This is a genomic window from Burkholderia paludis (assembly GCF_000732615.1).
Lineage (GTDB): Bacteria > Pseudomonadota > Gammaproteobacteria > Burkholderiales > Burkholderiaceae > Burkholderia > Burkholderia paludis.
Window position 1 is genome coordinate 171483 of sequence record NZ_JPGL01000007.1, and the last position, 54984, is coordinate 226466.

At 67.7% G+C, this 54984-nt stretch carries 56 protein-coding genes, 5 pseudogenes and 1 riboswitch (2 of these 62 running past the window's edge); of the genes and pseudogenes, 24 read left to right on the forward strand and 37 right to left on the reverse strand.

All coding sequences use genetic code 11. The annotated features are described in order from the left end of the window. On the reverse strand, positions 1-200 hold the 5' end (the start) of the coding sequence (locus tag GQ56_RS0104650; protein ID WP_031397541.1) for an alpha/beta fold hydrolase. Its footprint begins 565 nt before the window's first position; 200 of the gene's 765 nt are visible here — the first part of the coding sequence; its start codon is at positions 198-200; its stop codon lies beyond the left edge, outside the window. Positions 201-287: 87 nt separating this feature from the next. Between GQ56_RS0104650 and GQ56_RS0104655 the strand changes: the two genes are divergently transcribed. After that, positions 288-767: an NUDIX hydrolase gene (locus GQ56_RS0104655; protein WP_235212626.1), complete on the forward strand. Its 480-nt coding sequence runs from the start codon at positions 288-290 to the stop codon at positions 765-767. Positions 768-912: 145 nt separating this feature from the next. Here GQ56_RS0104655 and GQ56_RS0104660 read toward each other — a convergent pair whose 3' ends face one another. Next, positions 913-1422 (reverse strand): hypothetical protein, encoded by a 510-nt coding sequence (locus GQ56_RS0104660; protein WP_031397543.1) that lies wholly within the window; start codon positions 1420-1422, stop codon positions 913-915. A 249-nt stretch (positions 1423-1671) separates the two neighbouring features. On the opposite strand from GQ56_RS0104660, the gene GQ56_RS0104665 reads away from it, so the two are divergent. From GQ56_RS0104665 to GQ56_RS0104680, 4 genes are all read left to right on the forward strand, one after another. Beyond that, on the forward strand, positions 1672-2187 hold the full coding sequence (locus GQ56_RS0104665) for a YbaK/prolyl-tRNA synthetase associated domain-containing protein (RefSeq protein ID WP_031397544.1): 516 nt from the start codon (positions 1672-1674) through the stop codon (positions 2185-2187). 56 nt (positions 2188-2243) lie between these two features. Next, positions 2244-2882 (forward strand): helix-turn-helix transcriptional regulator, encoded by a 639-nt coding sequence (locus tag GQ56_RS0104670; protein WP_031397545.1) that lies wholly within the window; start codon positions 2244-2246, stop codon positions 2880-2882. A gap of 61 nt (positions 2883-2943) precedes the next feature. Next, on the forward strand, positions 2944-3918 hold the full coding sequence (locus GQ56_RS0104675) for a threo-3-hydroxy-L-aspartate ammonia-lyase (RefSeq protein ID WP_031397546.1): 975 nt from the start codon (positions 2944-2946) through the stop codon (positions 3916-3918). Between the two features lie 117 nt (positions 3919-4035). Next, a complete protein-coding gene (locus GQ56_RS0104680) occupies positions 4036-4284 on the forward strand; it encodes a hypothetical protein (RefSeq protein WP_031397547.1) in 249 nt (82 codons plus the stop codon). Between the two features lie 35 nt (positions 4285-4319). On the opposite strand, the gene GQ56_RS0104685 is transcribed toward GQ56_RS0104680, so the two are convergent. After that, the gene (locus GQ56_RS0104685; RefSeq protein WP_031397548.1) at positions 4320-5198 is read right to left on the reverse strand and encodes an SDR family NAD(P)-dependent oxidoreductase; all 879 of its coding nucleotides are present in this window, start codon (positions 5196-5198) and stop codon (positions 4320-4322) included. A gap of 403 nt (positions 5199-5601) precedes the next feature. Next, positions 5602-5794: riboswitch (cobalamin riboswitch) on the forward strand. A gap of 339 nt (positions 5795-6133) precedes the next feature. Here GQ56_RS0104685 and GQ56_RS0104695 point away from each other — a divergent pair. Both GQ56_RS0104695 and GQ56_RS0104700 read left to right on the forward strand, forming a co-directional pair. Further along, entirely contained in the window at positions 6134-8062 is a 1929-nt protein-coding gene (locus tag GQ56_RS0104695; RefSeq protein ID WP_031397550.1) for a TonB-dependent receptor domain-containing protein, read from the forward strand. A 499-nt stretch (positions 8063-8561) separates the two neighbouring features. Beyond that, entirely contained in the window at positions 8562-9305 is a 744-nt protein-coding gene (locus GQ56_RS0104700; protein WP_152601631.1) for a methyltransferase domain-containing protein, read from the forward strand. 81 nt (positions 9306-9386) lie between these two features. On the opposite strand, the gene GQ56_RS0104705 is transcribed toward GQ56_RS0104700, so the two are convergent. Next, complete coding sequence (locus GQ56_RS0104705; RefSeq protein WP_031397552.1) at positions 9387-10022, reverse strand: LysE family translocator; 636 nt, start codon at positions 10020-10022, stop codon at positions 9387-9389. 113 nt (positions 10023-10135) lie between these two features. Here GQ56_RS0104705 and GQ56_RS0104710 point away from each other — a divergent pair, with 113 nt between their 5' ends. Then, positions 10136-10597 carry an Lrp/AsnC family transcriptional regulator gene (locus GQ56_RS0104710; protein WP_031397553.1) on the forward strand — a complete coding sequence of 154 codons (462 nt, stop codon included), beginning with the start codon at positions 10136-10138 and terminating at the stop codon, positions 10595-10597. A 120-nt stretch (positions 10598-10717) separates the two neighbouring features. Here the strand turns inward: GQ56_RS0104710 and GQ56_RS47170 are convergent, their stop codons facing one another. The 5 genes and pseudogenes from GQ56_RS47170 to GQ56_RS0104740 all read right to left on the reverse strand — a co-directional run. Beyond that, positions 10718-12220, reverse strand: coding sequence for a collagen-like triple helix repeat-containing protein (locus GQ56_RS47170; protein WP_075122857.1), 1503 nt, complete (start codon positions 12218-12220; stop codon positions 10718-10720). Between the two features lie 279 nt (positions 12221-12499). Then, the gene (locus tag GQ56_RS0104725) at positions 12500-12856 is read right to left on the reverse strand and encodes a copper-binding protein (protein ID WP_031397555.1); all 357 of its coding nucleotides are present in this window, start codon (positions 12854-12856) and stop codon (positions 12500-12502) included. A gap of 92 nt (positions 12857-12948) precedes the next feature. Continuing rightward, the gene (locus GQ56_RS0104730; RefSeq protein WP_031397556.1) at positions 12949-13248 is read right to left on the reverse strand and encodes a hypothetical protein; all 300 of its coding nucleotides are present in this window, start codon (positions 13246-13248) and stop codon (positions 12949-12951) included. A gap of 248 nt (positions 13249-13496) precedes the next feature. After that, positions 13497-13745, reverse strand: coding sequence for a hypothetical protein (locus GQ56_RS0104735; RefSeq protein ID WP_031397557.1), 249 nt, complete (start codon positions 13743-13745; stop codon positions 13497-13499). Between the two features lie 170 nt (positions 13746-13915). Further along, a pseudogene (locus GQ56_RS0104740) lies at positions 13916-14503 on the reverse strand (SDR family NAD(P)-dependent oxidoreductase); the annotation flags it as partial. A 302-nt stretch (positions 14504-14805) separates the two neighbouring features. Here GQ56_RS0104740 and GQ56_RS39155 point away from each other — a divergent pair. Continuing rightward, positions 14806-15147, forward strand: a pseudogene (locus tag GQ56_RS39155) (4-hydroxy-2-oxovalerate aldolase); the annotation flags it as partial. A 139-nt stretch (positions 15148-15286) separates the two neighbouring features. Then, complete coding sequence (locus GQ56_RS0104750; protein ID WP_031397560.1) at positions 15287-16093, forward strand: alpha/beta fold hydrolase; 807 nt, start codon at positions 15287-15289, stop codon at positions 16091-16093. Positions 16094-16254: 161 nt separating this feature from the next. Here GQ56_RS0104750 and infA read toward each other — a convergent pair whose 3' ends face one another. From infA to GQ56_RS0104775, 4 genes and pseudogenes are all read right to left on the reverse strand, one after another. Continuing rightward, positions 16255-16518: a translation initiation factor IF-1 gene (gene infA / locus GQ56_RS0104755; RefSeq protein WP_011355053.1), complete on the reverse strand. Its 264-nt coding sequence runs from the start codon at positions 16516-16518 to the stop codon at positions 16255-16257. A gap of 465 nt (positions 16519-16983) precedes the next feature. Beyond that, positions 16984-17187, reverse strand: coding sequence for a cold-shock protein (locus GQ56_RS0104760; RefSeq protein ID WP_006483056.1), 204 nt, complete (start codon positions 17185-17187; stop codon positions 16984-16986). Between the two features lie 320 nt (positions 17188-17507). After that, a pseudogene (locus GQ56_RS43890) lies at positions 17508-17636 on the reverse strand (acetyl-CoA C-acetyltransferase); the annotation flags it as partial. Between the two features lie 604 nt (positions 17637-18240). Then, on the reverse strand, positions 18241-18561 hold the full coding sequence (locus GQ56_RS0104775; RefSeq protein WP_152601633.1) for a hypothetical protein: 321 nt from the start codon (positions 18559-18561) through the stop codon (positions 18241-18243). Positions 18562-19050: 489 nt separating this feature from the next. Between GQ56_RS0104775 and GQ56_RS0104780 the strand changes: the two genes are divergently transcribed. Further along, complete coding sequence (locus GQ56_RS0104780; RefSeq protein ID WP_031397563.1) at positions 19051-19752, forward strand: hypothetical protein; 702 nt, start codon at positions 19051-19053, stop codon at positions 19750-19752. Positions 19753-20519: 767 nt separating this feature from the next. Here the strand turns inward: GQ56_RS0104780 and GQ56_RS39160 are convergent. From GQ56_RS39160 to GQ56_RS0104805, 6 genes and pseudogenes are all read right to left on the reverse strand, one after another. Further along, on the reverse strand, positions 20520-20993 hold the full coding sequence (locus GQ56_RS39160; protein ID WP_043301090.1) for a hypothetical protein: 474 nt from the start codon (positions 20991-20993) through the stop codon (positions 20520-20522). A gap of 146 nt (positions 20994-21139) precedes the next feature. Further along, positions 21140-21379: a hypothetical protein gene (locus tag GQ56_RS43895; RefSeq protein ID WP_152601634.1), complete on the reverse strand. Its 240-nt coding sequence runs from the start codon at positions 21377-21379 to the stop codon at positions 21140-21142. Between the two features lie 701 nt (positions 21380-22080). Continuing rightward, positions 22081-22491: pseudogene (locus tag GQ56_RS47015) on the reverse strand (VOC family protein); the annotation flags it as partial. Positions 22492-22677: 186 nt separating this feature from the next. Next, on the reverse strand, positions 22678-23094 hold the full coding sequence (locus GQ56_RS0104795; protein WP_031397565.1) for a type II toxin-antitoxin system VapC family toxin: 417 nt from the start codon (positions 23092-23094) through the stop codon (positions 22678-22680). Beyond that, the gene (locus GQ56_RS0104800; protein WP_031397566.1) at positions 23081-23317 is read right to left on the reverse strand and encodes a FitA-like ribbon-helix-helix domain-containing protein; all 237 of its coding nucleotides are present in this window, start codon (positions 23315-23317) and stop codon (positions 23081-23083) included. Before GQ56_RS0104800 ends, GQ56_RS0104795 begins: the two co-directional genes overlap by 14 nt. A gap of 261 nt (positions 23318-23578) precedes the next feature. Beyond that, positions 23579-24298: a hypothetical protein gene (locus GQ56_RS0104805; protein WP_081894815.1), complete on the reverse strand. Its 720-nt coding sequence runs from the start codon at positions 24296-24298 to the stop codon at positions 23579-23581. Positions 24299-24842: 544 nt separating this feature from the next. On the opposite strand from GQ56_RS0104805, the gene GQ56_RS45840 reads away from it, so the two are divergent. Together GQ56_RS45840 and GQ56_RS40645 are read left to right on the forward strand one after the other, a co-directional pair. Further along, positions 24843-25112, forward strand: a complete 270-nt coding sequence (locus GQ56_RS45840; RefSeq protein ID WP_162531553.1) for a hypothetical protein — start codon at positions 24843-24845, stop codon at positions 25110-25112. 115 nt (positions 25113-25227) lie between these two features. Next, positions 25228-25953 carry a lysozyme inhibitor LprI family protein gene (locus GQ56_RS40645; RefSeq protein WP_075122860.1) on the forward strand — a complete coding sequence of 242 codons (726 nt, stop codon included), beginning with the start codon at positions 25228-25230 and terminating at the stop codon, positions 25951-25953. Between the two features lie 193 nt (positions 25954-26146). Here GQ56_RS40645 and GQ56_RS39165 read toward each other — a convergent pair. Further along, a pseudogene (locus GQ56_RS39165) lies at positions 26147-26916 on the reverse strand (LLM class flavin-dependent oxidoreductase); the annotation flags it as partial. A 260-nt stretch (positions 26917-27176) separates the two neighbouring features. On the opposite strand from GQ56_RS39165, the gene GQ56_RS0104815 reads away from it, so the two are divergent. Beyond that, positions 27177-27527, forward strand: coding sequence for a VOC family protein (locus GQ56_RS0104815; RefSeq protein WP_031397568.1), 351 nt, complete (start codon positions 27177-27179; stop codon positions 27525-27527). A gap of 141 nt (positions 27528-27668) precedes the next feature. Here the strand turns inward: GQ56_RS0104815 and GQ56_RS0104820 are convergent, their stop codons facing one another. After that, complete coding sequence (locus GQ56_RS0104820) at positions 27669-28529, reverse strand: LysR family transcriptional regulator (protein ID WP_031397569.1); 861 nt, start codon at positions 28527-28529, stop codon at positions 27669-27671. Positions 28530-28690: 161 nt separating this feature from the next. On the opposite strand from GQ56_RS0104820, the gene GQ56_RS0104825 reads away from it, so the two are divergent. Further along, positions 28691-30079 (forward strand): DHA2 family efflux MFS transporter permease subunit, encoded by a 1389-nt coding sequence (locus tag GQ56_RS0104825; RefSeq protein ID WP_031397570.1) that lies wholly within the window; start codon positions 28691-28693, stop codon positions 30077-30079. 9 nt (positions 30080-30088) lie between these two features. On the opposite strand, the gene GQ56_RS0104830 is transcribed toward GQ56_RS0104825, so the two are convergent. Then, complete coding sequence (locus GQ56_RS0104830; RefSeq protein WP_031397571.1) at positions 30089-30469, reverse strand: DUF4377 domain-containing protein; 381 nt, start codon at positions 30467-30469, stop codon at positions 30089-30091. Between the two features lie 379 nt (positions 30470-30848). Between GQ56_RS0104830 and GQ56_RS0104835 the strand changes: the two genes are divergently transcribed. After that, the gene (locus GQ56_RS0104835) at positions 30849-32042 is read left to right on the forward strand and encodes a tyrosine-type recombinase/integrase (RefSeq protein WP_031397572.1); all 1194 of its coding nucleotides are present in this window, start codon (positions 30849-30851) and stop codon (positions 32040-32042) included. 47 nt (positions 32043-32089) lie between these two features. Here GQ56_RS0104835 and GQ56_RS39170 read toward each other — a convergent pair whose 3' ends face one another. From GQ56_RS39170 to GQ56_RS0104880, 8 genes are all read right to left on the reverse strand, one after another. Beyond that, positions 32090-32488 (reverse strand): lysozyme inhibitor LprI family protein, encoded by a 399-nt coding sequence (locus tag GQ56_RS39170; RefSeq protein WP_034197279.1) that lies wholly within the window; start codon positions 32486-32488, stop codon positions 32090-32092. Between the two features lie 145 nt (positions 32489-32633). Next, positions 32634-32855, reverse strand: a complete 222-nt coding sequence (locus GQ56_RS0104845; RefSeq protein WP_031397573.1) for a YXWGXW repeat-containing protein — start codon at positions 32853-32855, stop codon at positions 32634-32636. Between the two features lie 62 nt (positions 32856-32917). Then, on the reverse strand, positions 32918-34075 hold the full coding sequence (locus tag GQ56_RS0104850; RefSeq protein WP_043301096.1) for a DUF1501 domain-containing protein: 1158 nt from the start codon (positions 34073-34075) through the stop codon (positions 32918-32920). Positions 34076-34077: 2 nt separating this feature from the next. Then, complete coding sequence (locus GQ56_RS0104855; RefSeq protein WP_031397575.1) at positions 34078-35481, reverse strand: DUF1800 domain-containing protein; 1404 nt, start codon at positions 35479-35481, stop codon at positions 34078-34080. A gap of 480 nt (positions 35482-35961) precedes the next feature. After that, positions 35962-36465, reverse strand: coding sequence for a periplasmic heavy metal sensor (locus GQ56_RS0104860; protein ID WP_031397576.1), 504 nt, complete (start codon positions 36463-36465; stop codon positions 35962-35964). Continuing rightward, the gene (locus GQ56_RS0104865) at positions 36462-36884 is read right to left on the reverse strand and encodes a hypothetical protein (protein ID WP_031397577.1); all 423 of its coding nucleotides are present in this window, start codon (positions 36882-36884) and stop codon (positions 36462-36464) included. The genes GQ56_RS0104860 and GQ56_RS0104865 overlap by 4 nt, the downstream gene beginning before the upstream one ends. Next, complete coding sequence (locus GQ56_RS0104870) at positions 36881-37645, reverse strand: RNA polymerase sigma factor (protein WP_075122861.1); 765 nt, start codon at positions 37643-37645, stop codon at positions 36881-36883. The genes GQ56_RS0104865 and GQ56_RS0104870 overlap by 4 nt, the downstream gene beginning before the upstream one ends. Before the next feature lie 232 nt (positions 37646-37877). Further along, on the reverse strand, positions 37878-38177 hold the full coding sequence (locus tag GQ56_RS0104880; RefSeq protein ID WP_031397580.1) for a YXWGXW repeat-containing protein: 300 nt from the start codon (positions 38175-38177) through the stop codon (positions 37878-37880). A gap of 320 nt (positions 38178-38497) precedes the next feature. Here GQ56_RS0104880 and GQ56_RS0104885 point away from each other — a divergent pair, with 320 nt between their 5' ends. After that, the gene (locus GQ56_RS0104885) at positions 38498-40189 is read left to right on the forward strand and encodes a purple acid phosphatase family protein (RefSeq protein WP_031397581.1); all 1692 of its coding nucleotides are present in this window, start codon (positions 38498-38500) and stop codon (positions 40187-40189) included. Positions 40190-40373: 184 nt separating this feature from the next. Here the strand turns inward: GQ56_RS0104885 and GQ56_RS0104890 are convergent, their stop codons facing one another. Then, positions 40374-40727 carry a TonB family protein gene (locus GQ56_RS0104890; RefSeq protein ID WP_152601635.1) on the reverse strand — a complete coding sequence of 118 codons (354 nt, stop codon included), beginning with the start codon at positions 40725-40727 and terminating at the stop codon, positions 40374-40376. 275 nt (positions 40728-41002) lie between these two features. Between GQ56_RS0104890 and yddG the strand changes: the two genes are divergently transcribed. After that, positions 41003-41947, forward strand: coding sequence for an aromatic amino acid DMT transporter YddG (yddG, locus tag GQ56_RS0104895; RefSeq protein ID WP_031397583.1), 945 nt, complete (start codon positions 41003-41005; stop codon positions 41945-41947). Between the two features lie 54 nt (positions 41948-42001). On the opposite strand, the gene GQ56_RS0104900 is transcribed toward yddG, so the two are convergent. Then, positions 42002-42634 (reverse strand): LysE family translocator, encoded by a 633-nt coding sequence (locus GQ56_RS0104900; protein WP_031397584.1) that lies wholly within the window; start codon positions 42632-42634, stop codon positions 42002-42004. Positions 42635-42760: 126 nt separating this feature from the next. Beyond that, positions 42761-43657 (reverse strand): LysR family transcriptional regulator, encoded by an 897-nt coding sequence (locus GQ56_RS0104905; protein WP_031397585.1) that lies wholly within the window; start codon positions 43655-43657, stop codon positions 42761-42763. Between the two features lie 314 nt (positions 43658-43971). Between GQ56_RS0104905 and GQ56_RS0104910 the strand changes: the two genes are divergently transcribed. Further along, positions 43972-44814 (forward strand): sulfite exporter TauE/SafE family protein, encoded by an 843-nt coding sequence (locus tag GQ56_RS0104910; RefSeq protein ID WP_031397586.1) that lies wholly within the window; start codon positions 43972-43974, stop codon positions 44812-44814. A 355-nt stretch (positions 44815-45169) separates the two neighbouring features. On the opposite strand, the gene GQ56_RS0104920 is transcribed toward GQ56_RS0104910, so the two are convergent. Continuing rightward, complete coding sequence (locus tag GQ56_RS0104920) at positions 45170-46120, reverse strand: LysR substrate-binding domain-containing protein (RefSeq protein WP_031397587.1); 951 nt, start codon at positions 46118-46120, stop codon at positions 45170-45172. Positions 46121-46229: 109 nt separating this feature from the next. On the opposite strand from GQ56_RS0104920, the gene GQ56_RS0104925 reads away from it, so the two are divergent. The 3 genes from GQ56_RS0104925 (at position 46230) to GQ56_RS0104935 (ending at position 48466) form a co-directional block, all read left to right on the forward strand. Next, the gene (locus GQ56_RS0104925; RefSeq protein WP_031397588.1) at positions 46230-47555 is read left to right on the forward strand and encodes a D-serine ammonia-lyase; all 1326 of its coding nucleotides are present in this window, start codon (positions 46230-46232) and stop codon (positions 47553-47555) included. Between the two features lie 53 nt (positions 47556-47608). Next, positions 47609-47866 carry a hypothetical protein gene (locus GQ56_RS0104930; protein ID WP_031397589.1) on the forward strand — a complete coding sequence of 86 codons (258 nt, stop codon included), beginning with the start codon at positions 47609-47611 and terminating at the stop codon, positions 47864-47866. Between the two features lie 300 nt (positions 47867-48166). Continuing rightward, the gene (locus tag GQ56_RS0104935) at positions 48167-48466 is read left to right on the forward strand and encodes a DUF4148 domain-containing protein (RefSeq protein WP_031397590.1); all 300 of its coding nucleotides are present in this window, start codon (positions 48167-48169) and stop codon (positions 48464-48466) included. Positions 48467-48565: 99 nt separating this feature from the next. On the opposite strand, the gene GQ56_RS0104940 is transcribed toward GQ56_RS0104935, so the two are convergent. The 3 genes from GQ56_RS0104940 to GQ56_RS0104950 all read right to left on the reverse strand — a co-directional run bounded on the left by GQ56_RS0104940 (position 48566) and on the right by GQ56_RS0104950 (position 52351). Further along, positions 48566-50344: a GGDEF domain-containing protein gene (locus GQ56_RS0104940; protein ID WP_031397591.1), complete on the reverse strand. Its 1779-nt coding sequence runs from the start codon at positions 50342-50344 to the stop codon at positions 48566-48568. Next, the gene (locus GQ56_RS0104945) at positions 50341-51471 is read right to left on the reverse strand and encodes an extracellular solute-binding protein (RefSeq protein WP_031397592.1); all 1131 of its coding nucleotides are present in this window, start codon (positions 51469-51471) and stop codon (positions 50341-50343) included. The genes GQ56_RS0104940 and GQ56_RS0104945 overlap by 4 nt, the downstream gene beginning before the upstream one ends. Before the next feature lie 157 nt (positions 51472-51628). Then, the gene (locus tag GQ56_RS0104950) at positions 51629-52351 is read right to left on the reverse strand and encodes a FadR/GntR family transcriptional regulator (RefSeq protein ID WP_031397593.1); all 723 of its coding nucleotides are present in this window, start codon (positions 52349-52351) and stop codon (positions 51629-51631) included. A gap of 259 nt (positions 52352-52610) precedes the next feature. On the opposite strand from GQ56_RS0104950, the gene uxuA reads away from it, so the two are divergent. Together uxuA and GQ56_RS0104960 are read left to right on the forward strand one after the other, a co-directional pair. Then, positions 52611-53681 (forward strand): mannonate dehydratase, encoded by a 1071-nt coding sequence (gene uxuA, locus GQ56_RS0104955; protein ID WP_174923136.1) that lies wholly within the window; start codon positions 52611-52613, stop codon positions 53679-53681. Positions 53682-53751: 70 nt separating this feature from the next. Further along, positions 53752-54984, forward strand: the 5' portion of a protein-coding gene (locus tag GQ56_RS0104960; RefSeq protein ID WP_031397595.1) for an MFS transporter. It continues 78 nt past the right edge of the window; only the first 1233 of its 1311 coding nucleotides appear in the window; the start codon lies at positions 53752-53754; its stop codon lies beyond the right edge, outside the window.

Here is a 54984-nt window from a genome sequence, read left to right on the forward strand (position 1 = left end):
GGGCGATCGCTGAATCCGAATCCGAGCAAATCGACCAGCACCCGCCGACGCCCCGACAAAGCGGGCATCGCCACGACGTCCGGATAGTCGCAGGAGGACGCGCACCCGATGCCGTGCACGAAGAGCACTGGAACGCCCTGCCCGGGGAGATCGTGATATCGGAGCCCCCACCGGCCGTTCCTGACGGCAAAAGTCTTCATGTTCGATATTCCCCTTGAGTTGCGGCTTCCGCGCGTACCGCGCCGTCTTTGCCGGCGTGCGCGACAGATGCCTGTATCGAATCGGGCATGCGCGTGAGCAGCGCTGACTCTACACTGACGGATCCGCTTCCGCCCAATGGCTCCAGCATGGCCTCGCCCGCTCCCTTCAGTGGTTCGAAAATCGCGCTCTTCAACGATCGCGACCTGCTCGTCTATCGGCGCGACGACAAGCCCGACATACCGTTTCCCGGCCTGTGGGACCTGCCCGGCGGCGGCCGGGAAGGCGACGAGACACCCGTGGCATGCGCCCTCCGCGAGCTGCACGAGGAATTCGGGCTGACGATTCCGGAGAGCCGGATCGGGTGGTCCAGGATGTATCCGTCGAGCCGTCAGGACCGCCTGCCGCACTGGTTTTTCGCCGGCCAGCTGAGCGCTGCGGATATCGCCGCGATCCGTTTCGGCAACGAAGGCCAGGAATGGGCGCTGATGGATGTCGACGCGTATCTGCGCCTCGCCGACGGAATCGTGCACTTGCAGGCGCGCGTGGCCGAATACCTGGGGCGTTGACGGCGTGTACGCCGGCGCGTTGCGGAGGCGTGCGCCCGTCGTTGCCCCGCGACGGCCGTTCGACGATCCGGACCTCGCGACGCAAGCGGCTACGCGGCGGTGCAGCCTGCGGCGCGAGCGCGCCCCGGCGGACGAGTAAACCGCATCAGCGCGCGTCCAGCCACGCCATGAATGCGTCGAGCACCTCCGGCGTCATGTCGAGCAGGGCCTCGGCGAGCTTCGGCTGCCCTTTCGCCGTTGCCACGGCCGCGAGCATGCAGCTCACCAGCGCCTCGTCGCACGCGCGTTCGGACACGGTCGCGACCAGCGACGGCAGCCGCGCGAGCGCCGAGAAATAGGCGGATTCCAGGTCGGCCGGAACGGCGACCGCGTGCCTGATACGGCAAATCTCGACCCACGCCGGAAACTGAAAGTACGCATGGTCGGCGACGTCGGGCGCGGATGCGAGCGCCTGCACGACGTAAGGAACCGCGGCAAACGACGCATCGTAGACGTCGCCCTGATGCGCCAGGGCGCTCCATAGCGTGAACCATGGCTCGGCATCGTGCGCCGAGGCCGGCGCACCGTCGAGCTGCCTCAAGAGGGCGGGAATGTCGGCGGCGTTGCCGTACGCGTGCCTGAGTTGTGCCCAGCGAGGGCTGTCGAGACCGATCATCGCGCGATTCCTTACATGCGTTCGGGATGCCGCTGCGCGGGCACGCTTTCCTGTCGCGGCGTCATGCGGAACCCGAACCATAGCACCCGATGTCGCGGACGAAACGGGCGCGACCTCGCCTCCCGCCCTCCCGCTCCTTTCCCACACTAACGACAAAACGTCTATAATTGGACATTCCATCGACCAGCCCGCCGATTCGCCCGACTCGGCGCCTGCCTCGATGCCCCTGCCACGCCGGCCCGGAGCGACATGAGCGACTACCCCGTTTTCGACACGCTTTGCGATCTGCTGAATACGTCCGGTGCGCGGTTCCGCGTGCTCGAGCATCCGGCCGAAGGCAAATGCGACGCGATCGCCGCGCTGCGCGGCACGCGCCCCGAACAGGGCGCGAAGGCGATGCTCTGCACGTTCAAGGACAGCGGCGACGCCACCGCGCTCGCCGTGATTCCCGGCCACCTGAAGATCGATTTCCGCAAGGTCGCCGCTGCCGTCGGGCGGCGCAAGGCGACGCTCGCGCCGCCCGACCTGGCGGCCGCCGTCACGCGCTGCGTGATGGGCGCCGTGCCGCCGTTCGCGCTCGATGCCGGCATCACGCTCGTCGTCGATCCCGCGCTGGTCGAGCACAACGCCGAGATCGCGTTCAATGCGGGCCGCCTCGACCGCTCGGTCGTGCTCGACGCGACCGACTACCTGCGGATCGCGCGCCCGCTGCTCGCCGACATCACGCGGCCGGAAACGGCTGACGGCCAGGCCCCCGCCGATTGACCGTTTCCCGCAGCCGTCGCATCGCTCCGCAACCCGAACCCGAACCTGAATCCGCCATGACCGCCTCCCGCAAAAAAGCGCCGTCCGAACAGGCGTCGCTGATCGAACAGGTACAGCGCATCGCCGAAGGGCTCGGCGCGATGTTCGCGCCGTTCACGGAGGTCGTGGTCCACGACCTGCGCACGCCGGAGCACGCGATCCTCGCGATCCACAACAACCTGTCCGGACGCGCGGTCGGCGATCCCGCGACCGAGCTCGGCCTCGCCCGCATCGCGGACGACGACTTCCCGCCCGTGCTCGCGAACTACCCGAACCGCTTCGCCGACGGCCGCACCGCGAAAAGCACGTCGATCGGCATCAAGGATTCGAGCGGCCGCTACGTGGCCGCCCTGTGCCTGAATGCCGACGTCACGCTGTTCCGCGGCTTCCAGGGCATGCTGAACCAGTTCTGCCGCACCGACGGCGAAGCCGTCGCCGACACGCTCGACCCGGCCGGCGCGGATGCGATCCGGCAGCGCATCGACGCATTCGCGATGCGCCTCGCGACGACGCCGCGCGAACTGAAGACCGAGCAGCGCCGCGAGCTGATGCAGACGCTGAAAACCGACGGCTTCCTCGAGGTGCGGCGCGCAATGGAGATCGTGTCGCAACATCTCGGCGTGTCGCGCGCGACGGTCTACAACGACGCGAAATGATGCCCGCGCCGCGTGCGCGCGGCGCGCCCGTTCACTTGACCTTTCCGACCCTCGAACGATCATGAACTCTCCGACCCTCCCCACTTACGACGATGTCGCCGCCGCCGCGGCCCGGCTCGAAGGCCATGCGCACCGCACGCCGGTCATGACGTCGCGGACGATCGACGAAGCGCTCGGCGCGCAGGTGTTCTTCAAATGCGAGAACCTGCAGCGCATGGGCGCCTTCAAGTTCCGCGGCGCCTTCAACGCGCTGTCGCGCTTCGACGCGACGCAGCGGCGCCACGGCGTCGTCGCGTTCTCGTCCGGCAACCATGCGCAGGCCGTCGCGCTGTCGGCGCGCATCCTCGGCATCCCCGCGACGATCGTGATGCCGCAGGACGCGCCGGCCGCGAAGATGGCGGCGACGCGCGGCTACGGCGGCAACGTCGTGACCTACGACCGCTACACCGAGGATCGCGAGCAGATCGGGCGCGATCTCGCCGAACGGCACGGGTTCACGCTGATCCCGCCCTACGATCACGCGGACGTGATCGCCGGCCAGGGCACCGCCGCCAAGGAATTGATCGACGAAGTCGGCCCGCTCGACGCGGTGTTCACGCCGCTCGGCGGCGGCGGGCTGCTGTCGGGCACCGCGCTCGCCACGCGGGCGCTGTCGCCGCAGGCAACGCTGTACGGCGTCGAGCCGGAGGCGGGCAACGACGGCCAGCAATCGTTCCGCTCCGGGGCGATCGTGCATATCGACACGCCGCGCACGATCGCCGACGGCGCGCAGACGCAGCACCTCGGTCAACTGACGTTCGCGATCATCCGCCGCGACGTCGACGACATCCTGACCGCGACGGACGCTGAACTGGTCGACTGCATGCGCTTCTTCGCGACGCGCATGAAGATCGTGGTCGAACCGACCGGCTGCCTGTCGTTCGCGGCCGTGCGCCGGATGAAGGACGCGCTGCGGGGCAAGCGCGTCGGCATCGTGATCAGCGGCGGCAACGTCGATCTCGAGAACTTCTGCAGCCTGGTGTCGGCCCCGGCCTGAGCGCAGCGGCGCGCGGAAAGATGCCGTCATCCGCGCGCCGTCGCGACTTGCCGTCGCGTTAAGTTTGGCGCCCTAGACTGAATAGGTTGTCCCGCAGTCAGTCGTGAAGGAGCCACCATGAATACGCACGCGATCGTCGCCGCCGCCCTGGCGGCCGCCTCTCTTACGGCGTTCGCTCAACCGGGCGCGACGTTCACCGGTTTTCCCTCGACATCGCCGCACGACCCCGCCGCGCAGGCCGCGCACCGTTCGCCCGGCGCGTTGCCGCGCGCCGGCATCGTGCTCGCGAAGATCGATCAGAACAATACGCCGCCCGATCGCGGCGACGACCCGGGCGGCCGCACGCACGCCGGCTCGCACATGTGACGGCGCGCGCCGGGCGCCGCTGCCGCGCCCGGCCGTCAGAACGACGGCAGCGACGGATCGCGGGCGGCGAGGATCGCGTCGGTGCGCCGCTGCAGCGCGCCGTCGATCGTCTCCGGTTGCGGGATCAGCCAGTAGCGCTCCTCCCGGATGCCGTCGAACACGCGCTCGGCGAATGCGTCGGGCGTGAGGCCGTGCGCGTTCAGCATCGCGCGCATCGTGTCGACGAAGCCGCGCACCTCGGGCCGGTCGTGCGCGGCGCCGAACGGATCGTCGAAGATGCCCGAGTGCACGAGGCCCGGCGCGAGCAGCGACACGCCGACCGGCGCGCCGAGCATCTTCAGTTCGCCGTACAGCGATTCGGTCAGCGCGACCACCGCGAATTTCGTCGCCGAATACGGCGCCATCAACGGGCTCGGCAGGAATCCGCCCACCGATGCAGTGTTCACGACCCGCGCGGGCAGGTTGCGCTCGAGCATGCGCGGCACGAAGCTGCGGATCCCGTTCAGCACGCCGCGCACGTTGATCGCGAAGCTGCGCTCGAAGCGTTCCGGCGTGATTTCCCAGCTGAAGCCGGTGGCCATCACGCCCGCGTTGTTGAACAGCAGGTCCACGCCGCCGAAGCGCTGCCAGGCCGCGGCCGCCAGCGCGTCGACGGCTTCCGGGCAACTGACGTCGGTCGGCACGCACAAGGTGTCGGTGTCGGTGTCGGTGTCGGTGTCGGTGTCGGTGTCGGTGTCGGTGTCGGTGTCGGTGTCAAGCGTCGCGGCGAATGCGTCGAGCTTCGCCGCGTCGAGATCGGCCAGCACGACGCGCATGCCGAGGGCGGCCGCGCGGCGTGCGAGCCCGCTGCCGATGCCGCTGGCCGCGCCGGTGATCACGGCGGTGCCGCCGTCGAAGCGAATCGTTTTCGTCATGTCGGTCGGAGTCCTGTCGGGTCGATGAAGGAAGCCGTGCGCGCGGGCCGTTCGGCCCGCGATATCCGCAGCAACATGCAACACCCGCCTCGTGTCCGCCTCGCCTGTTTGAACGAGATCGGGCGCCCGCGCCGCCAGCGCGACCCGGGCCAGCCGGTCGCACGGATCGCCGCGCACCCCGGGTTCGGCGGCGAGAAGGCGTTCCGCCGCGCGTTCGTCCGGTGGACGGGCGTCGCGCCGAGCCGGTTCCGGTGCGACCGCACGGCGGCGAACCGCCCCGTTTCGTCAGACATGAAAGGCGGCGTCGATGCACGATGAACAGGATTCCAACCGTTTTTTCCGGCAATGACGTTTTTTCGCACCCCTGCGCAACCGGACAATTGACGCGCCGGCGCGCCCGCCATTACCCTTGCGCGCTGATGGTTCCCGGAAACGGGATCAAATGGGAACGCAGGAGAGGCGGCGCCTCGAATCTGCGGCTGCCCCCGCAACTGTGAGCGGCGAATCCGTGCCACCGCATGCCACTGGGAAACCGGGAAGGCCGGCACGCATCACGACCCGCGAGCCAGGAGACCTGCCATCGACCCGAGGTCCAAGCAGCCGCACCGGGCGGGGTGTCCCGATGCGCCAGGCGCCGCCGCTGGCGGTCGCCCGTTGCATGGACGGCCCGACCTCAGGATCTGCCCGATGTCCTCCGTTACCGCATCCGCTTGCGCGCCGCAAGCGTCGCACCGGCCCGCCGCCGGCGCGCACGCCCCGCCCGCGCGCCGTGTCATGTCGATCGCGTCCGCCGGCCCGCGCCGCGCCGACGCCCGCGACAGCAGCCTGACCGGCCCGGTCGCGCGATAACCCGCCCGATCACCGATAACAAAACCGGCGCTGCCCGCCGCCCGTTCCCGGTCGCCCACGCGCAGCCCGACAACAACGACAGCCTCATGAAGATTCGACACCTCCTTGCCACGTCCGCCGCGACCGCCCTGCTCTCGCCCGCCGCGCACGCCGCCGGCGACCTCGCGGCCTCGCCGACGGCCCCCGCCGCCGACGCCACCGACCTGCCGGCGATCACCGTGACCGACACGCGGCGGCTGCCCGAGTCGTTCGACCAGCGCTATGCGACGACCCAGGTGCTCACGCGCACCGATCTCGACCGGCTGTCGCCGAGCGACCCGAGCATCACCGAGGCGCTCGCGACGCTGCCCGGCGTGACCGTGTCGCAGAACGGCGGCCCGGGTTCGTCCGCGTCGGTCAGCATCCGCGGCTCGTCGGCAAGCCAGGTCGCCGTGTTCATCGACGGCATCCGGATCGGCTCGTCGACCACCGGCATCGCGCCGTGGTCGGATCTGCCGACCGAAGCGTTCGAACGCGTCGAGGTGATCTCGGGGCCGGCCGCCGCGTCGTTCGGCGCCAATGCGATGGGCGGCGTCGTGCAGCTCTTCACGCGCCGCGCCTCCAACCAGCCGAACCAGACGACCGTCTCGTTCGGCGGCGGGTCGAACAAGACCTTCGACACGCAGCTGCGCACCTCGGGCACGGTGCCGTCGACCGGGCCGCTCGCCGCGCTCGGCGGGCTCACCTACTCGCTGGGCCTGCACTCGTACAACACGGCCGGCATCGATGCGACGCAGCCCGTGCTGCCGTACCACGAGGCCGGCCGCAACCCGTACCACGCGCAGGATCTCGATGCGCGGCTCGGCTATGCGCGCGACAACTGGTCGATCTCGACGTTCGCGCTGTATCACCGGTCCGATCTGTCCTTCGACAACATCGGCTACGCAGACCGCCAGCTCGATCATCAGCTGACGACCGGTATCGCGTTCCACCTCGACATCACGCCCGACACGCAGTTCGACCAGTCGTTCGGTTATTCGAACGATCGCCAGTTCCTCTACGCAAGCAATCCGGCCGTCCCGACCGACCAGATCAATTCGCAGCGCATCAGCACATCGACATCGCTGACCCATCAGGAACGCGGCTTCCACCTGTTCGGCCTGCCGCTGTCGGGCGAGACCAAGCTGGCCTACGATTTCACGCGCGAGCAGGCGTTCCTGCCGATCGACATTCCAACCGGCGTGCCCACGCGCAACGATTCCGCGTTTTCGCTGCATCAGTCGGCAACGCTCGGCCCCGTGACCCTGTTCCTCGCGGGCCGTCACGAGATCATCGCCGGGCAGTCGGTGAACACCGGCAACGCCGCGCTGTCGTGGGCGATCACGCCGGTCTACACGGCGCGCGTGTCGTACGGCAACGGGTTCCGCCTGCCGACGTTCAACGACCTGTACTACCCCGGCTACGGCAATCCGAACCTCAGTCCGGAACGCAATACGTCGGTCGAGGCCGCGATCGACGCGAACACGTCGTACGGCACGTTCACGGCCGCGATCTACGACACGCGAATCACCAACCTGATCGCGTACAACCCGCTGACCTATTCGCCGATCAACATCGGCCGTGCGCATGTCAGCGGGCTCGACCTGTCGTACAAGGGGACGATCGGCAACTCGACGCCGGTGAGCCTCGCGGTCGGGCTCCTGAATCCGCAGGACGAGACCAACGACTCCTGGCTGAACCGCCGGCCGCGCCAGACGGTCAGCCTGAGCATCGACCACACGTGGGATGAGCTGCACCTGCACGCGCTGAGCACGGGCGCGTCGCTGCTCTACGGCGGCACGACGTTCGACGATCCGGCGAACATGACCTATCTGCCGTCGTATCTGACGGTGGGCCTGCGCGCGTCGTACCGGATCAATTCGCACCTGACGGTGTCGGCCACGCTGTCGAACCTGTTCGATCGCCAGTACGTGACCGCGTACGGTTACAACACGCTGGGGCGTACCGCGTTCGGGAAGATCAGCTATACGTTCTGACGCGTCGATGGAGAAGCCTTGGCGCGGCGCGGCAAGGCTTCGAACGGACAGCGGCCGCGCTGTCCGCCGCACGCACCGGCCCGGCCAGGGTTTCGCCGCGGAAAACCGGAAGAACGCAAGCCTGGCCCATCCTGCTCCCGCTCCCGCTCGACGACGTCGACAGGCGAAATGCCGAACTCGGCACGCCGACGAGCGTCGAACCCACCATCATCGTCGAAACACGTTGCGACGCCGTCCGGGGCGACCGGCCTGAACGCCCCGAACGCTCGGTCCCGACACAACGCACGCACTGCCGGGCCGTCGAGGCCGGCGAACCCTGCTGGACATTTGCTCCGTCAGGCCGTACGGTGGGCGGCACGCGCCGAAAATAAGCGCCCGACGCGCGGTGATCGGCCCTCGAGCCATCGATCGCGAATCTCACGCCGCCGTCTTGCGATGGATGGCGCCGCACGCCCGACGACCCGGTTCGCCGCCCGCGCCTGCCGGCACGAACCGTGACGTGACGACGATCGATTGTTCAAGCCAATCCCGCCTGGAGATTCAATTGGAGCAGATCGGATATTCGTGGCCCACCTTCGATCAACTGACACGCTACCTGATCAGGCTGATCGATCCGGGAAAAATACTGGACATCGGCGCCGGCGGCGGGAAATACGGACGCATGCTCCGGGATGTCGTGCCGGATTGCCGCTTCACCGCACTGGAATGCGACGAGGCAACCCATCCGCTGCTGATCGACAACGGCTACGACGACATCATCGCCGGCCTCAGCGACACGCTCTACGATCGACCCGGCGACGCATACGACACGATCATCCTGGGCGATGTCATTGAACACATGCGCCACTCTCATGGCCGCGATCTCCTGGAATTCCTGAACTACCGGGCGCGCTACATCATCATCTCGACGCCCGAATGCATGCCGATGAGCGGGACCTCCTATTTCGAGAGCCACAATTCCGTGTGGCGGCCCGATTCCTTCATGTGGCATGACTTCTGGGCGCATCAGCAATGCGGCATCATGCATTTCTATCTGCTCCGGGGGCATCTCGACTGGAATGCGAAGGGCCTGGATTTCCTCGTGAATTCGGCGAACGCCTCGCATCTGTTCAATACGCGCGCCAGCAGCGAGACGGAGGCCGCCGACGAGAAATCGCTCCAGCCCGTCAGCCTGACGCTCCACGACTACCGGTACATGGAAAAACTCGACGGCGACCAGTACGCCGTCTTTCGCCCCATCTGATCGCATCCGGAATCGATACGCGCGGCGGGTTTTGCGCCCCGGAAAGGTCAACGCGGCGACCTCCCGGAAGGCAACACCCCGCTAGACGAAGCCCTTCACGCCCGCGACCACCTGAACCGCGCCGAACACCGCGATCACGGCGGCCGATACACGCGACAACGCGTGCACGAATGCGAACGACATCTTCGTGCGCAGCGCGGCGGTCGCGCTGCTCAGGCACAACCACCAGGCCGCGGACCCGGCGAACACGCCGCCGACCATCAGCGCGACGGCCGGCCACGCCGCCACATCCCTCGCCCCCGACAGCGGCCCCAGCGCCGCGAAAATCCCGACGAACGACAGGATCGTCATCGGGTTCGACAGCGTCAGGCCGAACGTCGTCAGGAAATCGCGCACGACGGTCGTACGGCGCGACACGTCGCGCTGCGGCGTCGATGCGGCCGGCGCCTGTCGCGCGACGGTCCACGCCAGCCACACGAGGAACGCGCCGCCGCCGATCTTCAGGCCGACGGCAAGCATCGGAAACGCGGTGACGACACCGGCGACGCCGAGCGCGCCGAGCAGGCCGTAGATCGCGTCGGCGCACGCGGCGCCGACGCCTGTCGCGAACCCCGCGTGAAAGCCGCGGCTCAGGCTGCGCTGTATGCACAGCATGCCGATCGGGCCGACCGGCACCGCGATCGACAGCCCGATCACGACGGATTGGATGAACAACATTGCCTGCTCCTTGCGACATGCAACGGGACGAACAGGCATCGTAGGGAAAGTCCCGTCATCGCTGAATGCGGTTTTTAAGGAAAAATAGCCGCTCCACCTTAAAAAAAGCCGCAATGGACGATCTGGACTGGAAGGTACTGACGCTGTTGCAGGCCAACGGCCGCATCAGCTATACGGAGCTGGCGCGCCAGGTGCACCTGTCGGTGCCGGCGGTGACGGAGCGCGTGAAGCGCCTCGAGGCGGCCGGCGTCGTCGCGGGCTACACGGCCCGGATCAATCCTGCCGCGGCCGGCTATCCGGTCAGCGCGCTGATCGGCATCACGGTGCCGCAGCCGGCCAAGGCGAAATTCCTCAAGCTGCTGGAGACGATCCCCGAAGTCGTCGAATGCCATCACGTGACGGGGGCCGACTCGTACGTCATGCGCTTCGTCGCGACCAGCATGGCCCATCTCGAACAACTGATCGAACGCATCAACCTGTACGGCGAAACACGCACGTCGATCGTGATGTCGACGCCGCTGCCGGCGCGCGGGATGGCGCGACCGCCGTCGCCGCGCGACGTCGTCCGCGAATGACGCATCGCGCGACCGGGCCCCGACGCCGGCACGCGGCCGCGCGTCGAGCGCTCGCGGTCGGCGGCAACCTGCCGCCGACATCCGCCGGGCCGGTTGCCGCCGGACGAGGCGACCGCGCGACTACTTGCCCGTCACGCCGCCGAGCAGGCCGCCCAGCAGCCCCGTAACGGGTGCGAGCGGATTGGCGAGACCGCCCAGCGGCGAACCGCCGTTTCCGCCCGTGCCGGTTGCGGAACCGCCGTGCACGGTCGCCGGGATGCCGCCGACCACGCTCGTCACCAGGCCCGCGACGGGCACCGCGCCGTTCGCGCCGCTTGCGTTCACGAGACCGCCCACATTGGTCACCGTGTTGCCGACCGCGCGGACGAGTTCGCCGACGCCGCCGACCAGCGGCTGCGGCGACGTGGACGTCACCTTCCACCCCGCCGACGTAATCGCACCGCCGACCTGCCCGAGCAGGCCCGCGACCGGCTGCCCGAGGCCGGTTGCCGCGCCGACCTGCTGCGTGACCTGGCCGACCGTCGTCACGAGCGGCGTAATCGCCGTGCTGATCGCTTGCGTGGTCTGCTGGACCGGGCCCGACGACAGCGCCGAGCCGAGCATGGTGCCGCCCGTCTTCAGGCCGCCGGCCACCGTATCGAGCAGGCCGCCGACGGGTGTCGTGAGGGGCGCCAGCGGCGACAGCGGGCCGGTGCCGAGCGCCTTCACCGTTTCGCCGAGGCCGGCGACCGGATTGCCGGTCGAGCCGACGATGGTGCCGAGGCCGGCCACTGTCGTCCCGACGGGATTCGCCGTGAAGCCGATCTGGCCGATGCCGTTGCTGATGGCGTTGGTCGTATCGCGGACGATCGTGCCCGCGCCCGTGACCGTGTTGCCGAGGCCGGTCGTCACGCCCTTGGTCGCCCCGGGCGGGCTGACGCCGGAAATCGTGGCGCCGGCGTCCATGACGACCGCGCCGACGGAGCTGATGATGCCGTTCGTGCCGGGGGTACCGCTTGTGCCGCTTGTGCCGCTTGTGCCGCTTGTGCCGCTTGTGCCGCTTGTGCCGCTCGTGCCGCTCGTGCCGCTCGTGCCGCTCGTGCCGCTCGTGCCGCTCGTGCCGCTCGTGCCGCTCGTGCCGCTCGTGCCGCTCGTGCCGCTGGTTCCGCTGGTTCCGCTTGTGCCACTGGTTCCGCTCGTGCCACTGGTTCCGCTCGTGCCACTGGTTCCGCTCGTGCCACTGGTTCCGCTCGTCCCACTGGTTCCGCTCGTCCCACTGGTTCCGCTCGTCCCACTGGTTCCGCTCGTGCCGCTGGTCCCACTCGTGCCGCTGGTCCCGCTCGTGCCACTGGTCCCACTTGTGCCACTGGTTCCGCTTGTGCCGCCGGTCCCACTCGTGCCGCTGGTTCCGCTCGTGCCGCTGCTCCCGCTCGTGCCACTGGTTCCGCTCGTCCCACTGCTCCCGCTCGTGCCACTGGTTCCACTCGTCCCACTGCTCCCGCTCGTCCCGCTCGTACTCGTCGTTCCGATGGTGCCACCGCCCGGCGTCGGTGCCGTAACGTCGCTGCCGCCACAGGCAGCCAGTGCGCACGCAGCGGCAATGGCGGCGAGCGCCACGTTCGTCCTGACGAAATGATTTTGCATGAAAGCCCCCTTCGCTTTTCAGCTCGACCATCCCGACAAGCATCGATCGTGCCATCCCGATCGACGCCCACGACGGATCGGCACGCATGCCTGCGCGCGCATTGCCGGTGGCCGTCCGCGGCTATCGCACCCGGCATCCGTCGCCGATCGCCCCGGTGCGATCAGGCCTTGCCGTCACCGGTAACACGCGCGTAACGCGGGCTCCGCGTTACGTAGCATCAAACGACGAAGGGGCGGGTCCCGCCCCGTATTGCCGTCACGCCCACGCCGGCTCGTCCGTCATGGCCGCTTCACGAGCCTCACGATCGTGAGCGTGCCGTTGACGCTCTCGACGCGCACCCTGACCTTGTCGCCCACGTGCAGCGACCGGATCATTGCCGCGTCCGCCACGTTGAACGCCATCGTCATCGCCGGCATCCCGATGTTGTCGAGCGCGCCGTGCTCCAGCGTCACCAGCCCGCGCCCGGCATCGATCTCCTTGACCTCGGCATCCGTCAGCGCCGCATCCGGCGCGGACATCGTGGTGTCCGCCCCGTTCATGTCGGGCATCTCGCTGCCCGCGAACGCCGGCGTCGCCACGACCACCATCGCGCACCATACGGCGGCTGCCTGAACGCAGGGAAAGCAGATCTTCATCGCAACGCTCCTGTCGAACCGCGCCCGTTCGTTCGGGTCGTGCGCCGCGCGCCGCGCACGACCACGTCCGCCACCGCCGGCGGCCGCGGCTCTCACACGAACAGCGACGCGACGATCGCCCACCACACCGCACTCGCGCCGCACAGAAACACGCGCCGCGCGACCAGCATCCGCGACTCGTCGCCGGGGGTCTTCATCGGCGACGTCGCCAGAAACGGCACGCTGGCGAGGCACGCGAAGCCCGCCAGCCCGGGCACGATCACGACATAGTCGCCGAACCGCCACGGCAGCGGCTCGTGGAACCCCCAGTAGCCGAGAAACAGCATGCCCATCGAAAACATCGTCGCGGCGGCCGAGCTGAGCGCGACCACCGACCCCGTGGGAAATTGCATGGGAGCCTCCCTTCGCGCAGCATGCGCGACGCCGGATCATTATCCCGGCGCGGAAGGCAAAAGCACAACGACCGGCGGCCTTGGCCGGCGTTTCCGGCAACCGGCGTAGCGAGATGCAAAGAGGGGCCAAGCCCGTCGGCCCGTTGTCCCTTCGGCGCGCGAGCGCTGCGGCGCGGCGTGCCCCGTCGCCGCCCCGCCAATCGCCGTCACGCATCGACAGCGACCGGGTTCGCGGCGCACACCGATCGTCAGCCCGGCTTCTTCGCGGCCTGCGCGACCGCAATCCACCCCACCACCGCCGCGGCGACCCAGCAACAGGTAATCATCAGGTCAAGATCCATCCACCCTTCGAAATTCGCACTGTTCTCGAAACTGCAGCGCTGATGGCCCCTGACCCACACGCAACCGCTGACGAGCTGCTGGATGTGCATGTAAACGCTGTAGACGGCAAAAGCCGACGCAATGACGGTGAACCGCAAACGTATGCTTTTTTTCATGTGACGCGGATGCCGATGGGAGAGTCCTGTGCCGATCTTACGGCAACGGCAACCAGCCCGGCAATCCGGCGCATCCTGGCCGGCCCGGACGCGCGTTCCCCCGTCGAGCCGCCGGATCGTCAGCAGGCAATCCGCCGCCAGTTGCTGATAAATCCGCGTGCCCTTCGCCTTCGCGTCGAACCGGGGTGCACCGAATTCGCGCGGATGTTCTTCGCCGCATACAGCATCGCGTCGACCTTCGCCATCATCCGCACCGCGGCTTTCGACGCGTGATAGGCCGGCACGTCGGCCCCGCCGACGATCCCGTACATCGACGACAGGTTCACGATCGAGCCGCCACCGGCCGCTTCGAGCAGCGGGATAGCCGCACGCGTGCACAGGAACACGCCGTTGACGTTCACGTCCTGCACACGCTGCCACTGCGCGAGCGTGAGTTCGTGCGTCGGCACGTTGTGGCCTTCGATGCCCGCGTTGTTCACGAGTACGTCGAGACGCCCGAAGCGCGCGACTATCTCGCCGAACACGCGCGCCACGTCGGCCTCGTGCGTCACGTCGAGCAGCCATAACGCGGCCTGGCCGCCCTGCGCGCGGATCTCGTCGACCAGCGCTTCGGCCGGTTGCGACAGCACGTCGAGAATCGCGACGCGCGCGCCGGCGGCGGCCAGCGTGCGCGCCGTCTCCGCGCCGATGCCGCGCGCGCCGCCGGTGATCGCGGCCACCTTGCCGTGCAGGTCGAACAGGTCTTCGGTGCGTTTCATCATGTCTCCGTGGTAACCGCGCGCTGAACCGCGCCGGGCGGGCGTTGCGAACGCGATTGGTTGGCTGTCCTAGGGAAGTCATCTAGTTCATTTCGACGATTCCCTGCTACCGCGATCTCCCTACCCTGCCTCTCATGACAACACACGGTCGACCGCCGTCGATCCCCCAAAGAGGAGACACCATGCATCAACGGATTTCGCGCCGTACCGACAGGCGGGCGACCGCCACGCTGTCGACGCTGGCCGCCGCGCTGCTGACGTGCACCGCCGTTTCCGACGCACACGCGGGCAGCACGATCGCGCTCGGCGCCGGCGCGGGCAACACGCCGATGGAAGTGTTCGTCGCGGTGTGCGACCGGATGCGGATCGACGCGGGCGTCGACGTGTTCGCGATCTCGGACGTCGCCGAGGATCTCGTGGCGCCGATCATGGACGCCCCGATCCGCCTCGACCGCGACGCGCTGACGCTCGGCTATGCGGGCGTCTATTCGTCGTTCCTGCTGTTCGCGAAGCGCGCGGAAGCGAAGTACGGGATACCGGCGCGCGACATCCTCGTCGAACTGGGCCGACAGCGGCTCGTCGGCGGGCAGGAGGACATGATCGAGGACGCGGCGCTGACGATGGCGCGGGCGGTCGCGGCGTAACCGGTTGGCCCTCGCCCGCGCCCCGGCCGTTGACTTTCGCCGGACGGCCCGATACGATCGATGCACTTTCAAGACGCCCTCCCGGTCCGCCGGGAGGGCGTTTCGTTTTGGTTCTCCCAACCAGAAGGAAACCCTTGAAATGAATCGTATCGACACCCTCGCCCCCCGCCCGGCAAACGGCCACGACGGCCTCGGCTACCTGCAGTACGGCACGGGCCCCGCCTGCGTGATGGTCCTGCACGACTGGCTCGGCGACCGGACGAACTACGCGGCGCTGCTGCCGTATCTCGACGACGCGGCGTTTACCTATGTCTTCGTCGATCTGCGCGGTTACGGCGAATCCGCCCACCTGACCGGTGCGTATACCGTCGACGAAATCTCGGCCGACTGCCTGGCGCTCGCGAATCGGCTGGGCTGGCAGCGCTTTCACGTGATCGGCCATTCGATGACCGGCATGGCGACGCAGCGACTCGCCGCCGACGCGCCCGAGCGCATCCTGAGCGCGATCGCCGTATGCCCGGTGTCGGCGGTCGGCAACCGCCTGAACGACGACGCGCGCGCATTCTTCGCGAGCACGACCGTCGACGACGATGCATTGCGACGGCTCGCGCGCTACGTGACGGGGGGATTGTCGGCGCGCTGGGCCGACGTGAAGCTGCGGCAGAACCGCGAGCGCACGGCGCCGGGCTGCCGGCTCGCGTATCTCGACATGCTGACGGGAACGGATTTCGTCGACGACGTGCGCGGGCTCGACACGCGCTTCCTGGTGATCGTCGGCGACAAGGACCCGGGGCTCGACGCCGCGACGATGCAGGCGACGTTCCTCGCGTGGCATCCGCATGCGCGGCTGGCGACGATCCCGAATTGCGGGCATTACCCGATGCAGGAATGTCCGCCGTATTTCGCGACGATCGTCGAGGATTTCCTGCGGGACGCGGCGGCCTGAGCGTAGTGCACGCGCGGCGGCCGGTGAAGGCGATGCGGCCGCCGCGGCGCGATGCCGCCGGCCGCCGGCGAACGGCGCGAACCGCGCCGCCCGTCGGGGTTGCCCGGCTCATGGCCGGACAGATTGCGATCGGGGCGCGTCGCGCGCCCGATCCCGGCCGCTTAGCGGCGCGGCTGCCCGGTTCGCGGCGGACGCGGCGAATTCGCGTCCTTGTGCCGGAAGTTGATGCGGCCCTTGGTGAGGTCGTACACCGACAGTTCCAGTGTCACGCGGTCGCCCGCGAGAATGCGGATGTGGTTCTTGCGCATGCGGCCCGACGCGTAGGCGCCCACCACGACGCCGTTTTCCAGCGTGACACGGTATTTGCTGTCCGGCAGCACTTCGTCGACGATTCCGTCCAGTTCCAGCAGTTCTTCTTTTGCCAAACCAATTCCTCCAGACAAGGTGATTGACCGCGGCCGCGGCGATCTGCCCGGTGCGCTGTCCCGCAACGGGACAGCGGCCGGCAGGCTGCCGGGGATCGGTTCGTTCAGACGGGCCAGGGGCCTGTCTTGCGATCGGAGCCCGGCGCGTTGCGGCGTTCGGGCGGTCGGTGGCGGCGGCGCGATGAGCGCCGCGCAGGTCGGGACCGCGCCGGCCAAGGCATGGCGGCGGTCTGCTCGGGTTGATGCGTTGAAGCGGTGATGCGCTGGCGAAGCGACGGGCGCTTCGCGAGGGCGTTGCGTCGCACGCCGTTCGGGCATGCGATGAGGGAGGCGTCACGACCGATGCATCGCGAATGCCGCGATGCATCGGTCGTGCGCATCGGATCGCGCGGACTGCCGGTCAAACGGCGTCCCGCGCGAGAATCCGGCCGGCGACGGCCGCGTGGCGGCCGCTGCCGATGCGGCTTACTGCGGCGTGATGTTCGACGCTTGCAGACCCTTCGGGCCGCGCTTCACTTCGAAGCTGACCTTCTGGCCTTCGGCCAGGGTCTTGAAACCCGTGCCGCGAATTTCCGAGAAATGGGCGAACAGATCGTCGCCGCCGTTGTCCGGGGAAATGAAACCAAAGCCCTTGGTTTCGTTGAACCACTTGACGGTACCGGTATCCACAAATACTTCCTTAATGCAATTTACAAAAGATTGAACATGCGCCCGTGACGGGCACAGAAAGATCAAAAGAGGGAGAGACCAACGACTGCCGCATGGTATGCGGCGAATGATGAGCAATCGAACTTCTTGACGACTTCGGTCTCGGACACTACGCCGAAATCGCCACCTCGTCAAGTCCTTTCGGTGCAGTGCATCCGCGCGGCTGCCGTGCGCGCCTTGTGCGACGGGCGTTGCCGGCCGACAGCGCCCGTTTCGATGCGCCCCTGATTTTTGGCCGGCACACCCGCCCTCAGCGCGGCTCGAACACGTGATGCAGCGCGGGCGGCCGCATCGCCGGTCTGGCTCGCGACGGCGGCCGTCAGCGAGCCGCCCGGCAACAGCGGTTCGAGCGTCGCCATCTTTGCCAGCGACGCGTCGGGGCGCGGCGTCTCGTCGTGCAGCACGCCTTCGAACTTGCGCCGGACGCGCTCGATTACGTCACGAACGGCCGGCACGAAGACCTCGATTCCGGGCAAATTTCCGATATCGCGAGGCTGAAGGCGTTCGTCAGGCAACACGGCAAGGACCATATCTGGGAATTCTCGACGTTCTAGACCTGGCCACGGAAGCAGTCGCGACAACGTGCATTCGAGGGCGGCGAGCGCACCGTCGGGAAACCGCTCCCGTGATTGCGGACGTTCGGACGGCATGAAGTTTCCTTGGCCGTCAGTTCATGTCTCACACACAAAGATTCGGGTAGGCTCGGCTTGCGTCCGCCGCGGCCTGCCTGAACGAAGAAGGCCCGCACACCGCAATGGGTTCGCGAGCCTTTCCTGATTTCGTTGATGACGTTCGTGTTAGCAAACAGGCATGGCGATCCGACGTATTTCTTTCCATTTCAATTAGCCCGGTGCGTATTTTGGCAAAAAAACGCATGCCGGAGCGTGCATCTTGCCGCCATAAAAACCAGGCACTTGCCTGTGCGCCATGAACAGTCTCTTGCCGAAGCCTGTCTTTTCCAATCGAGGCCAAAGAAAGGCAGCCAAGTACATGGCACCGACGGTACTTCCCGCTCTATTGCTCGACGATTACCAGCACAAAGTCAGTCGTACTTATCGTACTGACGACCTTGTAACCGGCGTTAAAAGCATCAGGCAACGACTGCTGAGGGACGCCAACCGGGCTCATCGGCCAGCTTTGAACCTGTCCATCCGCTTGCTTCGCTACAACGTACGCGACTTGCGCCATCATTTTCTCCCGACTGAAGAAGTGAAGCTTCGGAACTTCGCTGCGACCATACAACAAAGCCACTTTGCTGCCCATACGCCCAATCCCTGCCGCGAAGCGGCAAGCACACTCGAACCCCACCTTCATTCCACCATGTGCAAAGCTCATTTTGGCGCAATGCTGTGTCACCCGCTTCGGCACATCAGCATCTCGCGCTTCCTGGACTTTCGACGTCGCTTGCCAGCCGTCAGCCGGGTTTGAAGGCCGATGCCACTGTACGCCAGATCAGTTGACCGACAGACAACCCGCAAAGCGATGTGGACTTGGTCGTTCGTCAATGCTGTCCGCCCTGACGACTTGCGAATCCATAACCGGCGCCATTTCCTTGATGAACCGTGCATGTCCGCGGAAACGCGGGATCGCAAACAGCGGCCTTCCACACTGAAGCACTGTGCCCAGAGCAATCACATGCCGCCCGGGTCATTCACTGACAGTCGGGCAGCGCCCTCCCGTCACGGTTGGCAGCGGCCAAGCCTGATCCGTCGTGCTTGTCTCCCGACGACGGCCGCTCCACGCGCCGACCTCTCTGCGTTACCCTTGCCGGCCGGCATTTACGCTTGACGCCATTCACACAATCTGAACAAAACGGTAATCGACATGAACGGCAACGGAATTCACAAGTGCGTGCTGCTTGTACTTGCACTGACGATCGGGCGCGCGGATGCAGCACCTGATGCGGAGGCGAACATTCAAGGCGAGGAGATCCACAACCCCTTCCCCGAATCCACGCCAATCCATGCGAGCTACGCGAAATACGTCATGCGAGTGACCTCCGATCCGGACTTTCAGGCATTCGCAGCCCGGACGACGCGCGAGAATGCAACAAGCCGCGGCACCCGCCTGGCATTGAATGGCATGACGCGGCTCGACGATGCAACGCTCGAGACCAGGATGCGAATCGTGTCCAGGATATTCGACGAGGCGAGCGAATCCGAGTGCGTGGCGCTCCTGCAGGGCCCCTCGTCAACGCCTGGGCCGAGCGCAATGGACCAAGCCCTAGTCAAGCTAAACGAGGCCGACGCCGATTTCTGGTTTTCATCCGGGGCCGACGCCGTACTGGCCGCATTGCGACAGGATCCTATTCCGACACTCAAGCAGGAGGATGTCAACGAAGCCATGTCCAGAATAAAAGCCACACTATCTCCGCAGGAAGCGCAGAAATTCATTTCGGTGCTGCAAAACCCGGGAACGGTCTCTCCCCACGACGCATGCTGGGCGACCAGGATTCTCTATCGAGAAGGAGCCGCGTTAGCCGAGCCTTACCGCGCGGCGATTGCCAGGGCAACCGTCTCGCAATGAAGTCCGCTTGGCGTTTCCATCGGCCAGAGGGCAGGAATTTCCGGGCATGACATTGGCAATCCCGGTGAAACTGATGACGTCACGTCGCGGTCGGTAGAGGTGGACTCGTATCTAGGGGTTGCCGTCCCGGATTGCGAACGTCCCTTGAGGTTCTGCAAGCAACATCCCTGGAAATCCACGAAGAATCATGTCTATGCCGGAATCGATGCATGGCTGCACGTGCTTGCTCGCGCCGACTGGCCCAGCGATCGACCTGTCCGGATCAGCCCGTTCCCGGCCCCCCCTTTCTCCACGGCAGGCAAAGAAACCGGGCTCGATGACGGGCGACATCTGTGGCCCGTGTGGTACTGGATCATCAGCGAATGCCGCCCTCGAGCAGGCGCAAGCAGTGCTTCCGTTCCTTGCATCGACCGGGTACACGCCGACACGGAAGCGCTGGACAACGTCTTCAGGTGTGTCCCGTTCCTGTCTGCAAAGGGCGGCGCGACGCACATAATCGAACGTGAAAGAAACACTGGAATCGAGGTAGCAGTTCTGGCGTACCTGGTCAGGCTGTCACGAATCCGCTGACGGCCACCCGGCCGGTGAATATCCGTACCGGGAAATCCTGCGGGAAGCACCGAGCCCAGCGGGATTGGCGCGATAATTCTCGAGCAAAAATTGCGCATCCCGATCGCACTACGGCAGCGCATTGGCAATCAACAATAAATCAAGACTGAATGCGGCAAGCTCAAGCAGACGCTTGCCGCACAATGGACATCAGTCGATTACGCCTTGCGGGTCACCACCTCTTCCTTCAACTCCATCGGCACGATCGTGCTGTAATACGGCCAGATGTAAGGGCCGCCGGCCCCTTGATTCAAGTCCTGCTGAATCGCGGTATAACCTTCGATTGCGGGCGGCGAGGAGCTGCTAACCACAAGCAGCGTGATGGCGGTGATGGGCTTTTTGTTCGGCTCTCCGTTCTTCCAGACCATGTAGATGTATTTCCCGCCCGCACCCGCCTTCAGATCCTGCGGGTTCCAGTTCCAGCCCGACGGCGGATTGGATTGCGCGTGATCATAAGCAACGAAATTGAGTGACGTCACCGGGCTGCCATCACCGCATTGATAACCGATGTAGATATATTCACCACCCACACCGGTGTTTGTGTCAACGGTAACGAAATCCCAGGGCGGTTGGTACTGCGGCCCGGGAGTGCTTCCTGCTTGCGTCGTAAGAGCATTAATCGGACTTGTCATTTCTCAACCCCTCTTTAGGTTTGGGAGGAAAATTCAGTATATTCAAAACACCCGAATGCGCAACCATAAATCCACAATTCCGCAAAAAATATATTTATTTCATTTTTCTGAATTATCCATTTATTTGGCATTTGATTTTAAATCGATTAAATAAATTCACACAACGCCAATCCACCTTGCACATTCTTTGCACGCCTCATACGCCCGCATTGGATTGGAAATTTGTCGGCAAATGCACGGACCGTTGCAGCAATGAATGCAGCCGTTTCTGGAAATTGATTTTTATCAATAATCGCAATTTCAATCCCGAGAATGAATTGCCCCACACACAACACGGCTTCGTACTTTTCAGCGACCGGACAGCGAGCCCCATTATTCAAAGACATCAACAATCAAGCACCATAAACTCGACGCACTGATTCATGGAGCGATCAACGACATCCCGAACAGATTCGCATTTGTAAATACTGGAGCAGTCCGAACCGAGCGCAAACGGATCGCGCGCGAAGAAAGCGTCGCACGAACCCGGAGCAACGTCGTTGGGCAGCGTATTGTCAATCAACACCTGCACGCGCCAGGACCGAAAAGACTCGCTCGACGCCGACACGATGGACGCATCACGAAGACAAGTCTTCACGGCGCCGCCCGGATGCATTCGATCGGCGACTCCTTCACCGTGTGGGTGGCTTCTCCCCAAGCCATACCGGGCGTCTTAATCGGGGGGCGCGAAAGACACTAGACTTCGACACACCGGCTGAGCGATTTCATCAATTCGTTGCATCGACGGGTTGAATCCGCAGCCCATTTCGGACATAGCTCGTACTCGGCATGACGACGGAAAAAACACGCCACTTGCCTGTATCCGTGGTCACGCCCGTATCCGCGATACCGACGATTCCCCGGCACGCGCTCTCCCACCCCGACCGCTCAGAACCGGTACGAAACCCCGATCTGCAACACCGGGTACCACCGATAGCGCGACATCACCTGCCGCAGCGCATCCAGCCCGCTCTCCGCCAGGATCTGGCTCTTCGCCGGCCCCGCCGCGGCCGCCAGTGCCGGCGAGAGCGTGTACGTGCATTCCGGTAAAATGCGCGACGCCCTGCGGCGACACGAAGCGGCGGAAGTCGCAGCGCGCGCCCCAGTACAGCTCGTGGCGGTTGCCGGACGGGTCGGTGCACCACGCCATCGCCTGCACGCGGCGCAGCGCGGCTTCGCCGGGCGTCGCGCGGACCGGCTCGATACCCGCACGTTGCAGCGCCGCCAGCGCGGCGTCGAACGCGGCGCCGTCGGGCAGCTCCCAGCCCGACGCGGCATAACGGTCGGCCGCGCCGGGGACGATCACGTAGCGGAAGTCGCGCTCGTCCATCTTCAGGTACAGCGCGCCGCCGGGCGCGTCGAGCGCCTGCATGCCCAGCACGTCTTCCGCGTAGCGGCGCCACGCATCGACGCGCGTCGCCTCGACGACGACGTAGCCCAGCGCACGGACATCGATCATGTCGGCCTCCTCCTGGTTCAGAATCCGTTGTTCGTGAAAGGATTCCGGCCGGTCGGGGGTGGCGTTACATCGTCTGTTGGGACGAGAAGCGGCGGGGAACGGGAGCGTTCGGACGCCCGGCGCAGCGGGTCAGACGCGCGGGGAAGGCGGCGAACGCGCGTCGGCTGCCGCGTCAGGCAACCCGGCTCAGTCGAACGGGTTCAGCAACCGCACGCCGGTGCGGGAGAAATCCGCGACGTTGCGCGTGACCACGGTGAGATCGTTGATCAGCGCAGTGGCTGCGATGAGCTTGTCGAGTGCGTGCGCCGGGTCGGGCACGCGCAAATGCCCCCACATCTGGCTGACCTCGATGTCCACCGGCAGGATGTTCGGCGCATAGCCGGACAGGACCGTCGCGAGCCACGCCTCCAGCGCCGACGCCTGGCTGTGATCGCCGCGATGACGGATCAGATCGACGCCGCGTCGAAGTTCAGCAACCGTCACAACGGAAAGGTACAGCGGGCTCGCGTCCGCCTCGGCCTGCCTGAAGAAGGCCCGCACGCCGCGGTTGGTTCGCTTGCCCTTCCTGATTTCGCTGATGACGTTCGTATCAATCAAAAACACGCCTGACCTCGCCGGAATCCTGAACACGTTGAAAATCCGCGTCTTCGCCAACATCGGGCATGCTTGTCAGCACTTCCGCAAATGTCCTTCGCTTGGGCCGACCGAGTGCATCGGCCAGAATGGCCCGATGTTCGGCCTCGGCACTCCTGCCGTTTGCCGCAGCCTGCTCACGCAGGCTCTGAACGATCCTGTCATCCACGTTACGCACCAGAAGATTTGCCATGGTTCCCTCCATCCAGATATCGCTATCAATGATAGCGCGACGATCCTGGATTGCAATCATTGCTATCATCCAGAACCACTGAAGGAGGACGGTGGTTGGCGTCAGCGAACGGCAAACCGGCCGCATGAATCCGGCCAACTCGCGCAGTTCGCTCGACACGTCGAACTGCGTGCAAGGTAAGCCGGATCAGCGCGACGGAAAAGACGGCCGATCGGCCATGCCCCTCTGTACGACCGGCACGCGCTCTCCCACCCCGACCGCTCAGAACCGGTACGAAACCCCGATCTGCAACACCGGGTACCACCGATAGCGCGACATCACCTGCCGCAGCGCATCCAGCCCGCTCTCGGCCAGGATCTGGCTCTTCGCCGGCCCCGCCGCGGCCGCCAGTGCCGGTGAGAGCGTGTACGTGCATTCCGGTATCCCGTACGCAACTCCGAGGTCGGCGACGAATCCCAGCCCTTTCGACGCGGGCCGGTGCCCGTAGCCGATCCCGGCATACGGCATCACGGTCGGATAACGCGCTTGCGCGACCGCATACATCCCCGGCAACGCCGGATAGCGCTTGCCGCCGAACACGTAGGCCCCGTCGGTCGGCGCCGATACGCCGCGCAGCTCGTCGTCGTTGAAGCGCATCCCGAGCGTCGCCCGGAAGCCGCTGCCTCGCCATGGAAAGATATCCGCGTACAGGCCGCCCTGGCGCAGCTTCAGGTCGTCCTGGTAGCGATTGCCGGCGACCGAGAAATCATGCGAAAGATCGATCGCGTTGAAATCCGCATGCGCGCCCAGCATCGAATTGAAGCTCACGGCCGCACCGATGCCCGCGCCCTGCGTACCGCCCTGCAGGTAGATCTCCTGCGCGTGCGCGCTTGCGGCGCACATCGCCGCGACCGCAACCCATTGGTTCATTGTCGTTTTCACGGGCGCCTCCCCGACATGTGCCGGGCGAGCCGCGCCGGCGCATGCGGCCTGCGTCGCCATGCGCGATGCGAACCCCGGCACGACACCTTGCAAGCACGCTTGCTGTTCCACGGATCGGGAGCGCATCGCGCCCCGCGCATGACCGATACGACATGCGCGGCGCCCGCTCCCGATCCGATTCCCCGTTTGGTTCGATGTCGTTGCATGCCGCCGATGCGATCGTCGCTCTGGCCGGTTTCGTCCGCACCCGCGGCATCGGGGCAACCGCAAGGCGCGTGCCATGACGCGCAAACCTGCGCGGGACAAGCATCACCGTCGAACTCGAACGGTCACGCGAGAGGTAATCGGAAGAAATGTTTCAGAAACGCATCCCGTTCCGGCATGCGAGGCCGGCACGCGCGACGGGCCGGATCGCGCGTGGATGCCGCCGGGCAGGCGGGACAAGGCCGGGCGGCCTTCGGTGCGGACGTGAGTTCGTCGCCGTCAAGCGCGATTGACGCAACGCTTCCCGAAAGTGTTGCAAAGGTGTGACCTCGTGGCGGTCGCGACTGCGGCGGATGCGGAATCTTGCGCGACGACTCAGGGGGAATACCGATACCGGCACATGCTTATCATTCGATATGCAACCACGATGTATCAATTTATTGACTTTCCAGGTCCCCATCCAGACGAAGCACCTTGGTACAATCCACCGACCGAGACCAAGCCGACCTATCAAACCAATTCGGCTGCCGGACTATTAAAGGCGAGGCATCTCACCTTGAATATCCGCGCCAGCCATCGGCAATCCAAAAGGCCAATCGACCAGCGGGGAAACTGTGAAACGTATCGCACTTCTTCTTTTGTTGGCTTCAACCATCGTAGCGGGTTGTAATTCGAAGCAATCGGACAACAGCGCTCAGTCGTCAGCAACGAACCCCGGCTCCGCGCCACTGCCATCGCCTCCTGCGGTAGCCTCTGCGCCGCCTCCCCCGTCGCACAACTACGCAATGAGCCAGGATGGCACATATGGTTACGAGCCTGCATTGAGTGAAGATGACGTGAGAGCAGGAAAAGCCACGAAGGCACTCGTAATGATGCGTTTCGTCGGCCTCAGGGACGGCAACTACATTCTGCTCCTGGTCGATGAAGACAATCCGAATGTTTCCAATCGCATTACTTGTTCGGCGCCATGTGATTTTGCCAAATCTCAAACAATGGCCGGCGACATGATTCTAAAAACAGAAACTCTCCGCGTTGTACCCAATTCCCTGATCGGCGAGATGATTGAAGACGCGATGTCAGGGCAGCTGGTCCCCTATGGTCAGCACACGGAAACACTCAATCAACCTCAACAATCACAGAACAAGGCAGTTTCGACACCATCGAACGTGCCTGCGGATCAGCCGGTGGCAAACCAACCGGCCAGTGACGCAACGAACGCGCCACTGCAACAAACAAGCTTCGATTGCACTAAGGCAAAGTCGATTCCGGAGTTCCTGATCTGCCACGATCCGGATCTTGCAGCGTCCGACCGGGATCTTGCCGCGACCTATCAGCAAGCAAAAGACGCCGTCATCGACAAAACGGCGTTTGCCGAACGAACACGCAAGCAGTGGAACTTTCGAGAGAAAAATTGTCGAGATAAGGAATGCCTGACATCGTGGTACGCATACCAGAAGCGCGTACTGGCGAAGATTGCACAAACCGGCGATGTCAATGTTCAAGACAACTGACCCTCGCAATCGTCTCCGGCGGGCGGCGAAGGCGGCGGCGGCGGCGGCGCGGCAAACCCACCGTCGGCCGCACCGCCCGGCGCCAGCAAGGCAGCGCTGCCGTCGACATGCGCGCGATCAGTTTCATTCAGCCCCCCTGTGCAAGAGTCGACACGCAACTGAAACATTGCCCGAACGGCGGCCGTCGGGCCCGGCCCGCGTTGCGGGCCGCCTGGCCGTCGGCCATCACGACCGCCGGGCACAGCGCCGCGAGATGCCGGGTCGGGCGGAAGCCGACCTGGTCTTCCGGCTTGCGGTTTGCCCACGCTTCGCGGTACACCGCGTTCTTCTTCGCGACTTCGTCGGGGCCGCCGAAGCCGAGCACGAGCGCGCCCATCCCGCGCTGGCCGGCGCGCAGCAGCGCGTCGGTGTTGGTGCACGCGAGGTACATCGGCGGATGCGGATCCTGGAACGGCTTCGGGTGGATCGGTCGCTTCGGAATCCTGATGTAAGTGCCGTCGTGCTCGATCTCGTCCTGCACGAACATCTTCGGCACGAGGTACATCGACTCGTCGATCATCGGCTGCAGTTCGTTCAGGTCGTAGCCGAACGCGCCGGCCTCCTGCTGGCTGCCGCCCTTGCCGACGCCGAAGTGCACGCGGCCGCCCGACAGGATGTCGAGCAGCGCGACGCGCTCGGCGACCTTGATCGGATGGTTCATCGCCGGCGGCAGGCACACGACGCCGTGGCCGTGGCCGTGGCCGAGGCCGATGCGCGTCGTGCGTCCGGCCAGGTACGCCAGGAAGGTTTCCGGCGCGCTCATGTGCGCGTAGTGGGTCAGCGATGTGGCTCCACGCACCAGATCGTGTCGAAGCCCACCTGCTCGGCGAGCAGCGCCTGCTCCACCGTCTCCCTGAATACCCGGCGGTCGCCCTCGCGCGATGCGTCGGTGGTCTGGGCTTCGTAGATGAGGGAAAACTTCATTGCATGCGTCTCCATGAACGTTGGACGAGTCGGAGTCGTGCAGGCCGCCCGCACGATACGGACGAAGCGCGACGGTCCACGAACGGGAGTGTCGGCGCACGCACGGGCGCGGGCATCGTCTGTTTGGAGTAACGGCATGCACGCAGCGATAGAAGGGTTTCACGGTCATCCGATCGGACTGCGTGTCGCCGGGAACGGCGCGCTAGCATCGAACGGCGGCGCATTGCACGCCGCCCGAATCACGACATCGGAGAACCGGGATGAAGATATCGATGCTGCTGTATCCCGTCGACGACATCGACACGGCGCTGCCGCTGTTCGTCGACGGACTGGGCATGAACGTGAAGTTCCGCGACGGCGAGCGCTACTGCGCGCTCGACGGCGGCCCGCTGACGATCGCGCTGGTGGCCGGCGACGAGCGGATCGTCGAGCGCGCGGCGCTCACGCTGCGCGTCGACGGGAATGATGACCTCTACGCGGCGATGGCGCGCGTCGTGAAGGCCGGCGCAACGGTGCGCGTGCCGGTGCAGGCCGGGCCGCACGAATACCGCGCGGTGCTGGAGGACCGGAACGGCGCGCTGCTCGTGATTTCGCAGAAACGGGCGGCGTGACGGCGCGCGAAGCCGGTGTCGGTGTCGGTGTCGGTGTCGGTGTCGGTGTCGGTGTCGGTGTCGGTGTCGGTGTCGGTGTCGGTGTCGGTGCCGGTGCCAATGCCAATGCCGGTTACAGGTGCGTCACCCGTCGCAGCGACGTCACACCTCCGCGCCCGGTGCGCGCAGGTCGCTCGCTTCCAGCAATTCGAGCAACGTGCGGGCCGGCGGGCTGAGCCGCTTCGCGGCCAGCGCGATGAATTCGATCTCCGGCAGCACGGGCAGCGCATCTCCGTTGCCCAGCGGCGCGAGCCCACCCGTCGACAGGTAATGCGACGTCGCGGTCAGCCCGAGCCCCGCGCGCGCGGCCGCGATGCAACCCGGCTGGCTGCTGCTCGAACAGACGACTTCCCAGCCGATGCCCTTTTCCGCGAGCGCATTCAGCACGATCGCGCGCGTCACGCTCGGCTCCGCGACCAGCACGAGGGGCAGCGGCCGCTCCGGATCCACGACGGTGCCCGGCCGCGCGACCCATTCGAGCCGCGCGCGCAGCAACGGCGTGCCGCGCCGCTCGCCGAGCCGCCGCTTGCCGATCATCAGGTCGAGCGCGCCCGCGTCCAGCGCTTCGCAGAGCCGGCTCGTCATGCCGGTGGTGATTTCCAGCGCGACGTCGGGATGCGCGGCGCGAAACCCGGCCAGCACGTCCGGCAACGCGACGAGCGCGAGATCGTCGGGCGCGCCGAGCCGTACGCGCCCCTGCAGCCGCGGCTTGCGGAACTGCGATTCCGCGCGGTTCAGCGCCTGCAGGATCACGTTCGCATGCACGAGCAGCGCCTCGCCGTCGGCCGTCATCGCGATCGAATGCGTGTCGCGCACGAACAGCCGCCGGCCGACGCTCTCCTCGAGGCGACGGACGTGTTCGCTGACGCTCGACTGGTTGAGCCCGAGCTGCCGCCCCGCTTCGGTGAAGCTGCGGCAGTTCGTGACGGTCGCGAACGTCTTGAGCCAGACAGGATTGAGCATGCCGGCATTATCATCGGCATTGCCGATGACAGTCAACGTCTTCAGGCGACTTCCCGATGGCCGTCGGAATCGGTACCATCGAACGCCTGAAGACCGGCCGGCGCCGCGCGGCCACGCGGCGGCGCAACCCGCGCCGGGCCTGTTGCACCACCGATTTCGTCATGTCCCGGGAATCCCCACACTCCGCCCTGCTCTGGATCGTCGCCGCTGCATTCTTCATGCAGTCGCTCGACACGACGATCGTCAACACCGCGCTCCCGTCGATCGCCCAAAGCCTGCACGCGTCGCCGCTCGCGATGCAGCCCGTCGTGGTCGCCTACACGCTGATGATGGCGATGCTCACGCCGGCGTCCGGCTGGCTCGCCGACCGGTTCGGCACGCGCCGCGTGTTCTCGGTCGCGATTCTCGTCTTCGTGCTCGCGTCGATCGGCTGCGCGGCATCCCATACGCTCGGCCAGCTCGTCGTCGCGCGCGCCGTGCAGGGCATCGGCGGCTCGATGCTGCTGCCGATCGGGCGGCTCGCGGTGCTGCGGCGCGTGCCGGGCGAACACTACGTCGCGGCGATCGCGTTCGTGTCGATCGCCGGCCAGCTCGGGCCGATCGTCGGGCCGACGCTCGGCGGCTGGCTCACGCAGGCGATTTCCTGGCACTGGGTGTTCATCGTCAACGTGCCGGTCGGGGCGGTCGGCTTCGTCGCCGTGCAGCGCTACCTGCCGCACGACCAGGCGCAGCAGCCGGCACCGTTCGACTTCGTCGGCTGTGCGCTGCTGTCGGCCGCGATGATCGCGCTGTCGCTCGCGATCGATCCGCCGATGCCCGCGCACCGCGCCGCGTGGGCCGCCGGGCTCGCCGTGCTCGGGCTGGCGAGCGCGCTTGCGTACCTGCCGCACGCACGGCGGCGCGCACAGCCGCTGTTCCGGCTCGGGCTGTTCCGCGAGCCGAACTTCGGGTCGGGGCTGCTCGGCAACCTGCTGTGCCGGATCGGCACCAGCGCGGTGCCGTTCATGCTGCCGCTGCTGATGCAGGTGCAGCTCGGCTATACGCCGCTGCAATCGGGGCTGATGATGCTGCCCGCCGCGATCGCGGGCGTCATCGCGAAACGCTGGATCGCGCCGCTCGTGAAGCGCTTCGGCTACGCGGCATTTCTCGTCGTGAATACGGGGATCGTCGGTTGCGCGATCGCCGGCTTCGCGCTGGTGTCGGCGCGGCCGGCGCCGCTGCTGGAAGGCCTGCTGCTGATCGTGTTCGGCGCCGCGAATTCGATGCAGTTCGCGGCCATGAACGGCGTGACGCTCAAGGGGCTGTCGCACGCCGACGCCGGCAGCGGCAACAGCTTGTTCACGATGATGCAGATGCTGGCGATGGGGCTCGGCGTGTCGATCGGCGGCGGGCTGGTCAACCTGTTCGCCGCCCGCTGGGGTTCGATGGCGCACGGGTTCATGCTGGCGTTCGCGTGCATGGGCGCGGTCACGCTGCTGTCGTCCGTCGTGTTCCGGCGCATCGATACGGCCGCGCCGCCGGCCGGCGCGGCGGCGCGCTCGTCGGCATGAGTGCGGCCGTCAGTTCGCCGGGCGACGCTCGACGACGCGCTTGAGCACCCAGCGGATCGACGAGCCGTCGGCCGGCGGCTGCGCGACGCGGTATTCGTCGATCTCGAGCGTGTACAGGTAGCCGGGCTGGTACGCGAAGCCTTCGATGCCGGCATACCACAGGCTCCACGCGTCGCCCGGGCTGCTGCGCACCTGCAGGCATTCCATCGGCGCGACGCCCGTGCAGCGCGCGGATTGCGGCGCGACGTAGACGGTCCGGGTCACCGGCTTGCCGTCGGCCGGGCGCGCCGCGTTCGGCGCCGTGGCGACCGCATCGGTCTGGCATCCGGCGAGGAGCGTGCTGCCGGCAATGACGGCCGCGCCGAGCAGCGTTCTGGATTGGCGAATCATCTGATGTTCCTCTGAAAGCATTGGAGGGCCGATTAGAGAGATAGCGTGACGGGAAAGTTCACAAATACCTTACAAAAAAATCCCGCTCATTCACGGAGTCTCGCGCACGACGCGCCGAGTTACCGGGTTCCCGATCCGTCACGCATATCGCCACCGGCGAATCGCACGTGCCGCTGCGCCCCGGATCGTCGGCATCGCGCGGCAGGCGCCGCTTGCGGGGACACGACCGGACAACGCGCCGTCTCGCGGGCGGCGTGCTCGATGCCGCCGTCGCGACGGCGGGTTCGCCGCGCGATGATCGTGTACCATCGGCGCTTCCCGATCCGCTTCGTCGCGCTGCGTTGATCCGCGCGGCCACGCACCGTCCTTCTCCCTTCGCATGACCTCACCCGTTCCATCCGACGCCGCGCTCCGCCCGTTGCCGATCGACGTGCTGACCGTGCCGGCCGCGCTCGACGGACGCGCGGGCGCCAACCGCGCGAACGGCGCGCGTCCGCAGATCGCCGCGACCAACGACCTCGACGCGGTGCGCGCCTGGCTCGCGCGCTTCGTCGATACGTCCACCACCTTCCAGAACTACCGCAAGGAAGCCGAACGATTGCTGCTGTGGGCCGTGATCGCGTGCGGCAAGCCGCTGTCGTCGCTCACACACGAGGATCTCGTCGTCTACCGGCAGTTCCTGCTCGCACCGGCGCCCGCCGAGCTGTGGTGCGCGAACGGCGGCCGCAAGCATCCGCGCGACGATCCGCGCTGGCGGCCGTTCTACGGGCCGCTGTCGGCGGCCAGCCAGCGGCAGGCGCTGGTGATCCTGAACGTGATGTTCTCGTGGCTCGTGCAGGCCGGCTACCTGGCCGGCAATCCGCTCGCGTTGTCGCGCCAGCGCCAGCGCCGGCCCGCGCCGCGCGTCACGCGCCATCTCGGGCAGCCGCTGTGGCAGTCGGTCAAGGACGCGATCGCCGCGATGCCGCGCGACGACGCACGCGCGTGTTTCCACGCGGATCGCGCACGCTGGCTGTTCACGCTGCTGTACCTCGGCGGGCTGCGCATCACCGAAGCGGCCGACACGACGATGGGCCGGTTCTTCTGCCGGCGCGACGCGGACGGGCTCGAGCGCTGGTGGCTCGACGTGACAGGCAAAGGCGGCCGGCAACGGCTCGTGCCGGCCACCGACGAGATGATGGCCGAGCTGTCGCGCTACCGGCGCGCGCACGGGCTGCCTGCGCTACCCGCCGACGGCGAGCCGACTCCGCTCGTGCTGCCGGTCGGCCGGGCGCGCAAGCCGCTGACGCGCGCGGCGCTGCACCGGATCGTGAAGCAGGTGTTCGGGCACGCGGCCGACCGGCTGCGCGCGAACGGCGAAGCCGGCGCGCAGCAGGCGCGCGTGCTCGAACAGGCGTCCGCGCACTGGCTGCGCCACAGCGCGGGCTCGCACATGGCCGACGGCCAGGTCGACCTGCGGCTCGTGCGCGACAACCTCGGCCATGTATCGCTCACGACGACCAGCCAGTACCTGCACGCGGACGACGACTGGCGGCATCGCGAGACGCAGGAGAAACACCGGATCGGGTGGTAGGCGCGCGGCGGCGGATGGCGATCCCCGCCCGCGCGTCGCGGCCAGGCTCAGCGAGCCAGGCGGAGCCCGCCCAGGCCGCCGTTGCCGCGGCATGTCGCGCGGTCGCTTTCCGCCGGCACGTCGATCTGGCCGCACAGCACGTCGATGCGCTTGCGGTAGCTGTCGAACAGGCACTGCGTCGTGGTGCAGCGATTACGCGCCTTCAGCCATGCCTTCTGCGTGGCGATGAACTGGTGATACTCGGGTGGATCCTCGACCGGGTAGTTGCCGAAATCGTCCACGACGTGCCGGTAATCCGCGTCGAGCGCATCGTCGAGACGCGACAGCGCCGGATTGCCGCAGATTTCGCGTTCCACGAACGTGGACGCCTTCGCGCAGTTGAACGACGCGGCGTGCGCGCCGGTCATGCCGGCGGCGACGGCCAGCGCAACGAGCCATGCTTTCATGTAGGTGCCATCGGGAAGAAAACGGCGGCCGCGGATCGGCCCGCCGTGACGGCGAACGGGCATGCCCGCCGCCGGAAGCCCGAAGCTTAGGGCAACGCGCATCGCGGTTCAAGACGCCGCGCCGCGCGCGGCACGTGCTGCCCGATCAGTACACGCCTACCCAGTGCCCGGGCACCCACGCCCAGTGATTGCCGGCCCACCGGTAATGGCCCTTCTCCCAGCGATAGCCCGGCGCGGGCATCGGCGGCGGCACCTCGACGACGGGCGCCGGCTGCGGCGGCCGCACGGGTTCGACCACGCAGGCGGACATCAGCGCCGCACTGCCCGTCACCAGCACGGCGAGCGAAACGGATCGGATCTTCGTCATCTTGCATTCTCCCTGTTGTGTCATGGATGGATTGATCGGCGCCGCTGCGGCAGCGCCGTGCGTCACGCGGTTCCGCGCAACAGTCCGCTCATCGGCCGCATCGCGCCGCTTTCCGCGAACAGCGCGGACGCGGTGCGGCGCGGATCGAGCCGCAGGCTTTCGGCGGCGGCGCCCGCGATCAGCGCGTCGAGCGACGCCGTCGGTTTCAGGTCGCGCCCTTCGTACAGGTCCCCCGGCCGCAAGCCCGGCCAGTCGGCGATCACGCGGCCGCCCGCGACGGCGCCGCCCGCGAGCATCGCGACCGACGCCTGCCCGTGATCGGTGCCGCCCGTGCCGTTCGCGGCGGCCGTGCGGCCGAACTCGGTCGCGACCAGCACCGTGGTCTGCTGCCACGCGGGCCCGAGGCCGTCGCGCAATGCAGCGAGCATCGTGTCGAGCGCCTTCAGCTGATTCGCGAGCCGCGCGTTCTGCGCGCTGTGCGTGTCCCAGCCGCCGGTTTCGATCATCGCGATGCGCGGACCGTCGTCGCGCGCCAGGAACGTCGCGGCGAGCTTGCCGACGCCCGCCGGGTCCTGCCGCGCATGCGCGTCGCCGGCGAGGCCGCGCGCGTCCATCGCCGACTGCCACAGCGGGCCGAGCTGCGCATCGGCCTCGTAGAGCGCCGACACCCGCGCAAGCAGGTCGTCGGGCGCGGCCGGCAAACCGGATGCCGCGTACGACGCGGCCTGCACGCTGCCGCGCAGCGCGAGCGGCACGGTCGGGGCGAACGCGATCGCGCTTTCGCGCGTCGCGGGCAGCAGCGCGGCGAGCCGGTTCAGCCAGCCGTCCTTCACCTGGTACGGCGTGCGGCCGCCCGTCTCGAGCACGTTCTGACCGTCGAAATGCGAGCGGTCGCGATACGGCGACGCGATCGCGTGGACGAACAGCGCCTGCCCGTCGCGGTACAGCTGCGCGGTCCGCACGAGCGACGGATGCAGCGCGAACGTGCCGTCGAGCCGCGTCGCGGCGGCCGTGTCGATCGCGAGCGGGCCGCGCAGCGACGCATACGCGGGCTCGGCATACGGCACGACGGTGTTCAGGCCGTCGGCCGCGCCGCGCTGGATCACGAACACGAAGCGCCGGTCGGTCTCGACGTTCGCGAACACGATCCGCGGCGCGACGAGGATCGCGCCCGCACCGGCGGCGGCAACGCTCAGGAATTGGCGGCGGGACAGTGCCATGGTCATCTCCGTTGAAAGTCGGGCGATACGAGCAGCAGCGCGAGCGACGTGGTCGCGCTTTCGGCGCGCGACAGCGCGGTCGCGGTCGGCGCGCTCAACGAGCCGGCGAGCAGCGTGTTGCCGAGCGTGCGCGGGTCGAGCCGGTCGCCCGTGCGCGCGGCCAGCCGCTGTGCGAGTTCGACGCGACGCACGAGCGCGTCGGGCGCGGCCCAGCTCGCGGCGACGTCGTCGTAGCCGGCCGGCGAGCCGGGCCGCCACACGGGCTGGCCGAGCTGCGTGAGCAGCGGCGCGGCCTTCAGGTTGCCCAGGTCGTCGGTCGTGCGCCAGCCAAGCCCGCGCAGCGACGACACGGCCCATTCCCACGGCGTCTTGAACTTGCGGTTGACCGGCGCCCACGCGTCGGGCGCCTCGACGAGCGCGCGATAGACGGTCGGCAGGTCGCCGCCGCTCGCGTCGAACGCGCGGGCCAGCCGGTCGGTCAGCGCGGGCGGCGGATTGTCGGCGACGAAGTGACGGGCGAGCTGGAACGCGATGTGCCGCCCGGTCGCCTCCGAACGCGCGAGGTCGTGCAGGATCGCGCGCGCCTGCGCCTCGCCGGGCTGGTCGTAGCTGCGCCCCATCACGGTACGCACGCCGGGCTCGTGCAGGTTCGGGCGGAACACGAAGGCGCCGGGCGCCGCATCGCCCGGCTGCGGCCCGCGGCCGCCGGCAATGCTCCAGCCGGTCAGCGCACGCGCGAATTCCGTCACGTCGGCTTGCGTGTAGCCGGTGCGCACGCCGAGCGTATGCAGTTCCATGATTTCTCGCGCGAGATTCTCGTTGAGCCCGCGCCGGGCCGAAGGATTGCGTGCCTCGGCGCGCAGCGCGGCCATGCTGTCGGGGCCCACCGAGCGCGCCTGGTCGAGGAACAGCTGCATCGCGGGATGCTGCTCGACGGCGACCAGCATGTCCTCGAAGCGGCCGAGCACGTGCGGGCGGATCGCGTCGCGTTCGAACGCGCCCGCGTAGGCGGCCACCTGCCCCTTGTCGACCGATACCGCGAAGTGATTCGCCCAGAAATGGACGAGGCGCTCGACGAAGGGCGCAGGCGTGTCGAGCGCGCTGTTCAGCCGCGCGGCGACCGCGCTGCGGTACGTCTCGTTGCCGTCGCGCCGGATCGACTGCTCGGTCGAGCGTTTCGTCGCCGGATCGTCGCCCGTCATCGCGTTGCGCGCGTTCGCGAAGCGCGTCGCGAGCGTCACCGCGTCGGGCTCGCCGGCCCACGCGGCCGGCCGCGCGTCGTAACGGTCGAACTGGGCGACGAGCGCCGCCTTCGGGTCGGCCGGCGGCGTGTCGTCGGCCCGCGCGCCGAGACCGAAGCGGTTCAGCGCGATGGCGGCCGGGGTGATGTCGTTCGGGTGATCCATGGCGAAGGCTCTCAGGATGCGTACCCGTGTTTAACGTCGGCCGGGCGAAAATCCGTCGCTGGCATCACGAATATTTCGGCGTCCGTCGTACACCGCGAGAAGGATGGCGGCACGCATTGCCCGGAAATTGCCCGGGGTCCGGCACGGATTCGCCGACACCGCAACGCGCGTCAGCGCCGATAGCCGATAGCCGGCCCGACGGGCATGTCAGGCGGGACGTCGCGCGGCGATCCTTGCGAAGCATCTGCCTGTCGCGACTTCAATGGACCCGAATATGGCGTGCGCGACGCGATCTCCGCCCGGATGCCCGCACGCCGGGCGTGCCGGTTGCGTCGCGGATGGCTGCTGCGTTGCGACGCTTCGATGAAGCGAGCCGGCAACGATCGACGGCCGGCGCGGCGTTGCCCGCACGCGCCGCCGGCTCGAACGATACGCAGGCGCCACGCGCACGCAATCGCGCGGCGTCCGCGCGGCGCTCGCCTACTGGCTGCCCGCCTCGCCCGGCTTCTTCTGCGCCTTCGGCGGCAGCCGCCAGTTGCCGCTGCGCCGCAACCCGTCGACGAACTTCGCGCGTTCGTCCGGCGTCAGCGTCACCGCGAAATCCACGACACCGCGCTCGACCTGCGCCCGCAGCGCGGTATCGGCCGCGCGCGTGCGGTCGAGCGCGGCGTCGATCGCCGTGCGATCGAGCTGCGACGCGGCGAGCAGGTCCAGCACGGTGATCCGTCCGTCGCGCGCTTCCCGCGCGAAATCGCGGCCGTCCTTGCGCGCCGCCTTCAGCGCGGCGGCGAATTCCTGCTGACGCGCGTCGGGCAATTCGTCCGCGGCGAAACGCAATGCGGTGCGCGACGCCGGCGCGCCCGCCACCCGCGAATCGCGATGCGTCGAAAACCACTGATAGGCGCCGCCGCCGATCGCGCCGAGCATGAATACGTTCAGCACGACCGAGCCGACGAGGATGAATTTCCAGCCGCGTTCGCTCATTCGTTGTCGCTCCAGTCCACGCTCGGACCGCCGAACGTCGTTGTCAGATAGCCCGGCTCGTGCTGCGACGACGGCACGCTGCCGAGCATCAGCATCGACACGGCCACCGCGCCCGCGAGCGCGCCGGCCAGGCCCACCCCCGCGAACGCCGCGCCCGACCACCACACCGCGCCCCGCCGCCGCGCACGGCGCGGTGCGGGCGCGCTCGCGACGATGCGCTCGACGAGGGCCGGCGCGGGCGGCGCGACCGTATCGTTGGCGAGCCACGCATCGAGTTCGGCCGCTTCGTCCAGCGCGGCCAGCGCTTCGCCGGGGTGCGCGCGCGCCCATCCCTCGGCGGCCGTGCGCTCGTCGTCCGGCCAGCGCCGCGCATCCGAGCCGTACGCGGCGACGATGGTGCGAAATCGTTCGGGTGTCATCGGATGTCCTCGCTAGGTGAGTCGCCGGCCAGTTGCGCACGCAGGTTTCGCCGCGCGCGCGCGAGCAGGCTTTCCAGCGCGTCGACGGTGATCCCCATCAGGTTGGCCGCCTCCACGTTCGACAGGTCCTGATAATACTGGAGCACGAGTGCTTCCCGCTGTCGCGCCGGCAACGCCGCGAGCGCCTGCCGCACCCGCGCGTCGCGCGAGCGGTGCTCCGCGCGCGCGGCCGGCTCCGGTTGCGGATCGGGCACGTCGGGCAACACGTCGACCGGCTCCTCGCGGCGGCCGCGCAAGCGGTCGTAGCAAAGATTCAGCACGACGCGATGCAGCCACGTGTCGAACCGCGCCTCGCCCTCGCGCCAGCCCGGCGCCTGTTTCCAGATTCGCAAGAACGTCTCCTGTGCGACGTCCTCGGCTTCCGTGCGGTCGCCGAGCATGCGCGTCGCGAGCGCGAGCAGCCGCGGCAGCTTGCGCGCGACGAGCAGCCGCACGGCCGACGCGTCGCGCGCGCCGACCCGCGCCACCAGCGCCGCGTCCGGATCGCCTTCGCTCAACGCGGGGCGCGCCATCGCGTCGCGCGTCTGTGCCGAGGCGCGATCGCTGACGCGCCCGCCGGCAGACTGAAGCTCATCGTCACGCTCTCCTTGCATGCGTCGCGCCATCACCCGACCCTGCCGTACCGGCGGTTCGGGATCGCAGCACGCATCGCGCACGGCTTCGGCAAGATCCGTTTCATCGGCATCCGTTTCAGGTCGCATATCGATCGTGCACCGGCCCCCCGGTCGCGCAAGCGGCGGCCGGCGCGCTCAATATACGACGACCGGCGCGGGCCGGTAATAGGCCGGACGCGCCGGCACCACGACGCAGCCGGTCAGCACGACGGCTGCGGCGCCCCGTATCGCGACGATTCGAAATGGCATGGCTGCGACTCATGACGTTGCGGGAAGAACCCGCCGCACGGGCACTGCGTGCCGTGCGGCGGCATACACGTCAGGCCCAGTGGCCCGGCACCCAGCGCCACGTCGGCCCGCGCGCGTCCCAATGTCCGGGCACCCAGTGATGGCCGACGCGAACCAGTTGCCAGTGCCCCGGTATCCAGACGTAGCGGCCGTGCCGCCAGTGCCAGTGGCCCGGGTCCCATTCGTAGCCCGCGCGCGGGGCCGGCATCACTTCGACGCGCGGTGGCGGCGGCGCGTAAGGCGCGACGATGACGGCCTGCGCGAAAGCGGCCGACGCCGCCAGCGCGGCCACGCATGCCGCGGCAAACCGCAATGGAGCAGAAAGCTTCATGAAAGACTCCAGAGTCACGGATATCGGCCGGAAGCGGCCGTTCATGCGTTAAACGTCGCGGCCGATCGAAATCCGTCGCGGCGCCCGCAAAAAAATTCGACCGGACCCGATGTGCCGCGCCACGGACCGGATGCCGCGACGCGCCGGCGCGCGCAGGTGCCGCCGCTCGCACCGGGTTGCCGTGCTGTCACAACTTGGCAAAACTGCCTGCGGACAATGCGTGCCACCGGGATCCCGCTCGTTTCCGGCTCACGCCCCGGCCGCGCGCCTATGGCCGGGCGGTTCCACATCTCGCGTCTCCACTAACGAAAACACCGACCATGTCGAACCAGGACAACAATCACAACCCGAACCCGACGAACGAGCCTGCCGCGTCCGTCTCCCGCCGCGGCTTTCTGAAACTCGCCGGCGTATCCGGCCTCGCGACCGCCGCCGGCGGCCTGGCGGCCGCGCGGGCCGCCGCGTCGAACCCGGACGGCACGCCCGAACAGGTCCATCTCACGTGGGGCAACGACCCGACGTCGGAAGTCGTGATTTCATGGGCCTCGCTCGCTTCCGCCGTCAATCCGCGCGCACGCATCGTCGCCGACGGCGAGCCGGCGCGCACCGTGCACGGCGTCCAGCGCCTGTACACCGACGGCCTGAACGGCGAGACCGTGTTCGCGTACCACGCGCGCGTGCACGGGCTCAAGCCGAACACGCGCTACCGCTACGAGATCACGGCCGACAACGACAGCAACGCCGCACAGCCGTTCTCCGCGAATTTCTCGACCGCGCCGCGCGGCCGCGCGCCGTTCCGTTTCACGAGCTACGGTGACCTCGCGACGCCGAACGGCGCATGGGTGCTGTCGTCGCCGCAGAGCCGCTTCGCGGTGCAGGCCGTCGAACAGTTCCAGCCGCTGTTCCACCTGCTGAACGGCGACCTCTGCTACGCGAACCTGAACCCCGCGCACCAGCCCGAGGTGTGGCGCGATTTCGGCAACAACAACCAGACGTCGGCCGCGAACCGTCCGTGGATGCCGTGCCCCGGCAATCACGAGATCGAATTCAACAACGGCCCGCAGGGGCTCGACTCGTATCTCGCGCGCTATACGCTGCCGGAGAACGGCACGCGCTTCCCGGGCCGCTGGTACAGCTTCCGCGTGAGCTCGGTGCTGTTCGTGTCGCTCGACGCCGACGACGTCGTGTACCAGGACGCGGCCGCCTTCGTCGGCGGCCCCGCGCCGCTGGTGCCGGCCGCGAGCACGGGCCGCCCGCCGATCGAGCCCGGCACGTCGTTCTACGTGCGCGGCTACAGCAACGGCGAGCAGACGCGCTGGCTCGAACACACGCTGCGCCATGCCGCGCATGACGACGACATCGACTGGATCATCGTGCAGATGCACCAGGACGCGCTCAGTTCGTCGAAGACGGGCAACGGTTCCGACAAGGGCATTCGCGAGGCGTGGCTGCCGCTGTTCGACCGCTACGGCGTCGACCTCGTGCTGTGCGGCCACGATCACGACTACGAGCGCAGCTACCCGGTGCGCGGCTGCAATCACCGCGCGGGCGTCGACGCGTCGACCGGGGAAGTCGTCGAGACGCTGCAGCCGCGCCCGGTCGGCACGACCGATCCGGACCGCACGAAGTTCGACACGAGCCACGGCACGATCCACCTGATTCTCGGCGGCGGCGGCACCAGCGCGCCGCTCGACGTGTACGGCGAGAATCCGGCGACCGGCTTTGCGCAGGCGAAGGTGTTCACGAAGCCGAACCGGCCGGTGCCCGGCACGGCGCCGAACACGTTCGTGCGTCAGCCGGCCGATGCGCTCGAGGATGCGATCTGGTCCGCGCGCCGCGATACGGGCACCGGCTACGGGATCGCCGTGTTCGACCACGACCCGGGCAAGCCGGGCGGGAACACGACGATCACGATGCGCTACTACCACGCGCCGGGCGCCGACCAGCAGCCGACCGCCGACTATGAACTGTTCGAGACGATCGAGCTGAGCAAGAAGCGGTCGGAACGCTGATCGGGCGGACGCCCGTTGCTTCGGCCGCACCGCGCGCGGGACGCGCGGCGTGCCGGGGCGGTCGGAATGACACGGTGCGCGCAATGGCGGACGACGGTCGGACGTGCGCCGCGCCGCAACGCGGCGCCGGCTGACGGCGCAGCCTTCGCTGCCTGCCCTTGAAAACGCGATACGCGCCGGCTTGCTACCTCAACGAGAAGTTGGCCACCAGCTTCATGCGAATCGGCTGCGCCCCCTCGTCCGCGACACAGTGGATAGTCTTGAATGCGGCGGTGACCGCGTCGTCGAGTACCGCGTGCCCGCTGCTCTTCAGCACCGTCACGTCCGACAGCGTGCCGTCCGGCAGCACGACGCCGCCGACCGTCACCTCCCCGCCCTGGCCCGCGCGACGCGCTTCGGCGGGATACGCGAGGTTGCGCAAGTCGAGCCGCGTGCAGCGGGCGACCTCCCGCGCATCGACATAAGGTGCATCGGCGCGCGCGGCGCCGGCAAGCATCGTCAAGACGGCGGCTGACACCATCAGCATCGGGCGATTCACCCTGGCTCCTCCGGATCGTTGTGGTTCGTGTCGCGCGACTGGATGCGCGACATGTCAATGCAGCTGCGTGACTATACCGCGACGCGCCGTTCGACGACTCGCGCCCGACTGCGGCCTCGCACGCCCGTTCGCCGCCTCCGTCGCGGCCCGGTCGCCGTCGCCCCGTTAAACTATGCGTTTCCGCAGGCACCTGCCGTATCGCATCGCGATCGCGGCGCCGCGCGGCGGCACCGAACCATCCGGGATCGGACCGGCACTTGAAACAGGCAGGACGCATGAATCGCAGGAATAAGGCAACGCTCACCGGGCTCGGCGCCGTGTTGTTGTGGGCATCGGTGGTCGCGCTCGTTCGCGGCGTCAGCGAAAGCCTCGGTGCAACCGGCGGCGCGGCGATGATCTATACGGTGGCCTCCGCGCTTCTGCTGCTGACCGTCGGCTTCCCCGACCTGAGCAGGTTTCCGAAGCCCTATCTGATCTGGGGCGGGCTGCTGTTCGTCGCGTACGAACTGTGCCTGTCCCTCGCCATCGGCTATGCGCACACCGGCCAGCAGGCGATCGAAGTCTCGATGGTCAACTATCTGTGGCCGAGTTTCACGCTCGTCGCGGCAATCGTGTTCAACCGGCAGCGCGCCAGCCTGCTGGTCGTGCCGGGCGTCCTGCTGTCGATGCTCGGCATCTGCCGGGTGCTCGGCGGCGAGCGGGGCCTCGATCCGGCCGGCATGCTGCACAACGTCGCGGACAATCCGCTGAGCTACGGCCTCGCGTTCTTCGGCGCGCTGCTCTGGGCCGGCTATTGCACGATCACCGCGCGCCTTGCCGACGGCAAGAACGGCGTCACGCCGTTCTTCATGCTGGTGGCGCTGGCGCTCTGGATCAAGTTCGCGGTCGAAGGCGGCGGCGGCATGACGTTCAGCGTGCATGCGGTCGTCTGCATCGTGCTGGCGGCATCGGCGCTCGGGTTCGGCTATGCGGCCTGGAATACCGGCATCATGCACGGCAACGTGACGGTGATCGTCGGCGCGTCGTACTTCACTCCGGTGCTCGCCGCCCTGCTCGCCGCCACGCTGCTGCGTGCGCCGCTGTCGATCGAATTCTGGCAAGGCGCGTCGATGGTGTGCGGCGGCTCGATCCTGTGCTGGCTCTCGACGCGCAGCCGGCGCCGCGAGAAAGCCGCGCCCGTTCAGGTCGCCGGGCGCGCGCAGGGCAACTGCCCCGAGTAAGGCGGCCGGGCGCCGTCGACGGAACACAGGTCGACAGCAACGCCCGCGCCCGCGCTAGCTGCGCGATTCCAGCGCGATACGCGCCGCGAGCCCGGCCAGCACCGTCCCCATCAACCAGCGCTGGACCAGCGCCCATGCCGGCCGGCCCGCGAGGAAACCCGCGACGGCGCCGGCCATGCACGCAATCAGCGCGTTCACGCTGACGCTCACCGCGATCTGCACGCAGCCGAGCGCCAGCGATTGCGCGAGCACGCTGCCGTGCCCCGGCGCAATGAACTGCGGCAGCAGCGACAGGTACATCACGGCGATCTTCGGATTCGCGAGGTTCGTGACGAACCCCATCGCGAAAAGCTTCGCGCGGCTGTCGGGCGGCAGTTGCCGGACCTGGAACGCCGAGCGGCCGCCCGGCTTCAGCGCCTGCCACGCGAGGTACGACAGGTACAGCGCACCGGCGAAGCGCAGGACATCGTATGCATACGGCACGGTCAGCAGCAACGCGGTGATGCCCAGCGCCGCGCACACCATGTAGAACACGAACCCCAGCGCGACGCCGCCGAGCGACACCAGCCCGGCGCGGCGGCCCTGACAGATCGAGCGCGAGACCAGGTAGATCATGTTCGGCCCCGGCGTCAGCACCATGCCGAGCGATACAAGCCCGAACGCAAGCAAGGCGGATAGTGTCGGCACGGGAATCTCCTTCGGGGCAACGCAGTCAACGGGGCGAGGTGCGAACAATATATTGCATCCCGACCGTCATCATCATGAATAAACTGCAAGCCCCGCATGCATGCCGTTCATCGCGGCGGCCGTGCGTTACCGGCTCTTTTTCGCGCGTGTCCGGAGCGCCTTCGCCGCGTTCGCGCGCTGCAGCTCGACGAGCCGGACGAACGCGTCGGTCACCGCGTTGCCGGCGGCATTCCACGACAGCCGCACGGAGCGCTGCAGCCTTGGCGACAGCTCCAGTACATGGCCGCCGAACGGCGTGTACGTGAGCGTGATGCGCGGCACGATCGACACGCCCATGCCGGCCTCCGCCATCGACAGGATGGTGCGCATCTCGACCACGTTGAACACGGCCCGCAGCGGCGCGCCGCCGCGCGCGAAGTAATCCGCGATCACCGGCCCGCAGCCCGCCTTCGAAAAAATGAACGGCGCCGCGGACAACTGCTTCGCCGATACGCGCTTGCGACCGGCGAACAGGCCGTCGGCCGCCACCGCGACGAAATCCTCGTCGAGCAGCGGCAGATCGTGCGCGAACGTCTTCGTGCCGGCCACCACGCCGATGTCGGCCGTACCGTCCTCGATCCACCCTTCGACTTCGCTGTCCGTGCCTTCGAGCAGCACCGCCGACACGCCCTGGTGCATCTCCTTCAGCGCCTCGAGCGCAGGCACGACGAACGCCAGCGACACGCTCGGCAGCGACGCGACCACCAGCTTTCCCTCGAGCTTGCCGCGCGACAGGCTGAACTGCTGGCGCAGCGTCTGCGCCTCCCGCACCACGCTCTGGACGTACGGCCACAGGCGTTCGCCCGCCGCCGTCAGGACGACCGGCTGCCGGTCGCGCCAGAGCAGCTTGACCTGCGTGAGCTCCTCCAGCTCGGTCAGCGCATGGCTGATCGCGGATTGACTGCGGCTGAGCCGCTCGGCCGCGGCCGTGAGCGACCCGAGTTCGACCACGGCCGCCAGTGCCTGCAACTGGGCAAGCGTCATTGCATCTCCTTGTCTGATGGCATCTACATCGTGCATGAACCGGCTGATCGTCATGAATTATATTGAACCGGTGCGACGATCGTTCGGACGACCTTCACCGCGCTCGGCAGCCGGATCGAACGACGCCGCGACGCTCAGGTAAGATGCGTCCTCGAACCGCCGCGTCGACGGCATGCGCGCCCGGCCGCACGACGGGCCGCGCCATGCGACCGGATGATCGGCCCGAGCCGGACCACAACGAATGCGTGCGTCACGCACGCGAGCGCAACGGGCGCCGTCGAGCGCGCCCGGCGCCGGATATGCCGCGACAAGCCATGATTCATTTCAATCTGACTGAAGGGGTGCTGGTCTCCAGCCTGCAGGGTCTCACGGCGCTCGACCTGGCCGGTATCGCCGTCGCGCTGTTGCTGGGCGGCATGGCGAAGGGCATCACGGGCATCGGCGTGCCGCTGATCGCGATGCCGATACTCAGCCAGTTCCTGCCGATCCGGCATGCGGTGCTGCTGCTGTCGATGCCGATCATCCTGGGCAACATCCCGCAGGCGCTGGAAGGCGGCCAGGTGCTGGCGACGGCGCGCAAGATCGCCGCGCCGATCGCGGGCACGGTGATCGGCAACATCGCCGGCGTGGCGATCCTGCTCTCGCTCGATCCCGGTCACGCGCAAGCGGCATCCGGCGCGCTGCTGATCCTGGCGGCGGCGCTGATGCTCGCCGCACCGAAGCTGAGCCTGCCGGATGCATGGCGCAAGCCGGTCGGCTTCGTACTCGGCTTCGGCGCGGCGCTGATGGAAAGCATCGCGTCGGTTCCCGGGCCGCTGCTCGCCACCTACCTGATCTCGTCCGGTGCGACCGGGCGGGCGTTCACGAAGCAGATCGCGATCATCCTGGTGGTGTCGATCGTCACGCTGATCACGACGTTCAGCGGCGCCATGCATGCGAGCGGCGCCGACCTCGCGATCTCGGCGGCCGCCAGCCTGCCGGCCATCGCGGGCATGTGGCTCGTTCGCCCGCTGCGGGACAGGATGTCGCCGCGCCTCTTCAGGAGGGTCGTCCTGCTGTTCGTGCTCATCGCGGCATCGCAGATGATCTGGAAGTCGGGCGTGTTCCGGCACGGCGGATCGCACGCGCTCCAAGCGGGCAGCGCGCACACCGGATAACCGCCCGCTGTCCCGCATGCGTTCTGAAAGCTGCAAAGCGTAGTATTCGCGAACCCGGCGTATCGCCCCGCCCGACGGCGCGACGATACGCGAACGACTTTGCTGCTCGCACGCGGCGCCTCATCGGCGCCGCCACGTTTTCAGAGGCACGAAATGGAAACCTATGTGTTGCTCGGCTGCGGCTTCGGCCTTGGCCTGTTGATCGCGATCTGGGGCATCTGGCAGCTCAGGTAACGCTTGCCGGCGCCGTCCACGCGCAAGGCGTCCGTATGCAGACGGACAGGAAAGCGCAGGCAGCATGAGCGACTTTAGCCGAATCGCTTCGCACTCCGATTAAACTCCCCTGCCGCACAGGCTACCCGCGCAGCCTGCGGTCCACATGCAGCCGCGATCGGGCTTCGTCGAAACGCGCGCACGCGTCCTTCAGCCACGCCGAAAAGGCCGCGGTGCGCGGATCGTCGGGATTGCGCGACAGCAGCATGTAGCGCGCCGGCGCACGCACGTGCGTACCGAACACATCCACCAAGCGTCCGCTCGCAATCTCGTCGTGCACCAGCGCGGCGCGCCCCATCGCGACGCCCTGATGATTCAGCGCGGCCGTGATCGCCAGGCTGGAGAAATTGAATTGCGGGCCGTCAAGATGCGCAAGCCATGCGGGGCGAACAGCCGCCAGCCACGTGCGCCACTCCACGAACTCGGGTGCGCCGCCCCACGGCGCGGCGTCGTGCAGCAGGACGACGCCGTCCGGCGAGGTCCCGTCCGCAAAGGACGGATGCCGCGCCAGATACGCGGGCGTGGCGACCGGGAACAGGGTTTCGTCGAGGATGGCCTCGGCATGCAGCCGGTCGTATTGCCCCGGGTCGTAGCGCACCGCCACGTTGATGTCGCCGGTCTCCATCGACTGACGATCCAGCACCTGGAACTCGGCCTGCATGCGAACCGGCACGTTCGGCTGTCGCAGATGGAATTCGGACAGGCGCGGCATCAGCCATTGCAGCGCGAACGACGGCAGGCAACTGACCTGCAGCGGCGCATCCGGCGTGTCGAGCGTCTGCAGCGTGCGATGGATGTCGACGAACGCGCTCGACATCGTCGCGAGCAGGATCGCGCCCTTCCCGGTCAATTTCAGCCCGCGCGCCTGGCGCACGAACAGCGGATAACCCAGCCGGTCCTCCAGATGCCGGATCTGCTGGCTCACGGCGCTTTGCGTCAGGTTGAACGCCTGCGCCGTCTTCGTGAAGCTCAGCAGCCGGCCAGCCGTTTCAAAGCAGAGCAACGCCCCCAGGATCGAACCGTCGAGTCGCATGAATATAAGTCCGGCTAATACATGGATTAGAAATCGGCGCTGTCGCGCAAGCAGCGGAAATCGTAGCATTCCAGCCAGTTATCCGGACTTTCCGACGCAAATTCGATCCATGACCTTCACGCTCCAACCCGCCGGCTTATTAGCCGACCTTCAATCGCACCGCCCGCTTCTGTGGCTGAATCCTCATGCCGGCAGCCCGTTGCCGCCGGACGCGCCGGCGCTCGCCGCCATTGCGACGGCCGAGGCGCGGCTGGCGCGCTGCGAGCCGCTGCTGGCCGAACTGTTTCCCGAACTCGCCGCGAGCGGCGGAAAAATCGAATCGCCGCTGATGCCGGCGGACGCCCTGCAGCGCAACCTGTCGCACCCGGCGGATCCGCACGGCGCCTGGTTCATCAAGCGCGACGACGCGTTGCCGGTCGCCGGTTCGATCAAGGCGCGCGGCGGCTTTCATGAAGTGCTCGCACTCGCGGAGTCGCTCGCGATCGGGCACGGGCTGCTCGAACCGGACGGCGACCGCCGCGTTCTCGCGTCCACGGCCGCACGCGACCTGTTTGCCGCGCACACCGTCATCGTGGGCAGCACCGGCAATCTCGGCCTGAGCATCGGCGTGATGGCCGCCGCGCTGGGCTTCGAGTCGATCGTTCACATGTCGACCGACGCGAAGCCTTGGAAGAAGGCGCGCCTGAGAACGCGCGGCGTCCGCGTGATAGAGCACGACGGCGACTACGCACAGGCCGTCGCGGCCGGACGAGCGCAGGCGCTCGACGGGCCGCGCAGCCATTTCGTCGACGACGAGGGTTCGCCGCTGCTGTTCCTCGGCTACGCGGCCGGCGCCCGGCATCTCGCGGCGCAGCTCGCCGCGGCCGGCCGCCGCGTGGACGCGGCGCATCCGCTCTTCGTCCATCTCCCGTGCGGCGTCGGCGGCGCGCCCGGCGGTATCGCGTACGGCCTCAAGGCGCTGTTCGGCGAGCACGTCCACTGCTTTTTCGCCGAACCCGTCGCGTCGCCCTGCATGCTGGTCCAGCTGGCCGCCGGCCCCGGGCGGCCCGTGTCCGTCTACGACGCCGGGCTCGACAACCGGACCGAAGCCGACGGCCTCGCCGTCGCCCAGGCGTCGCACCTCGTCAGTCCGCTGATGGCGTCCCTGCTGTCGGGCGTGTTCACCGTCAGCGATGCGCAGCTCTACGCGCAGTTGCTCGCGGTTCGGCACGCGACGGGCGTGGAACTGGAACCGTCGGCCGCCGCGGCCGTCGCCGGGCCCGGCTGGCTGACCCGGTCGCAGGCCGGCCGCGACTACGTGCGCCGCCACGCGCTCGACCTCAGCCGGTCGACCCACGTCATCTGGGCGACGGGCGGCTCGCTCGTGCCGCCGGAGGAACACCGCCGTTTCCACGCGCATGCGACGGCGCTCGCCAACGCCGCGCCCGGCGCGTGACGGCGTTCAGCGGCGCGCCTGCCCCGTTCCCGAAGACGGGTTAGACTCTCCGGATGGAACCATGCCGTTATTGCCTGAGAATCCGCGATGAATGGGATTGCCACGGGGACGAATGCCGCCGCGCCATCGCCAAGGCACTGCGCCGGCAGCGCGCGGGCCTGCCGATGGTGCCCGACCGCATCCGCAACGAACTGCCGTCCGGCGCGCCGACCCAGCAGGTGATCGCCGTGCTGTCGCGGCAGCGCCTGCGCGCACGCCGCGGCAACGAGGAACGCCGGGAACGCAAGGAAATCGACGACGACGGCGTCTGATCCCGCACCGCCTCCCGCAACTTGCCCCTTCGCCCGCGCCCTCGACGCCGGGCACCCGCCCGTACCCCATCCCCCCGCTCCGAGCACACGCTCCGCGTCGAACGCACCGGCCGCCGCGCCCTTGCAAATCCGGCAACACATGATGGGATCAGCATCGATTCATCTCGATATTATTGCCTCTCCTGCAACGATCTTTCGCTGAAACTCACGTTTACCCTAGGTCGGCCGGCGCCTACGATGTAATCAACCGCTTACGACAAGGTGTCGAACGCGGAAAGCCAACAAACACCGGAGGTCATCATGAAATCGCTCGTTTCCGCAGTCGTCGCCGCCGTCGCCCTGTCCGCCTCGTTCGGCGCATTCGCCCAAAGCACCGTCACCCGCGCACAGGTGCGCGGCGAGCTGGCCCAGCTCGAAAGCGCCGGCTACAAGCCGGGCCAGTCGAGCCCGTACTACCCGGCCGACATCCAGGCCGCGCAAGCCCGCGTGCAAGCCGCCGACAACAGCGGCTACGGTGCGCAACCGGCCGCGACCGTCCAGGGCGGCGCACCGGTCGCGAAGGTGCAAAACCCGCGCGACTCGATCTACTTCGGCCACTAAGCCGGCCTCCGCGCGCCCCCTGCGCGCGGTTCGCGCCTGCAACGAGCCCGTCCCGCGACGGGCTCGTTGCACGTCTATGGCAGGGCCCGCGGGGCGCCGTCAGCGGCTGCCGCCCGACGCAACCCGGCCCGCCGCCCCATCCGCACCGGCCGCGCCGCCGACCAGTTCCTGATAGCGCACGCACACGCTCTGCGCGGACGCCTTCGCCGCGTACATCGCCGCATCGGCCTTGACGAGCAGTTCCTCGGCCGACGCGCCGTCGGCCGGAAACTCGCTGACGCCGATGCTCGCACCGACGGCCACGCGCCGGTCGCCGAACTCCAGTTCCTCGGCCATCACGTGCTGGATGCGCGCGGCGACGTCGCCGATCACGGCCGGCGAGCGCACGTCCGCGATCAGCACGATGAATTCGTCGCCGCCGAGCCGCGCCACCATGTCGCCGCTGCGCAGCACGTGACTCAGCCGTTTCGCGACCGCAACGAGCGCGCGGTCGCCGGCCGAGTGCCCGTGCTGGTCGTTGATCTGCTTGAAGCGGTCGAGATCGACGAACATCACGGCCAGCCCTTCGCTCAGCGCCGCCGCCCGCCGGATCGCGGCGTCGAGATGCTCCATGAACAGCAGGCGATTCGGCAGCGTGGTCAGCGCATCGTGGCCGGCCAGGTGCGTGAGCTCCTGTTGCTTCGCGTGCAGCATCGCGACCTGCGTGCGGATCTCGACGCGCATGCTGTCGAAGCAGCGCGCGAGCACGCCGATCTCGTCGGCGCGACCGACCGGCAGGCGCTCGGCGGCCTGATCGTCGAACACGTGCGTCGCGGCGCGCGCGAGTACCTGCAGCGGCTGCGTGATCGCACGGGCGAACAGGATCGCGAGGATCACCGCCAGCACGCTCGACACGAGCACCATCCGGACGATCCGCTCGCCGAGCATGCCCGCCGGCGCCAGCACGTCCGCAAGCGGACGCGCCATGCCGAGCACGACGAAGCGGTTGCCTTCGTCCTGACCGAACGGCGTGCGCGCGAATGCGAGCATCTGCCCCGGCGCCTCGGCGGGATCGGCGAGACCGTCGAGGGTAACGTTTGCGCGCGCGCCGTCGAACAACGCGCGCGTGGCGCCGAAGTGCTCCTGCATCAGCACGCGCCGGCCGCGATCGAAGCCGAACGCCTGCGACGGATCGGGATGCACGAGGAAATCGCCCCACTCGTTCGCGAGATAGACCGCGTAGTCGTGCGGCAAGTCGCGCTCGAGCCGCGCGAACACGCGCGACAGCTCGACGTCGACGACGAGCGCGCCGGCGGTGCGGCCCGACGCGTCGACGACCGGCGTGCCCACGCGCAGGATCGGCTGGCCCTCGGCCGCGTGCGTGCCCGTCTCGTGGTTGATCACGATCGGCGACAGGTAGATATGGCCGGGCGCCGTGGCGAGCGTATCGAATACGTAGGAAAACTGTCCTTTCTCCTGGAACGCGCTTTCGGGCAGCACGACGACGCCGTGCGCATCGCGATCGACGCGAATGCGTTCCAGCCCGAAGTGCCCGCGCGCGATCAGGCGAATCTGCAGGTACTCCGGGTGATTGCTCATGAAGCTGTAAAACACCTGCTCGAGCCGCGCGCGCGGCGCGTCGTCCGGCTTGTCGGCGCCCGCGACGAGCGCCGACGACGGCAACTGCGCGAGCACGAGCGCATCGTCCGCGACGTCGGACAGCGCGCTCGTGAAGCGCTGCCCGAGCAGCTGCGTCGACATCAGCAGGCTGTGCTGGGCTTCCTGCACGAGCATCGCGCGGTTCGCGCGATAGGTGTAATAGCCGGTCGTGCCGGATGCGATCACGCCGATGCACGCGAACAGCACCGACAGCTTCGACGTGAGCCCGAGCCGGATCATTTTCCGAACCGCTCCGGCCGGTCGCCCGACACGATGCGACGCCACAGCGATTCGCGGCGTCCGATATCCTCGACCGGCTGGAGCCAGACGAGATGCTCGCGGCCGGCGTCGAGGCTCGGCGCCGGTTCGAGCGTGTTCGCGAGCCCCTGGCGCTCGGTCAGCCGCGCGCCGACCGCCGGTTCGAGCATGTAGTTGATCCACGCGAACGCCAGCTCGGGATGGGGCGCGGCGCGCGTGACGGCCCAGCAGTCCAGCCACGCGAGCGCGCCTTCGTCCGGGATCACGTAGCCGACGTCCGCGCCCGCGCGCCGCAGCAGTTCGACCTGCTGCGTGCCGTAGTTGCCGAACATCAGCGCCGCGCGATGCCGGACGAACAGCGCGGTCGCCTCTTCGGGAAGCGTGTAGTACGTGAGCAGGTTGCGGCGCAGGTCGATCAGCTTGTGCGCGACGGCGAGCGTCTGCGCGGGCGACAGCCGAAACGGATCGGCATAGCCGAGCGCCAGCGCCGCGAACGAGAAGTTGTGCTCGGCGCTGTTGAAGTCGAGCACCTTGCCGCGGTAGCGCGGATTCCACAGCTCGCGCATCGAACGCGGCGCGACCGGAACCTGCTTGCGGTCGTAAATGAGCCCCATCGACGAATACGTGAATGGAATCGCATACGCGGCGCCGTCCTCCACGAGCCCGTCGATCGTCGCGAGCTGCCGGAAGTTCGGCAACTGCCGCCGCCGGTTCGGGATGCGCGACAGGTCGATCGGCGCGAGCAGCCGCTCGTGCGCGTAGCGCTGGATCTCGGCCGTGTTCGCGGCCAGCACGTCGTAGGGCGGCGGCGCGGCGCTGTGCATCCGCGCCCACAACGCTTCGTCCGAGTCGACGAACGTCACCTCGACGCGCACGTGAAACCCGGCCTCGAACGCGTGGACGACATCGCCGTCCGCGTAGCCCGGCCATGCCAGCACGCGCAGCACGTTGTCGTCGAGGGTGTCGGGGGATGCGGAGAAAGCCGAAGGCGCGGGCGTCAGTAAACCCGCTGTCAATATGATAAGCAGCCTGCGCACGGCGATGCGTGCGCGCGTACGTGCGCCGACACCCCTGTTCCAGCGGCCCCCGTCTGATTCGCCCGGCTGCATTCGACTGTCCTTTTTCGAGTCGATGCGATATCCCGCAACGACACCATAAAACGTACGGTCGCGCAATCGGAAGAAGCCGTACACGGCGCGCGCATCCGCCGGCAGCGGTGCGCGCCGCACGGTTGCGCCGGGCCGTTGCCGGCGGCCGGAACGAACCTCAGCGCCAGGCTTGCGAGAACTCCGCTATCACGCGCGACAGGTGCGCGCGCATCGCCTCGCGCGCCACGGCCGCATCGCGCGCCATGATCGCCGCGAAGATCCGCTGGTGATCCTCCTGCGAGGCCTCGCGCAGCGCGGTCGAGTGGAAGTGCTCCTCGATCTTGTCCCACAGCGGATCGCTGCGCGCGCAGTCCCACATCGCGGTGACCATGTGCAGCAGCACCGTGTTGCCGGTCGACTCCGCGATGCGCAGGTGGAACTGGCGATCGGCCGCGTCGTACGCGACCTTGTCGTCCATCCGTTCGCGCATCGTCGTCAGCGAGACAAACAGCCGGTCGAGATCGGCATCCTTGCGCTCGGTCGCCGCGAGCGCCGCCACTTCCGCCTCGATCAGCCCGCGCGCGCGCAGCGTCTCGATCGGGCCCGGGCCGCGCGGCACCTCGAACGTCACCGGCCGCGCGGCATCGGCCGCCGATACGTAGATGCCCGAACCGATCCGCACCTCGACGATCCCCTGCACCTCGAGCGCGATGATCGCCTCGCGCACCTGCGTACGGCTCACGCCGAACTGGTCGGCCAGGCTGCGCTCCGACGGCAGCCGCGCGCCGGCCTCGAACGCGCCGGCGGCCACCATCGCGTGAATCTGCCGCGCAAGGCCGATATAGGAGCGGTCTGCGGCATCGGTATCGCGCCCGGCTGGCAGGCTGGAAAGATCGGTCATCGAAAAGGCTCGCAACGGGCTGGCCGGCGCCGTCGCGGCGCCGGATCGTCAAAATGGTACACCAATTTCGGGAGATATCCGGTGCGCAGCATCAGACGAAGCCGCCAAGCATCTCGGAAAGCCCGAGTCCGGCCCGAACAACTGGTAAACCACTATCCCGTCAAACTGGCATACCACTCATAATCCGCACACCGTCGACGGGCCGGCATGCCGCCGCCCGCTCGCCCGCTGCATGAACCGCCAGCCAGGAGCCGCTCCAGTGAAGATGTCATTCCGTTGGTACGGCGAGTCCGATCCGGTCTCGCTGCAATACATCCGCCAGATCCCGGGCGTCACGCACATCGTGTCCGCGATCTACGACGAACCGGTGGGCGAAGTCTGGCCCGCGCACAAGATCGACGCGCTGAAGGCGACGATCGAACGCGCCGGCCTGCGGTTCGAAGTCGTCGAATCGGTGCCGGTGCACGAGGACATCAAGCTCGGCAAGCCGGGCCGCGACCGCCTGATCGACAACTACCGGCAGACGATCCGCCATCTCGGCGCGGCCGGCGTTCGCGTCATCTGCTACAACTTCATGCCCGTGTTCGACTGGACGCGCACCGAGCTGTCGAAGACGCTCGACGACGGTTCGACCTGCCTCGCGTTCAGCACCGAAGAAGTCGACCGGATCGATCCGAACGACGGCATCGCACTGCCCGGCTGGGATTCGAGCTACCGGCCCGAGCAGCTGCAGGCACTGCTCGCCGACTATCGCGACGTCGACGAGGCCGCGCTGTGGGCGAACCTCGAATACTTCCTGAAGGCGATCATTCCCGTTGCCGAGGAAGCCGGCGTGAAGATGGCGATCCACCCCGACGATCCGCCGCGCCCGATCTTCGGGTTGCCGCGCATCGTGAAGAACCGCGACGATCTCGCGCGCATCGTGCGGATCGTCGATACGCCCGCGAACGGTCTGACGCTGTGCTCGGGCTCGCTCGGCGCGGGCCCGCAGAACGACGTCGAGGCGCTCGTGCGCGAGTTCGGCGCGATGGGCCGCATCCACTTCGCGCACATCCGCAACGTGAAGGTCGACGCGAACGGCGATTTCGAGGAAACCGCGCATCTGTCGAGCTGCGGTTCGCTCGACATCGCGGCGATCGTGAAGGCATACCACGACACCGGCTTCTCCGGCTACGTGCGCCCCGACCACGGCCGCATGATCTGGGGCGAGACGGGCAAGCCCGGCTACGGCCTGTACGACCGCGCGCTCGGCGCGGTCTACCTGAACGGCCTGTGGGAAGCGCTCGCGAAGTTCGACCGCGCAGCGCAAACGTCCGAAGCCGCACGATAAGCACCCATCGAGACGGCCGGCGCAGCGGATCGCCGGTCGTCCGCCACGACATTCCGCGCGGAGACACTGCATGCCACGCATCCGATGGGCCATGATCCTGATGTGCTTCCTGGCCAACGTCATCAACTTCATCGACCGCGCCAACCTCGCGATCGCCGCCCCCAGCATTCGCGCCGACCTCGGCCTCGACGCGGTCGGCATGGGGCTCGTGCTGAGCGCGTTCTTCTGGACCTATGCGTTCCTGCAACTGCCGGCCGGCTGGTTCATCGACAAGGTCGGCGTGCGCGTGAGCCTCGCGCTCGCCGTGGGCTGGTGGTCGGTGTTCACCGTCGCGACGGGCGCCGCGCGCGGCCTCGGGCAACTGGTCGGCGTGCGGCTGATGCTCGGCGTCGGCGAGGCGGCCGCGATCCCGTCGTTCGCGAAGGTCGCGTTCAACTGGTTCCCGCGCAGCGAACGCGGGCTCGCGAGCAGCATCTTCGACAGCGGCTCGCGCGTCGGCTCCGCACTGTCGCTGCCGCTCGTCGCGTGGCTGATCTCGATCGTCGGCTGGCGCGGGTCGTTCGTGATCACGGGCGGCATCGGCATCGTGTGGGCGCTCGCGTGGTGGTTCCTCTATCGCGACCCGGAACGCTATCGCGCGATCGCGCCGGACGCCGTCGACGCGCTGCTCGCCCAGCGCGCCGCACCGGTCGTTGCGGGCGCAACCGATATGCCGAAGGTGTCGTGGCTCGACCTGTTCCGCTACCGCACCGTGTGGGGCATGATGATCGGCCTGTTCTGCCTGAACTTCGCGATCTACTTCTTCATCACGTGGTTCCCGAGCTATCTGCTGCAGTCGCGCGGCTTCTCGCTCGCGTCGCTCGGCACCTGGGGCATGCTGCCCGCGCTGCTCGCGATCCCCGGCGGCTGGCTCGGCGGCTACGTGTCGGACAGCCTGTTCCGTCGCGGCTGGAGCGCAACCGCCGCGCGCAAGACCTGCCTCGTGCTCGGGATGCTGCTGTCGTCGTCGATCGCGCTGTCCGCGTTCGTCGAGAACACGTGGGCCTGCCTCGGCCTGTTCGCCCTCGCCTACGCGAGCCTGTCGTTCGCGGGCGCCAACGTGTGGACGCTCGTCGGCGAGGTCGCGCCGACGCCCGCGCACGTCGCGTCGCTCGGCGGCATCCAGAACTTCGCGGGCAATCTCGCGGGCATCTTCATCACGACGTTCACCGGCGTGATGCTGTCGATCACGAAAGGCTCGTTCGTCGTGCCGCTCGCGGTGGCCGGCGCGTTGTGCGTGGTCGGTGCGCTGTCGTACCTGTTC

Bases quoted from the DNA above. Each gene is read 5' to 3' on its own strand.
- GQ56_RS0104660 (WP_031397543.1), bottom strand. From the start codon at position 1,422: ATGATCGGTCTCGACAGCCCTCGCTGGGCACAACTCAGGCACGCGTAC.
- GQ56_RS0104685 (WP_031397548.1), bottom strand. From the start codon at position 5,198: ATGACGAAAACGATTCGCTTCGACGGCGGCACCGCCGTGATCACCGGC.
- GQ56_RS0104865 (WP_031397577.1), bottom strand. From the start codon at position 36,884: ATGACACCCGAACGATTTCGCACCATCGTCGCCGCGTACGGCTCGGAT.
- GQ56_RS0104850 (WP_043301096.1), bottom strand. From the start codon at position 34,075: ATGGCACTGTCCCGCCGCCAATTCCTGAGCGTTGCCGCCGCCGGTGCG.
- GQ56_RS0104695 (WP_031397550.1), top strand. From the start codon at position 6,134: ATGAAGATTCGACACCTCCTTGCCACGTCCGCCGCGACCGCCCTGCTC.
- GQ56_RS0104805 (WP_081894815.1), bottom strand. From the start codon at position 24,298: ATGGCGACGCAGGCCGCATGCGCCGGCGCGGCTCGCCCGGCACATGTC.
- GQ56_RS0104845 (WP_031397573.1), bottom strand. From the start codon at position 32,855: ATGACGAAGATCCGATCCGTTTCGCTCGCCGTGCTGGTGACGGGCAGT.
- GQ56_RS0104710 (WP_031397553.1), top strand. From the start codon at position 10,136: ATGGACGATCTGGACTGGAAGGTACTGACGCTGTTGCAGGCCAACGGC.
- GQ56_RS0104860 (WP_031397576.1), bottom strand. From the start codon at position 36,465: ATGAGCGAACGCGGCTGGAAATTCATCCTCGTCGGCTCGGTCGTGCTG.
- GQ56_RS0104815 (WP_031397568.1), top strand. From the start codon at position 27,177: ATGAAGATATCGATGCTGCTGTATCCCGTCGACGACATCGACACGGCG.
- GQ56_RS0104945 (WP_031397592.1), bottom strand. From the start codon at position 51,471: ATGCAGCCGGGCGAATCAGACGGGGGCCGCTGGAACAGGGGTGTCGGC.
- GQ56_RS40645 (WP_075122860.1), top strand. From the start codon at position 25,228: ATGAGCCAGGATGGCACATATGGTTACGAGCCTGCATTGAGTGAAGAT.
- GQ56_RS0104855 (WP_031397575.1), bottom strand. From the start codon at position 35,481: ATGGATCACCCGAACGACATCACCCCGGCCGCCATCGCGCTGAACCGC.
- GQ56_RS45840 (WP_162531553.1), top strand. From the start codon at position 24,843: ATGCTTATCATTCGATATGCAACCACGATGTATCAATTTATTGACTTT.
- GQ56_RS0104935 (WP_031397590.1), top strand. From the start codon at position 48,167: ATGAAATCGCTCGTTTCCGCAGTCGTCGCCGCCGTCGCCCTGTCCGCC.
- GQ56_RS0104820 (WP_031397569.1), bottom strand. From the start codon at position 28,529: ATGCTCAATCCTGTCTGGCTCAAGACGTTCGCGACCGTCACGAACTGC.
- GQ56_RS0104730 (WP_031397556.1), bottom strand. From the start codon at position 13,248: ATGCAATTTCCCACGGGGTCGGTGGTCGCGCTCAGCTCGGCCGCCGCG.
- GQ56_RS47170 (WP_075122857.1), bottom strand. From the start codon at position 12,220: ATGCAAAATCATTTCGTCAGGACGAACGTGGCGCTCGCCGCCATTGCC.
- GQ56_RS0104655 (WP_235212626.1), top strand. From the start codon at position 288: ATGCGCGTGAGCAGCGCTGACTCTACACTGACGGATCCGCTTCCGCCC.
- GQ56_RS0104800 (WP_031397566.1), bottom strand. From the start codon at position 23,317: ATGGCAAATCTTCTGGTGCGTAACGTGGATGACAGGATCGTTCAGAGC.
- GQ56_RS0104675 (WP_031397546.1), top strand. From the start codon at position 2,944: ATGAACTCTCCGACCCTCCCCACTTACGACGATGTCGCCGCCGCCGCG.
- GQ56_RS0104670 (WP_031397545.1), top strand. From the start codon at position 2,244: ATGACCGCCTCCCGCAAAAAAGCGCCGTCCGAACAGGCGTCGCTGATC.
- GQ56_RS0104940 (WP_031397591.1), bottom strand. From the start codon at position 50,344: ATGATCCGGCTCGGGCTCACGTCGAAGCTGTCGGTGCTGTTCGCGTGC.
- GQ56_RS0104750 (WP_031397560.1), top strand. From the start codon at position 15,287: ATGAATCGTATCGACACCCTCGCCCCCCGCCCGGCAAACGGCCACGAC.
- GQ56_RS0104910 (WP_031397586.1), top strand. From the start codon at position 43,972: ATGATTCATTTCAATCTGACTGAAGGGGTGCTGGTCTCCAGCCTGCAG.
- GQ56_RS0104870 (WP_075122861.1), bottom strand. From the start codon at position 37,645: ATGCGACCTGAAACGGATGCCGATGAAACGGATCTTGCCGAAGCCGTG.
- GQ56_RS0104880 (WP_031397580.1), bottom strand. From the start codon at position 38,177: ATGAAGCTTTCTGCTCCATTGCGGTTTGCCGCGGCATGCGTGGCCGCG.
- GQ56_RS0104680 (WP_031397547.1), top strand. From the start codon at position 4,036: ATGAATACGCACGCGATCGTCGCCGCCGCCCTGGCGGCCGCCTCTCTT.
- GQ56_RS0104825 (WP_031397570.1), top strand. From the start codon at position 28,691: ATGTCCCGGGAATCCCCACACTCCGCCCTGCTCTGGATCGTCGCCGCT.
- GQ56_RS39160 (WP_043301090.1), bottom strand. From the start codon at position 20,993: ATGACAAGTCCGATTAATGCTCTTACGACGCAAGCAGGAAGCACTCCC.
- GQ56_RS0104930 (WP_031397589.1), top strand. From the start codon at position 47,609: ATGGAACCATGCCGTTATTGCCTGAGAATCCGCGATGAATGGGATTGC.
- GQ56_RS0104950 (WP_031397593.1), bottom strand. From the start codon at position 52,351: ATGACCGATCTTTCCAGCCTGCCAGCCGGGCGCGATACCGATGCCGCA.
- yddG (WP_031397583.1), top strand. From the start codon at position 41,003: ATGAATCGCAGGAATAAGGCAACGCTCACCGGGCTCGGCGCCGTGTTG.
- GQ56_RS0104665 (WP_031397544.1), top strand. From the start codon at position 1,672: ATGAGCGACTACCCCGTTTTCGACACGCTTTGCGATCTGCTGAATACG.
- GQ56_RS0104725 (WP_031397555.1), bottom strand. From the start codon at position 12,856: ATGAAGATCTGCTTTCCCTGCGTTCAGGCAGCCGCCGTATGGTGCGCG.
- GQ56_RS0104920 (WP_031397587.1), bottom strand. From the start codon at position 46,120: ATGCGACTCGACGGTTCGATCCTGGGGGCGTTGCTCTGCTTTGAAACG.
- GQ56_RS0104775 (WP_152601633.1), bottom strand. From the start codon at position 18,561: ATGAGCTTTGCACATGGTGGAATGAAGGTGGGGTTCGAGTGTGCTTGC.
- GQ56_RS0104705 (WP_031397552.1), bottom strand. From the start codon at position 10,022: ATGTTGTTCATCCAATCCGTCGTGATCGGGCTGTCGATCGCGGTGCCG.
- GQ56_RS0104830 (WP_031397571.1), bottom strand. From the start codon at position 30,469: ATGATTCGCCAATCCAGAACGCTGCTCGGCGCGGCCGTCATTGCCGGC.
- GQ56_RS0104780 (WP_031397563.1), top strand. From the start codon at position 19,051: ATGAACGGCAACGGAATTCACAAGTGCGTGCTGCTTGTACTTGCACTG.
- GQ56_RS0104885 (WP_031397581.1), top strand. From the start codon at position 38,498: ATGTCGAACCAGGACAACAATCACAACCCGAACCCGACGAACGAGCCT.
- GQ56_RS0104905 (WP_031397585.1), bottom strand. From the start codon at position 43,657: ATGACGCTTGCCCAGTTGCAGGCACTGGCGGCCGTGGTCGAACTCGGG.
- GQ56_RS0104735 (WP_031397557.1), bottom strand. From the start codon at position 13,745: ATGAAAAAAAGCATACGTTTGCGGTTCACCGTCATTGCGTCGGCTTTT.
- GQ56_RS39170 (WP_034197279.1), bottom strand. From the start codon at position 32,488: ATGAAAGCATGGCTCGTTGCGCTGGCCGTCGCCGCCGGCATGACCGGC.
- GQ56_RS43895 (WP_152601634.1), bottom strand. From the start codon at position 21,379: ATGTCTTTGAATAATGGGGCTCGCTGTCCGGTCGCTGAAAAGTACGAA.
- GQ56_RS0104835 (WP_031397572.1), top strand. From the start codon at position 30,849: ATGACCTCACCCGTTCCATCCGACGCCGCGCTCCGCCCGTTGCCGATC.
- GQ56_RS0104925 (WP_031397588.1), top strand. From the start codon at position 46,230: ATGACCTTCACGCTCCAACCCGCCGGCTTATTAGCCGACCTTCAATCG.